This is a genomic window from Mycobacterium sp. SMC-4 (assembly GCF_050205565.1).
Lineage (GTDB): Bacteria > Actinomycetota > Actinomycetes > Mycobacteriales > Mycobacteriaceae > Mycobacterium.
Window position 1 is genome coordinate 55894 of record NZ_JBNMQU010000003.1, and the last position, 55575, is coordinate 111468.

60 protein-coding genes, 1 tRNA gene and 1 pseudogene (2 of these 62 cut by a window edge) are annotated in these 55575 nt (G+C 66.8%); 24 read left to right on the forward strand and 38 right to left on the reverse strand.

The genetic code is table 11. The features are described from left to right. Positions 1-581 carry the 3' end of a cytochrome P450 gene (locus ACQI46_RS07010; RefSeq protein WP_427093258.1) on the forward strand. It extends 868 nt beyond the left edge of the window, so only the last 581 of its 1449 coding nucleotides appear in the window; its start codon lies beyond the left edge, outside the window; the stop codon is at positions 579-581. On the opposite strand, the gene ACQI46_RS07015 is transcribed toward ACQI46_RS07010, so the two are convergent. The 14 genes from ACQI46_RS07015 to ACQI46_RS07080 all read right to left on the reverse strand — a co-directional run bounded on the left by ACQI46_RS07015 (position 565) and on the right by ACQI46_RS07080 (position 12035). Next, complete coding sequence (locus ACQI46_RS07015) at positions 565-1224, reverse strand: NAD(P)-binding oxidoreductase (RefSeq protein WP_427093259.1); 660 nt, start codon at positions 1222-1224, stop codon at positions 565-567. The genes ACQI46_RS07010 and ACQI46_RS07015 overlap by 17 nt on opposite strands. Before the next feature lie 16 nt (positions 1225-1240). Then, positions 1241-1810, reverse strand: a complete 570-nt coding sequence (locus tag ACQI46_RS07020) for an isomerase (RefSeq protein ID WP_427093260.1) — start codon at positions 1808-1810, stop codon at positions 1241-1243. Continuing rightward, positions 1810-3033 carry a cytochrome P450 gene (locus tag ACQI46_RS07025; RefSeq protein ID WP_427093261.1) on the reverse strand — a complete coding sequence of 408 codons (1224 nt, stop codon included), beginning with the start codon at positions 3031-3033 and terminating at the stop codon, positions 1810-1812. The genes ACQI46_RS07020 and ACQI46_RS07025 overlap by 1 nt, the downstream gene beginning before the upstream one ends. Next, the gene (locus tag ACQI46_RS07030) at positions 3030-4202 is read right to left on the reverse strand and encodes a cytochrome P450 (RefSeq protein WP_427093262.1); all 1173 of its coding nucleotides are present in this window, start codon (positions 4200-4202) and stop codon (positions 3030-3032) included. Before ACQI46_RS07030 ends, ACQI46_RS07025 begins: the two co-directional genes overlap by 4 nt. Next, the gene (locus ACQI46_RS07035; RefSeq protein ID WP_427093578.1) at positions 4199-4585 is read right to left on the reverse strand and encodes a hypothetical protein; all 387 of its coding nucleotides are present in this window, start codon (positions 4583-4585) and stop codon (positions 4199-4201) included. The genes ACQI46_RS07030 and ACQI46_RS07035 overlap by 4 nt, the downstream gene beginning before the upstream one ends. Before the next feature lie 35 nt (positions 4586-4620). Continuing rightward, positions 4621-5679 (reverse strand): dihydrodipicolinate reductase, encoded by a 1059-nt coding sequence (locus ACQI46_RS07040; RefSeq protein ID WP_427093263.1) that lies wholly within the window; start codon positions 5677-5679, stop codon positions 4621-4623. Positions 5680-5692: 13 nt separating this feature from the next. After that, entirely contained in the window at positions 5693-6745 is a 1053-nt protein-coding gene (locus ACQI46_RS07045; RefSeq protein WP_427093264.1) for a dihydrodipicolinate reductase, read from the reverse strand. After that, positions 6742-7167, reverse strand: coding sequence for a hypothetical protein (locus ACQI46_RS07050; RefSeq protein WP_427093265.1), 426 nt, complete (start codon positions 7165-7167; stop codon positions 6742-6744). Before ACQI46_RS07050 ends, ACQI46_RS07045 begins: the two co-directional genes overlap by 4 nt. A 31-nt stretch (positions 7168-7198) precedes the next feature. Then, positions 7199-7930, reverse strand: a complete 732-nt coding sequence (locus ACQI46_RS07055) for a hypothetical protein (protein WP_427093266.1) — start codon at positions 7928-7930, stop codon at positions 7199-7201. Further along, complete coding sequence (locus ACQI46_RS07060; RefSeq protein WP_427061750.1) at positions 7927-8058, reverse strand: hypothetical protein; 132 nt, start codon at positions 8056-8058, stop codon at positions 7927-7929. Before ACQI46_RS07060 ends, ACQI46_RS07055 begins: the two co-directional genes overlap by 4 nt. 14 nt (positions 8059-8072) lie before the next feature. Beyond that, a complete protein-coding gene (locus ACQI46_RS07065; protein ID WP_427093267.1) occupies positions 8073-8891 on the reverse strand; it encodes a CbbQ/NirQ/NorQ/GpvN family protein in 819 nt (272 codons plus the stop codon). Between the two features lie 20 nt (positions 8892-8911). Then, positions 8912-10444 (reverse strand): nitric oxide reductase activation protein NorD, encoded by a 1533-nt coding sequence (locus ACQI46_RS07070; protein ID WP_427093268.1) that lies wholly within the window; start codon positions 10442-10444, stop codon positions 8912-8914. A gap of 219 nt (positions 10445-10663) precedes the next feature. After that, entirely contained in the window at positions 10664-11392 is a 729-nt protein-coding gene (locus tag ACQI46_RS07075; RefSeq protein WP_427093269.1) for a hypothetical protein, read from the reverse strand. 28 nt (positions 11393-11420) lie between these two features. Continuing rightward, positions 11421-12035 carry a TetR/AcrR family transcriptional regulator gene (locus ACQI46_RS07080; protein WP_427093270.1) on the reverse strand — a complete coding sequence of 205 codons (615 nt, stop codon included), beginning with the start codon at positions 12033-12035 and terminating at the stop codon, positions 11421-11423. Positions 12036-12127: 92 nt separating this feature from the next. On the opposite strand from ACQI46_RS07080, the gene ACQI46_RS07085 reads away from it, so the two are divergent. From ACQI46_RS07085 to ACQI46_RS07095, 3 genes are all read left to right on the forward strand, one after another. Further along, positions 12128-12916 (forward strand): SDR family NAD(P)-dependent oxidoreductase, encoded by a 789-nt coding sequence (locus ACQI46_RS07085; protein ID WP_427093271.1) that lies wholly within the window; start codon positions 12128-12130, stop codon positions 12914-12916. A gap of 19 nt (positions 12917-12935) precedes the next feature. Continuing rightward, on the forward strand, positions 12936-14009 hold the full coding sequence (locus ACQI46_RS07090; RefSeq protein ID WP_427093272.1) for a dihydrodipicolinate reductase: 1074 nt from the start codon (positions 12936-12938) through the stop codon (positions 14007-14009). A 100-nt stretch (positions 14010-14109) separates the two neighbouring features. After that, on the forward strand, positions 14110-16047 hold the full coding sequence (locus ACQI46_RS07095) for a peptidoglycan-binding protein (protein ID WP_427093273.1): 1938 nt from the start codon (positions 14110-14112) through the stop codon (positions 16045-16047). Positions 16048-16050: 3 nt separating this feature from the next. Here the strand turns inward: ACQI46_RS07095 and ACQI46_RS07100 are convergent, their stop codons facing one another. From ACQI46_RS07100 to ACQI46_RS07125, 6 genes are all read right to left on the reverse strand, one after another. Beyond that, complete coding sequence (locus ACQI46_RS07100) at positions 16051-16500, reverse strand: hypothetical protein (RefSeq protein ID WP_427093274.1); 450 nt, start codon at positions 16498-16500, stop codon at positions 16051-16053. 106 nt (positions 16501-16606) lie between these two features. Further along, positions 16607-18088 carry an acyl-CoA synthetase gene (locus tag ACQI46_RS07105; RefSeq protein ID WP_427093579.1) on the reverse strand — a complete coding sequence of 494 codons (1482 nt, stop codon included), beginning with the start codon at positions 18086-18088 and terminating at the stop codon, positions 16607-16609. Then, a complete protein-coding gene (locus tag ACQI46_RS07110) occupies positions 18085-18858 on the reverse strand; it encodes an SDR family NAD(P)-dependent oxidoreductase (protein WP_427093580.1) in 774 nt (257 codons plus the stop codon). The genes ACQI46_RS07105 and ACQI46_RS07110 overlap by 4 nt, the downstream gene beginning before the upstream one ends. Continuing rightward, complete coding sequence (locus tag ACQI46_RS07115) at positions 18858-20360, reverse strand: AMP-binding protein (RefSeq protein ID WP_427093275.1); 1503 nt, start codon at positions 20358-20360, stop codon at positions 18858-18860. Before ACQI46_RS07115 ends, ACQI46_RS07110 begins: the two co-directional genes overlap by 1 nt. Then, positions 20357-21100 (reverse strand): GntR family transcriptional regulator, encoded by a 744-nt coding sequence (locus ACQI46_RS07120; RefSeq protein WP_427093276.1) that lies wholly within the window; start codon positions 21098-21100, stop codon positions 20357-20359. The genes ACQI46_RS07115 and ACQI46_RS07120 overlap by 4 nt, the downstream gene beginning before the upstream one ends. Then, positions 21097-22671, reverse strand: a complete 1575-nt coding sequence (locus ACQI46_RS07125; protein WP_427093277.1) for an SMP-30/gluconolactonase/LRE family protein — start codon at positions 22669-22671, stop codon at positions 21097-21099. The genes ACQI46_RS07120 and ACQI46_RS07125 overlap by 4 nt, the downstream gene beginning before the upstream one ends. A gap of 164 nt (positions 22672-22835) precedes the next feature. On the opposite strand from ACQI46_RS07125, the gene ACQI46_RS07130 reads away from it, so the two are divergent. From ACQI46_RS07130 to ACQI46_RS07185, 12 genes are all read left to right on the forward strand, one after another. After that, positions 22836-23663, forward strand: coding sequence for an SDR family NAD(P)-dependent oxidoreductase (locus ACQI46_RS07130; RefSeq protein ID WP_427093278.1), 828 nt, complete (start codon positions 22836-22838; stop codon positions 23661-23663). After that, positions 23663-25045, forward strand: a complete 1383-nt coding sequence (locus ACQI46_RS07135) for an aromatic ring-hydroxylating oxygenase subunit alpha (protein WP_427093279.1) — start codon at positions 23663-23665, stop codon at positions 25043-25045. The genes ACQI46_RS07130 and ACQI46_RS07135 overlap by 1 nt, the downstream gene beginning before the upstream one ends. A gap of 71 nt (positions 25046-25116) precedes the next feature. Further along, on the forward strand, positions 25117-26976 hold the full coding sequence (locus ACQI46_RS07140; RefSeq protein ID WP_427093280.1) for a flavin-containing monooxygenase: 1860 nt from the start codon (positions 25117-25119) through the stop codon (positions 26974-26976). Then, on the forward strand, positions 26969-27976 hold the full coding sequence (locus ACQI46_RS07145) for an SDR family NAD(P)-dependent oxidoreductase (protein WP_427093281.1): 1008 nt from the start codon (positions 26969-26971) through the stop codon (positions 27974-27976). Before ACQI46_RS07140 ends, ACQI46_RS07145 begins: the two co-directional genes overlap by 8 nt. Continuing rightward, positions 27969-29135, forward strand: coding sequence for a CaiB/BaiF CoA transferase family protein (locus ACQI46_RS07150; protein ID WP_427093282.1), 1167 nt, complete (start codon positions 27969-27971; stop codon positions 29133-29135). Before ACQI46_RS07145 ends, ACQI46_RS07150 begins: the two co-directional genes overlap by 8 nt. Before the next feature lie 8 nt (positions 29136-29143). Then, positions 29144-30304 carry an acyl-CoA dehydrogenase family protein gene (locus ACQI46_RS07155; protein WP_427093283.1) on the forward strand — a complete coding sequence of 387 codons (1161 nt, stop codon included), beginning with the start codon at positions 29144-29146 and terminating at the stop codon, positions 30302-30304. Further along, entirely contained in the window at positions 30301-31218 is a 918-nt protein-coding gene (locus ACQI46_RS07160; protein ID WP_427093284.1) for an acyl-CoA dehydrogenase family protein, read from the forward strand. Before ACQI46_RS07155 ends, ACQI46_RS07160 begins: the two co-directional genes overlap by 4 nt. Continuing rightward, positions 31215-32369: an acyl-CoA dehydrogenase family protein gene (locus tag ACQI46_RS07165; RefSeq protein WP_427093285.1), complete on the forward strand. Its 1155-nt coding sequence runs from the start codon at positions 31215-31217 to the stop codon at positions 32367-32369. The genes ACQI46_RS07160 and ACQI46_RS07165 overlap by 4 nt, the downstream gene beginning before the upstream one ends. Further along, positions 32369-33382, forward strand: coding sequence for an acyl-CoA dehydrogenase family protein (locus ACQI46_RS07170; protein WP_427093286.1), 1014 nt, complete (start codon positions 32369-32371; stop codon positions 33380-33382). Before ACQI46_RS07165 ends, ACQI46_RS07170 begins: the two co-directional genes overlap by 1 nt. A gap of 2 nt (positions 33383-33384) precedes the next feature. Beyond that, positions 33385-35100 (forward strand): thiamine pyrophosphate-binding protein, encoded by a 1716-nt coding sequence (locus ACQI46_RS07175; RefSeq protein WP_427093287.1) that lies wholly within the window; start codon positions 33385-33387, stop codon positions 35098-35100. A gap of 39 nt (positions 35101-35139) precedes the next feature. Further along, positions 35140-36564 (forward strand): aldehyde dehydrogenase family protein, encoded by a 1425-nt coding sequence (locus ACQI46_RS07180; RefSeq protein ID WP_427093288.1) that lies wholly within the window; start codon positions 35140-35142, stop codon positions 36562-36564. 148 nt (positions 36565-36712) lie between these two features. Next, positions 36713-37483: a VOC family protein gene (locus ACQI46_RS07185; RefSeq protein WP_427093289.1), complete on the forward strand. Its 771-nt coding sequence runs from the start codon at positions 36713-36715 to the stop codon at positions 37481-37483. A gap of 3 nt (positions 37484-37486) precedes the next feature. Here ACQI46_RS07185 and ACQI46_RS07190 read toward each other — a convergent pair whose 3' ends face one another. The 4 genes from ACQI46_RS07190 to ACQI46_RS07205 form a co-directional block, all read right to left on the reverse strand. Continuing rightward, positions 37487-37828: a DUF3140 domain-containing protein gene (locus ACQI46_RS07190; RefSeq protein ID WP_427093290.1), complete on the reverse strand. Its 342-nt coding sequence runs from the start codon at positions 37826-37828 to the stop codon at positions 37487-37489. Beyond that, the gene (locus ACQI46_RS07195; RefSeq protein ID WP_427093291.1) at positions 37825-38037 is read right to left on the reverse strand and encodes a DUF2945 domain-containing protein; all 213 of its coding nucleotides are present in this window, start codon (positions 38035-38037) and stop codon (positions 37825-37827) included. The genes ACQI46_RS07190 and ACQI46_RS07195 overlap by 4 nt, the downstream gene beginning before the upstream one ends. Positions 38038-38111: 74 nt before the next feature. After that, a complete protein-coding gene (locus ACQI46_RS07200) occupies positions 38112-38978 on the reverse strand; it encodes a cyclopropane mycolic acid synthase family methyltransferase (RefSeq protein ID WP_427093292.1) in 867 nt (288 codons plus the stop codon). A gap of 93 nt (positions 38979-39071) precedes the next feature. Further along, the gene (locus ACQI46_RS07205; protein ID WP_427093293.1) at positions 39072-40001 is read right to left on the reverse strand and encodes a cyclopropane mycolic acid synthase family methyltransferase; all 930 of its coding nucleotides are present in this window, start codon (positions 39999-40001) and stop codon (positions 39072-39074) included. A gap of 209 nt (positions 40002-40210) precedes the next feature. Here ACQI46_RS07205 and ACQI46_RS07210 point away from each other — a divergent pair, with 209 nt between their 5' ends. After that, a complete protein-coding gene (locus ACQI46_RS07210; RefSeq protein ID WP_427093294.1) occupies positions 40211-40945 on the forward strand; it encodes a 3-keto-5-aminohexanoate cleavage protein in 735 nt (244 codons plus the stop codon). On the opposite strand, the gene ACQI46_RS07215 is transcribed toward ACQI46_RS07210, so the two are convergent. Further along, positions 40935-41381, reverse strand: a complete 447-nt coding sequence (locus ACQI46_RS07215; RefSeq protein ID WP_427093295.1) for a cupin domain-containing protein — start codon at positions 41379-41381, stop codon at positions 40935-40937. The two genes, ACQI46_RS07210 and ACQI46_RS07215, sit on opposite strands and share 11 nt — an antisense overlap. Positions 41382-41406: 25 nt before the next feature. Here ACQI46_RS07215 and ACQI46_RS07220 point away from each other — a divergent pair, with 25 nt between their 5' ends. Together ACQI46_RS07220 and ACQI46_RS07225 are read left to right on the forward strand one after the other, a co-directional pair. After that, positions 41407-41844 (forward strand): hypothetical protein, encoded by a 438-nt coding sequence (locus tag ACQI46_RS07220; RefSeq protein ID WP_427093296.1) that lies wholly within the window; start codon positions 41407-41409, stop codon positions 41842-41844. Next, entirely contained in the window at positions 41841-42437 is a 597-nt protein-coding gene (locus ACQI46_RS07225; protein WP_427093581.1) for a GNAT family N-acetyltransferase, read from the forward strand. The genes ACQI46_RS07220 and ACQI46_RS07225 overlap by 4 nt, the downstream gene beginning before the upstream one ends. A 6-nt stretch (positions 42438-42443) precedes the next feature. Here the strand turns inward: ACQI46_RS07225 and ACQI46_RS07230 are convergent, their stop codons facing one another. Further along, entirely contained in the window at positions 42444-42893 is a 450-nt protein-coding gene (locus tag ACQI46_RS07230) for an Hsp20/alpha crystallin family protein (RefSeq protein ID WP_427093297.1), read from the reverse strand. A 408-nt stretch (positions 42894-43301) separates the two neighbouring features. On the opposite strand from ACQI46_RS07230, the gene ACQI46_RS07235 reads away from it, so the two are divergent. Next, entirely contained in the window at positions 43302-43988 is a 687-nt protein-coding gene (locus ACQI46_RS07235) for a GAF and ANTAR domain-containing protein (RefSeq protein ID WP_427093298.1), read from the forward strand. Positions 43989-43994: 6 nt separating this feature from the next. Here the strand turns inward: ACQI46_RS07235 and ACQI46_RS07240 are convergent, their stop codons facing one another. Next, on the reverse strand, positions 43995-44351 hold the full coding sequence (locus ACQI46_RS07240; protein WP_427093299.1) for an Rv2640c family ArsR-like transcriptional regulator: 357 nt from the start codon (positions 44349-44351) through the stop codon (positions 43995-43997). Between the two features lie 100 nt (positions 44352-44451). Between ACQI46_RS07240 and ACQI46_RS07245 the strand changes: the two genes are divergently transcribed. The 3 genes and pseudogenes from ACQI46_RS07245 to ACQI46_RS07255 all read left to right on the forward strand — a co-directional run bounded on the left by ACQI46_RS07245 (position 44452) and on the right by ACQI46_RS07255 (position 46390). Next, positions 44452-44886: an ArsI/CadI family heavy metal resistance metalloenzyme gene (locus ACQI46_RS07245; RefSeq protein ID WP_427093300.1), complete on the forward strand. Its 435-nt coding sequence runs from the start codon at positions 44452-44454 to the stop codon at positions 44884-44886. Then, positions 44883-45941 (forward strand): annotated as a pseudogene (gene arsB, locus ACQI46_RS07250) (ACR3 family arsenite efflux transporter); the annotation flags it as partial. The gene ACQI46_RS07245 and the pseudogene arsB, both read left to right, overlap by 4 nt. Positions 45942-46048: 107 nt before the next feature. Then, positions 46049-46390: a hypothetical protein gene (locus tag ACQI46_RS07255; RefSeq protein WP_427093301.1), complete on the forward strand. Its 342-nt coding sequence runs from the start codon at positions 46049-46051 to the stop codon at positions 46388-46390. Between the two features lie 141 nt (positions 46391-46531). On the opposite strand, the gene ACQI46_RS07260 is transcribed toward ACQI46_RS07255, so the two are convergent. From ACQI46_RS07260 to ACQI46_RS07270, 3 genes are all read right to left on the reverse strand, one after another. Next, positions 46532-47731, reverse strand: a complete 1200-nt coding sequence (locus ACQI46_RS07260) for an IS481 family transposase (RefSeq protein ID WP_427093302.1) — start codon at positions 47729-47731, stop codon at positions 46532-46534. 114 nt (positions 47732-47845) lie between these two features. Continuing rightward, positions 47846-47918 (reverse strand) — tRNA-Arg (locus ACQI46_RS07265). A gap of 142 nt (positions 47919-48060) precedes the next feature. After that, a complete protein-coding gene (locus ACQI46_RS07270; RefSeq protein WP_427093303.1) occupies positions 48061-48885 on the reverse strand; it encodes an LLM class F420-dependent oxidoreductase in 825 nt (274 codons plus the stop codon). Positions 48886-49008: 123 nt separating this feature from the next. Here ACQI46_RS07270 and ACQI46_RS07275 point away from each other — a divergent pair, with 123 nt between their 5' ends. After that, positions 49009-50106, forward strand: coding sequence for a glutamate--cysteine ligase 2 (locus tag ACQI46_RS07275; protein WP_427093304.1), 1098 nt, complete (start codon positions 49009-49011; stop codon positions 50104-50106). Here ACQI46_RS07275 and ACQI46_RS07280 read toward each other — a convergent pair. The 8 genes from ACQI46_RS07280 to ACQI46_RS07315 form a co-directional block, all read right to left on the reverse strand. Further along, entirely contained in the window at positions 50103-50810 is a 708-nt protein-coding gene (locus ACQI46_RS07280; RefSeq protein WP_427093305.1) for an anti-sigma factor domain-containing protein, read from the reverse strand. The two genes, ACQI46_RS07275 and ACQI46_RS07280, sit on opposite strands and share 4 nt — an antisense overlap. Then, positions 50807-51403 carry a sigma-70 family RNA polymerase sigma factor gene (locus ACQI46_RS07285; RefSeq protein ID WP_427093306.1) on the reverse strand — a complete coding sequence of 199 codons (597 nt, stop codon included), beginning with the start codon at positions 51401-51403 and terminating at the stop codon, positions 50807-50809. Before ACQI46_RS07285 ends, ACQI46_RS07280 begins: the two co-directional genes overlap by 4 nt. After that, the gene (locus tag ACQI46_RS07290; protein ID WP_427093582.1) at positions 51400-52221 is read right to left on the reverse strand and encodes a DUF1365 domain-containing protein; all 822 of its coding nucleotides are present in this window, start codon (positions 52219-52221) and stop codon (positions 51400-51402) included. Before ACQI46_RS07290 ends, ACQI46_RS07285 begins: the two co-directional genes overlap by 4 nt. Positions 52222-52266: 45 nt before the next feature. Then, complete coding sequence (locus ACQI46_RS07295; RefSeq protein WP_427093307.1) at positions 52267-53337, reverse strand: poly-gamma-glutamate hydrolase family protein; 1071 nt, start codon at positions 53335-53337, stop codon at positions 52267-52269. Beyond that, positions 53338-54564, reverse strand: coding sequence for an Nramp family divalent metal transporter (locus tag ACQI46_RS07300; RefSeq protein ID WP_427093308.1), 1227 nt, complete (start codon positions 54562-54564; stop codon positions 53338-53340). Positions 54565-54629: 65 nt separating this feature from the next. Continuing rightward, the gene (locus tag ACQI46_RS07305; protein WP_427093309.1) at positions 54630-54863 is read right to left on the reverse strand and encodes a hypothetical protein; all 234 of its coding nucleotides are present in this window, start codon (positions 54861-54863) and stop codon (positions 54630-54632) included. A 4-nt stretch (positions 54864-54867) separates the two neighbouring features. Next, positions 54868-55119, reverse strand: coding sequence for a hypothetical protein (locus ACQI46_RS07310; RefSeq protein WP_427093310.1), 252 nt, complete (start codon positions 55117-55119; stop codon positions 54868-54870). Further along, positions 55119-55575 carry the 3' end of a diacylglycerol kinase gene (locus ACQI46_RS07315; protein WP_427093311.1) on the reverse strand. It continues 644 nt past the right edge of the window, so 457 of the gene's 1101 nt are visible here — the last part of the coding sequence; its start codon lies beyond the right edge, outside the window; the stop codon is at positions 55119-55121. The genes ACQI46_RS07310 and ACQI46_RS07315 overlap by 1 nt, the downstream gene beginning before the upstream one ends.

Here is a 55575-nt window from a genome sequence, read left to right on the forward strand (position 1 = left end):
TGGCCGCGCACGACACCAGCGCCATCGCGTTGTCGATGCTCGTCTACGAACTCGGTCGGCACCGGACCTGGCAGGACGCGCTGCGCGACGAGGCACTGCAGAACCCGGTCGATACCCAGACCCTGGCCGGCCTGGATGGCTACCCGCTCCTCGACGCGGCGTTCAAGGAGATCTTGCGGATGTACGCGCCTGCGGGAACGTTGTTCCGGCAGACGGTGAAAGACACCGAGGTCGCCGGGCACTTCATCCCGCGCAAGACGCAGGTGGCGGTCAACGTGTACGCCTCGATGCGGTTGGCCGACTGGTGGCCGAACCCGGACCTGTTCGACCCCGGCCGGTTCACCGGGGGCGCGGACGCATCGGTCATCCACCGATATGCGTTCGCGCCGTTCGGCGGCGGCGTGCACAAATGCATCGGGCAGCAGTTCGCGGACATGAGCGTCAAGACGATCATGCATCGACTGTTGCGGCAGTTCGAATGGCGTGTGCCCGCTGACTACCACCCACGGATGACGTGGGGGACCGGGCCCACACCGGCGGACGGCCTCCCGGTCGACCTTCGGGTCATCCGAGGTCGCTGAGCGCCTCGTCGATCGGGGTCTCACCTTCGATCAGCTCGAACGTGTGGCCGCCGGTTTGCGGCGCGTCGAGCGCGGCGACGAGTACGGCCGCGACGTCGGCGCGCGGAATGCTGCCGCGCCCGGTGTGTGCGGCAACGCGCACCCGCCCGGTGCCGGGCTCATCGGTCAGCGCGCCCGGCCGGATGATCGTCGCGGAAAGCCCGGCGCGCGAACGGATGTCGTCGTCCGCGGCACCCTTGGCCCGCAGGTAGGCGACGAACACCTCGTCGGCAACGTCATCGGGGACCTGGGCGTCGGCGCCCATGGAGGAGATCATCAGGTAACGCCGTACCCCGGCGGCTTCGGCGGCGTCGGCCAGTAGGATCGCTGCGTCGCGGTCGACGGTCTGCTTGCGGGCCGCCCCGCTGCCGGGACCCGCCCCCGCGGCGAAGATCACCGCGTCGGCGCCCCGCAGGTGTGTCGCCACCGTATCGACGTCGGAGTTCTCCAGATCGACGACGATCGGCTCGGCGCCGGCCGCTTCCAGGTCTGCGGCGTGATCGGGGTTGCGGATGAAGCCGGCCACCGAATCACCGCGTTCGGACAGGAGTCGTTCGGTCAGCAACGCGATCTTGCCGTGGCCGCCGGCGATGACGACACGCATGAGGACCTTCCCTTCGTCAGCGGCGGAGCCGGCGGCGGACCAGACTGGTGAACTCCGCGGTCGACCGGCGCACTGATTCGAGTTCCAGCGATACCACCAACGTGTCTACCATCGCGAACGGCAGCGTGGTGACGACCGCTCCGCGGCCGTACTCGATGTGCCAGGACCCGGGATGAATCGTCAGCCCGCGGGCGCGTCCCCGCTCCAGGCACGTACGTTCGCCCGGCAGCAGCGGCGGCAACGCGCTGGTGTCGTCGGATTCCACATCGTAGGAGTCGATCCGGCCGGCCAGCAGGAACTTGTGGACGTCGACGTGCTTGTAGCGTCCGGAGAACCCCTGCGTACCCGTGGGCGAGCCGAAGATCACGATGTATTCCCGGGCGCTGAAGTACAGGAACCGCACTTTGCCGAGGATTCCGCCGGCCTTGCTGCCGACCCAGCGGCCGGGCGTGGCATCGATGAGGTGCGGGTACTCGTCGGCCAGCAGCTCCACGGCGGTGCGGACGACTTCGTCGGTGTCGGCGGACAGCCCTGCGGCACGTTTCGCCACACCGTGGAGGACCTCGGGGTCGATTCGATAACCCATCACGCGACCTCCATCGGCATGCTGATCGGACCGCTGAGACCCAACAGCGGTTTCCATGGCACTTCGCCGACGCAGCGGGCTTCGGGCATGCGGCGGGACAGCACCTTCAAGGCCTCACTGAGTTCGAGGCGGGCCAGGTTTGCGCCAAGACAGTAGTGCACCCCACCGCCGAAGGTCAGGATCGGCGGCGGATCGTCACGGGTGATGTCGAATCGCTCGGGCTCGGCGTAGACGGTGGCGTCCCGGTTGGCGGCGTAGGTGTTGACGACCAGGAATGTCCCGGCCGGGAAGGTGTACCCCTCCAGCGTGACGTCCTCTGAGGCGCTCCGCACGGTGCTGCACATCGACGGGGAGTGCCGCATGGTCTCCTCGACAGCCGGCCTCGCCAGCTCCGGCCGATCCCGCAGTAGAGCCCATTGCTCGGGGTGTTCGCAGAGAACCTGCATCGACGCCGCGAGTTGGCTTCGCGTGGTGTCGGTTCCGGCGACCAGGATGCTGAACGCGAGCATGCGTACCTCGGCGGCGTCGAGGCGGTCACCGCTGTCTTCGATGCGGATCAATTCGGACAGCAAGTCGTCGGTCAGTCGCCGTCTGCGGTCGGCGATCATCTCGTCGATGTAATCGTCGAACGCGTCCCAGGCTGTCAGCACCGCGGGTTCTTCGGCGGCGAGGTCGCAGTCGAAGCTCACGATCTTGAAGATGTCGTCGGCCCAACGGGAAAACTGCTGCCAGTCCTGACGGGGTGCGCCCAGGAGTGCGCAGATGATCGGAATCGGGTAGGGGCGGGCGATGTCGGAGACGAACTCACACCGCGACGACGTCGTGGCGTCGTCGATCAGTTCGTTGATCACGGCGTGGATGGTGTCGTGCATGCGCGCCGTTGCGCGCGGCGTGAAGGCCCGTGACACCAGACCGCGCAGCCGCCGGTGCTGGTCGCCCTCCATGTTGAGGATGCTGTGGGTGACCCTGTCCCACAACGGTCCTGACGTGATGCCGTGCGCCGACAGGTGAATTCCCGGCGGAATCACGAACCGCGGGTCACGCAGCACCGTGCGGGCCAAGTCATAAGACAGGATCTCCGGGCCGATCGGCCCCAGCGCCACCGGTGCGTGTTGCTGTGCGGCACGGAACTGGGGATGGATCTGCTGTGGCGTCGCGGTCAGGTCGTAGCTCAGCGTGGGCAGACCTGCGTCGAAGATGCTCACCGCGGCACTGGCGATCATCGCGCACCGAGGATCCGCAGCGGAAGCTGCGGCAACGCACACGTCGCCGACGGCCAGGTGATTTCCGGGACGTAGCCCGCGGCGAGCTCGAAATCCGGTACGCGAGCGAGCCATTCGGAGACCACGAGCTTGACTTCCATGCGCGCGAGGTGCGCGCCGAGGCAACGATGTGGTCCACCGCCGAACCCCCAGTGCTTGTGGACACGGCCGTCGATGATCAGCTCGTCTGTCGAGTCCCGGTCGCTGCCGTCACGGTTGATCGCCCCCAGCGGCAGGCGGATCTGAGCTCCGGCCGGTAGTTCGACACCGGCGACGGTGACGGGTTCGGTGGTGACGCGCCCGAGAATGGGTGCGGCAGGCTCCAATCGGATGATCTCCTCGACGAAACCGGCCACCGCGTCGGGGTTGTCGCGCAGGTGGATCCGGAGATCGGGGCGACGGGCGAGTTCGAGCAGCGCCATGCCGATCGTCGCGGTCACGGTGTCCAGACCGGCCAGCACGAACACCAGGGACAGCCCCGTCGCCTCGGCGTCGGTCAGCGGCTCCTCACGGTGCAGGAGGTCGGACAGGATGCCGTCCCGGGGTGACTTCCGCTGGTCGGCAACGGCTTCGGTCAGATAACCGAACAGTTCGGCGGCGGGGGTGAGGTCCACGCTCTCGGGATCGGTGGCCAGGCTGACCGCGATGATCGCGTCCTTCCAGGCCACGAGCCGATCGCGGTCCTCCAGGGGCAACCCGAACAGCGTCAGGAAGACCTGGGACGGGTAGGGGGTGGCCAGGTCGGCCATCACCTCGCACTCCGCGCGTTCGGCGATCGGCGCGATGATGTCGATCGCCTGCGCCTGCAGCGACGGCAGCAATGCGGTCAGCGTCTGCGGGCTGAAGTAGTGGTGCAGGATCCTGCGGTAGCGGGTGTGCTCGGGCGGGTCGAAACCCAGGGGCACCAACGGAACCGGACTGATCATGTCGTCGTAGGAGGTCCGCGATGAGTACACCTGCGGATTGCGCAGTGCGGCCAGCACATCGTCGCGGCGGGTGAAGTAGTACCAGCCGTCGCCGCTGTGCAGCACCGGGCCGAGGTCGCGCAGTTTGGTCCAGCCTGCGCCTCGGTCCTGTGCCATGGGCAGGTCTTCGTAGCTGACCTGGGGAAGGTCGAGTGCGCCGGTCATGAGAGGTTGGTGGCCAGGAAGGTCAGCGGAAGGCCGAGCACCGACAGGTCGGTCTCGTCGAGGTAGGACCCGTCGCCGGAGAAGCTCTGACGAAATCGGGTGACCGCGCCGTAACGATCCGCCACGGTCTGCGCGTCGCCGCCATCGGGGACCTGCACCACCACGGTGTACACCCCGTCGCCGTGCCGGTCCAGGAACCCGTTCACCGATTCCGCGACGCCGGCAGTCGACCCGCTCAGCGGGCTGATGAGCTCGATTCCGCGCTGCCAGTCGAGTTCGACGTGGACCCCCAGCTCGGTGAGTTCTGCTGCGTCGAACTGGAATCCGAGATCGGTGAACATCTGCACCAGCGCGGCTCGGCGATCGGCCGCCACCGCGAACACGACGTGGTGCAGTCGCGGAGCGCCGTCCCCGGCAGTCACCGTCGCACCAATCCGCGCGGCTGTACCAGTCCGAGGTCGAGGTGGGTGAGCCAGCCCGGCGGGGCGTCGCAGACATCGGGGATCGCGTTGACCGCGCCCATCGCGGTCCAGGTGTACCCGGGGTGCACCATGGACCCGTCGGGATTCTCGAGACCCTGCAGCGTCAGCTCGGTGGGTGGATCACCGTGCAGGATCAGCCGGTAACGGGTGGTGCCCCAATCCCACGGCGGATCCAGCTGTTCGCCCCGGCCGACGAGATAGATCGCGTGGTACACGATCAGCGGCTGTCCGTCCACCCATGCCGTCCACTCATGGTGTTGTGCCGCAACGGTTCCCCGCGGTAGCACGCCGTCGGGATGGGGGATGTCGGTCGTGGCTGTCGCGGCCCGCACATCGGCGGCGGTGACGTCGTCGATGGTCACGCCGAGGCCGTCGGCGATCATGTGCATCGACTGCGCGAAGAACGGAACGCCGAGGCCCAACAGCGTGGGTTCGGACACGAACGCATCCTTGTCCTTGCCGAACCCCATCCAATCGATGTGGTCCAGCGGGGCGTCGGTCAGCACGTTGACGACTTCGAACAGTTCGATCTTGTCGACCCTGCTGGCCACCCGCGCCAGGGTGAGGGGCAGGAGATCACCTGCATAGCCGGGGTGGATCCCGCCGGCGTGGAACGAGGCCCGACCGGCCTCGCACGCGGCGCGGATCCGGTCGCCGGCGTCACGGAACTGCTCGGTGGGATGGTAGGGCCCGCTCGTGGTGACGACGTTCTTGCCCGATTGCAGCAGCCGGCACACGGTGTCGACGTCCATGATCACCGGGGTGTAGAACACACAGTCGGCGTCGGTGGCGATGACCGCTTCGATGTCGTCGGTGGCAGCCAGCCCCACCGGCGCGACGCCGGCGAGTTCGCCGGCGTCCCTGCCGACTTTGTCCTTGTTGTGGACCAGGACGGCGACGAGGTCGTAGACGGGGTTGTCGATGAAGTGGCGCAGGCCTGCCTGACCGACGTCGCCGGTCATCCACTGGATGACGCGATAGGTTCTGGGACGCATGCCGACTCCTTTGTCAACGTGTGGTCACAACGCCGCGCGGGAGCAGCAGCGGAAGGTCGGTGTAGGTCGCGATGCCCGGCGCAGCGGCCACGACAGCGGGTATCGCGGTGATCGCGGGCATGGCCGTGATGGTCAGTCCGAGCATGATGAAATCGTCGATCGATTCGGCGACGAAGTCCGCCGGCGGCTCGAAGCTCAAGGTGGACTTGATCGTCGGGCGCCCCTCGACGGTGATCGTGTACCCGAACGTGGTCTCCCAGCGGGGGTCCAGCGTCTGGCCCTTGGTCCACACCCCGCGGATCTCGATGACGTCCCTGTCGCCGACGAATCCCTGCCACCGGACGTCGATCCCGGCCACACAGCCGCGGTTGATCGTCCAGTCGCCGGGCAGGGACAGATCTTCGGTGGTCTGCGCGTAGTCGGCGACGCACCGCACCTCGTCGAGCTCGACGCCCAGCGCGTCGGCCACCAGGAGCACCGCCTCCCGAAAGATCGCCGATCCCTTCTCGGTCACGGCCTGCAGATCGGGGTGGTCGATCGGATAGCCGAAGCCCATCGGGATTTCGGTGGCCGGGGAGTTGTAGATGGTGGTGTCGAACGACTCGACGATGGCGATACGGTCGACCCGATCGGAGATTCCGGCGCTGACGATCGCGAACAACTGGATGAACCCGGGGTTGATGCCGCTGCCGAAGATGGTCGCGCCGCCACGCGCGCACGCCTCGAGAATGCGGTCCCGGTCCGCCCCCATGCCGAAGCCGTTGATGAACTCCGATGTGGTGACGACGTTGATGCCGCGACCCAGGATGCGGACCAGGTCGTCGACGTCGGCGAACATCGGGTTGTACACGATGCAGTCGGGTTGCAGCGCCAGCAGCGCCTCGACGTCGCCGGTGGCCTGTACGCCGATCGGCGCGATGCCGCAGAGATCGCCGACGTCGATGCCGGCCTTGTCGCTGGACCAGGCGTAACAACCCACCAGCTCGAGCTGCGAGTTGGCCGTGACGGCGTGCACGGACTTCTTGCCGACGTTGCCGGTGGTCCACTGCACGACCCGGTAGGTCATGGCGCCGGCATTCCCTCCTGTTCGGCGGCCTGGCGAGCCTCGCGTTCCTCGTGGATGCGCACCAGCTCGCGGAACCCGAGTCGGTTGTACTTCGGGATCGGTTGCACGCCCCACTCGTCCTGCGCGGTGTCCTTGCCCTCGGCGCCCTCGGGCGGCCCGAGCGGCGGGTAGGGCACCTTGCATTCGAGCTCGTCGTCGGAGTAGCGCACCTTGAGCAACTCGCTGCAGATCTCGGTGAAGCTCAGTGTGGGATACCCGTAGTACACAGCCATGAACGGCAGGGTGAACGCCCCCTCGATGACCAGTGCGATCAGGCACACCAGCACTGCCCGCTTGATGTAGCGGTGCATCCGGGCGTAGTACGGGGTGGTGCCCGGGGGCAGGTCCTCGGCCTTCTCTTCGGTGGGTTGCGGAGTGGTCACAGGGTCCTCCTGGTGCTGTCGCGAGATCGGTTCAGTCGGTGAATATTTCGCGGTTCACCGTGTGTAGGTACGGGATCGCGAGGAACGGGGTGATGTAGAAGATGTCGTAGATCCACCACCCGATGACCGGGAAGACCACACCGGCGTAGCGCACGTCGGCGTACATGGTCATGTTGAGCACGTAGGCGCACCAGATGACGATGCCCATCCAGCAGGTGATGATCATCCACTGGTGGCCCCAGCGCTTCATCTGCAGGAAACCGATGGCCGCAGCCACTCGCATGGAGAAGACCGTGAGGATCAAGCCGATGACATAGGCCTTCTCGCCGGGTGCGCTGGCGCCGCCGATCCACATTTCGTTGTAGTGCCAGAAGTAACCGGCGTCGAACATGTTGCCCCAGCCGATCATCAGGACGCGGTTGATCAGCGTGTGGTTGCCGATCATGTCCAGTGCCCAACCGAGGCTGTTGAGCATGCCGTCGATGAGGACCAGGTAGCCGATCAACGTGACGATCATGGGGCGCACCGACATGCCTGCGAGTTGTGCCTGGCGCTGAAGCCACACGCCGCGCATGAAAATCGGGAATCCGATCAGGCCGGGCGCCCACATCCCCATCAGGGCTGCCCCGACGATCATCCACTTGTCGGCGCGGCGCTGGGCCAACCGGGACTGTTCGTGATGCTCCTCGAGACTCAGCGAGTCGCCGCCTGTCGCCGCAGGCGGTTTAGGGGCTGAATCACGTTTCAGCGACGGGACTTTCACAGGTCCCACCACCCGCGGGCAAAGGACATGTAAAGCTGGATGAGGAACATCGACAGCAGGAATCCGTAGATGACGATCTGGACGATGATGAGCGCCTTCTTACGATTGCGCTCCTGTTGATCCACCATGGTGTTCCCCTCTTCTAGAGTGTCGAGCCGCTGTCGGCGTCGGCCAGGCTGGCGGCCGCGATTTCCCGCAGACCTTCGGTGATGGCGCCGTCGCTGGACAGCGGCGCCAGAATGCATGCCTCTGCGGCCGCCAACTCGGTCGCGCCGGCCGCGATCAGGTGCGCTGCGGTGACGAGCACCCGTGTCGACGGCGGCTCGAAATGGAACACTTCGTCGGCGGTGCGGATGGCGGTGGCGCAGCGTACAAGCCGCTGCGCCGACGCCGGATCGACGCCGGTTTCGGCGACGATGACCTCGGCCTCCCGGTCGGGCGGCAGATACTGCATCGGGAGTGTGACGAAGCGCTGCCGGAAGGACGGCTTGAGCTCCTTGAGTGAGCTGCGGTAGGCCGGGTTGTAGGAGCACACCAACATGAAAGTCTCTGGTGCTTCGACGACTTCGCCGGCGCGGTCGAGGTAGAGGGCGCGCCGATGGTCGGTGAGCGAGTGCAGGATGGCCAGCGAGTCGTGGCGGGCCTCGACTACCTCGTCGAGGTAGCAGATGGCGCCGGCCTTCACCGCGCGCGTCAGTGGGCCGTCGGTCCACACCACGTCCCCGCCGGTGACCATGAATCGGCCCACCAGGTCAGAGCTGGTGAGGTCGTCGTGGCAGCTGATGGTGACGACGGGTCTACCCAGCAGCACACCCATGTGCTCGACCAGGCGGGTCTTGCCACAGCCGGTCGGTCCGGTGAGCATCACCGGCAGACGTTGGCGATAGGCCTGCTCGAAGAGCTGGACCTCCGTGCCGTTGGCGTAGTACGTGTCGCCTGATGGCGATGATCGACCGGTCATGGTTCCTTCCTGGTGTCGGCTCACGCGGCGACGAGTTCGCGGTGGACATGGGCAAGGACGCGGGGGAGTTCGTCGATGCGGCGGATGCGCTGGGACCTGCGGGGTCCGAAGACCTCTGGTAACGGGTCGACCCGGGCGGGGCCGACGCCGACGTAGTACATGGAGACACCGGCGTCATTGGCTTCCTCGACGGCGTGCGCCGCGTCGGCCCAGGCATAGCGGCCCTCGTACCCTTCGTCGGAGATCATGCCGTCGCCGATGACGATGAGTAGTCGTCGCTCCGAGGGCTGATCGAGTAGACGGCTGGTCAGATGACGCAGCGGCGCGCCCAGTCGCGTGTATCCGCCGGTGTGCAGTCCCAGCTTGCCCGGCGGAACGAACCGGCGGTCCTCGAAACCCTTGAGGCAGTTCACCTCCACCCGGTGTCGGGTGTTTCCGGTGAACACGAAGATGCCGTGGCGTTCCCGCGCCGCGGTCATCGCTTGCGAGAGTGCGTCGGCGCACGCCAGTTCGAGCGCGAAGATGCGGCCGCCCTGCACCCCGAGGCTGGAACTTCCGTCGAGCAGCAGCGCGGTGGTGACGTCGCGGCTGGTCGGCAACAGGTCACGGAAGATCCGCGGTTCGAGAGCTTCGCCGGTGGTCAGATCGATGTAGTGGTTCACGTACTGCTCTACATCCAGGTCGGACCCGTCCTCGAGCCGGTTGCGCATCGCGCGGTGGGTGTGTTCCTCGAACCACTTGCGGAGTTCGGCCGAGCCGGCGCCGGGCTGCCGGCTCTCGGCGCGGTGCATCCGCTCGAGCACTGCGACGTGGTCGGGCAGAAAGCTCTGGGTCCAGGCGTTCCATTCCGGATACGGAATGCCGGGCCGGTGATCCGGGGTGATGTCGGCGTCGTTGTCCTGTGGCCGACTCGGCGGGGGCAGGTTGGGGTTGCGGACGCCGCCGTCGCCCCCGACGGGAACGGAGTGGGGCTGCGGACGCCGCTTCTCCGTGGATGTCCACGGCAGTCTGCCGAAGGTCCGTCGGAGCTTGTCCGAAAGACCTTGAGGGGCGGTGTATGCCGTCGGTAACCGGCCAATCAACGGGTCGACCTGCAGCGAGCGCTCGGTGCGCGCCAGCGCGATCGCCCGGTCGAGCATCTCCTCGGTGTCCGGCTCCTCGGTGATCACCTCGAGACCCGGAAGCAGGCGGTTGATCTCGGGAACCAGGCCGGGCCAGTGCCGCGCGACCCACCCTGCCGCAACCCCTGCCTCGACATGGGTCAGGGCGAGGATCTCGCGGGTCGAGAGCTCGTTGAGGCGGTAGCCGGCCACCATGTCCTTCGACGGCGCGCACTGCAGCGCCACGCCACAGGTCAGGGTGCGTCGGGTCCAGTCGGGGTGGCGGATCGGGTAGGGGACGTAGACGGTGTCCAGCGTCGCGCTGAGCGAGAAGCCGCGGTTCTGGCCGGTCACCAGGCGGGCGCCGGTGCGGCGCTGCTCGCTCAACGCGACAGCGGTCAGGGCGCAACTGCGCTCGACCGCCATCGCGGACGCGTCGGACGGTTCGGACATGCCTAGAACGTGCCGAGGTTGGAGAACAACCAGTACCAGAACCAGATCACCAGTCCGGTGCCGCCCCACGCGGCCACATACCTCAGGATCTCCCAGACCCAGTCCATCTCAGTCCTCCTTGCCGGCGGGTTCGTGCGGTTGCGCCGAGGGTGTGGTGTGTGCCGTCATGGTGCACCATTTCTAAACCAGTTACTGACTGAAGTCAACGAATGTGCGCGATCAGTCGGTGAAGATCTCGCGGTTCACGGAGTGCAGATACGGGATGGCCAGGAACGGCGTGATGTAGAAGATGTCGTAGATCCACCACCCGACCACGGGGAACACCACGCCGGCGTACCGCATATCGGCGTAGATCGTCATGTTGAGCACGTAGACGCACCAGATCACCACGCCCATCCAGCAGGTGATGATCATCCACTGGTGACCCCAGCGCTTCATCTGAAGGAATCCGATCCCGGCCGCGATGCGCATGGTGAACACGCTCAGGATCAGTGCGAGTTCGAGAGGCTTCTCTCCCCACGCGGTTGCTCCGCCGAGCCAGATCTCGTTGTAGTGCCAGAAGTATCCGGCATCGAACATGTTGCCCCAGCCGTTGAGCAGAATCCGCGCCAACAGGCTGTGATTGGCCAGGACGTCCAGCGCCCAACCCACTGTGTTGATCGCGGCGTCGACGATCACGCAATAGCCGATCAGGGTCACCAGCATCGGCCGTACCGACAGACCGTCCCGGTGGGCCTTGCGGAGCAGGTAGACGCCGCGCAGGAACAGTGGCAGGCCGAAGATCCCGAGGATCGCGGTTCCGATCAGCAGGCTGCCCGAGATCAGCCATTTGTCGGCCTGTCGTTGGGCAGCCCGGGACAGTTCCTCGTGTTCGTCGAGGCCGAGGCCTCTTGCGGGTGCGGGGGCCGGTTCTGAGCTGCGCCCTCGGGAGAGCGAAGGCAACTTCATGTCGACTGACAATAGTCAATGACATGAGCTAGTCAACGCGTTGGGCGAATCCGATGCTGCGAAGTGTCCGGCCGACGTAGTCGTCGATCATCTTCTGCTGGCCCGGCCACTGGTGGGTGGTGGTCAGTAGGGCATACAGTCCGAGCAGGAAGAACACGGCCGTGTTCACCGGATCGACATCCGCGTCGATCCGTCCGAGCATCCGCGCATTCTCGACCTCGTGGGCAACCGTGATGACGACCGGATGCTCGGCGCTCTCGTCGAGTGGTGGCCGGGTCGGTGAGAAATGCAACGCGAGAAAGTCTTTGAACAACAGCGCGCCGAGTCGGCGCTCGAGTCCACGGACCTGTCGTATCGACTCGTCGAAGACGGCGGCCAGGTCGGGATTGCCCGCCGAGAAGCGGGCCAGGTGTTTGGCGATCCTCTCTTCTTCGCGTCGTTCCAACTCGAGCAACACGTGTTCCTTGGTGGGGAAGTGAAAGAAGAAGGTGCCGTGGGCCACGCCTGCGGCGGTCACGATCTCGTGCACGTCCGCGGCCGTCACTCCGGCCCGTTTGAACTCGGCAACGGCCGCCCCGAGCAGGCGCTCGCGGGTTTGGAGGCGCTTTACCTCGCGTGTGGATGGCTTGTCCACCAGTGCCATTCGGCAACTCTAGCGAAACGGCCGCAATTTGCCATTGACTTGAGTCAACAAATGGCCGTTGAATGGGTTCACCTCAACGGAGAGGACACCCCATGGCTCTCGAGCAGTTCGACCTGCGAGACCAGGTCGCCATCGTGACCGGCGCCGGGAAAGGCGTCGGTCAGGGAATCGCCCGCGTCCTGGCCGAGGCCGGTGCGACGGTGATCGGTACCGCGCGCACCGAGTCCGATGTCGTCGCCACCATCGACAGCATCACTTCCGCCGGTGGTTCGGGCGTGGCAGTTGTCGCGGACGCCATGAGCCGCGCCGACGGGGAGCGCGTCGTCTCCACCGCGATGGACCGATTCGGGCGGATCGACATCCTGGTCAACAACGTCGGCGGCTCGACCTACGCTCGGTTCCTCGACATCACCGACGACGATTTCCGGCTCACCTTCGACTGGTGCGTGACGTCGGCGTTCATCATGAGCCAGTTGGCGGCGCGGCACATGATCGAGGCGGGGCACGGGTCGATAATCAACATCTCGTCGGGCTCGGCACGATTCGGTATTCGCGCGTTGGCCGCGTACTGCACGGCCAAGGGAGGTTTGGAAGCCTTGACCCGCGCGATGGCACAGGAGTTGGCACCCAAGATCCGGGTCAACGCGATCGCGTTGGGTTCGTTCGCCACCGACGGTCTGCAGGGCAGCCTGGACATGCTGCCCGGCTCGTTGGACAAGATGCTGGCCGCCACCCCACTGCACCGCCTCGGCGACGTCGAAGACCTCGGGCGGTTGTGTGTGTACCTGTCCACCAGGGGCTGCTACGCCACCAACGCGATCTTCCACGTCGACGGGGGAATCGACTCCAACAATTCGCCATTGCCCATTCCCGACTACTGAGAACGGCTAGGTTTCGATCATGCGCAGAGTGGTTCAGTTCTCCACCGGAAACGTCGGTCAGCATTCGCTGCGCGCGATCATCGGTCGCCCGGATCTGGAGCTCGTCGGAGTGCATGCGGCCGGGCCGGAGAAGATCGGTCGAGACGCCGCGGAGTTGTGCGGACTCCCTGACCCGACCGGCATCAAGGCCACCGACGACATCGATGCACTGATCGCGTTGCAGCCCGACTGTGTGGTGTACACGGCGCTCGGCGAAACACGACCCATGGAAGCCATCGAGCAGATGGCCCGGCTGTTGTCGGCGGGGATCAATGTGGTCGGAACCTCGATGGTGTGGCTGGTCACCCCGCACCAGGCCGACGACTGGCTGCGGGCCCCGCTCGAGGCGGCCTGCGCGAGCGGGAATTCGACGTTGTACGTCAACGGGATCGACCCGGGCTATTCGGGGGACACCGCCGTGTTCTCTGCGCTGAGTCTGGTCACCCGCGCCGAATCGGTCACCGTCCAGGAGATCTTCGACTACGGCAACTACGACGACTACGAATACACCGGCACGTCGATGGGATTCGGCACCACACCCGGCGACGCGACACCGATGGCCTTCCAGCCCGGGGTGGTGGTCTCCATCTTCGGCGGGCTCGTACGTAACCTGGCCCGTCACCTCGACATCAAACTCGACGATGTCCGGCAGCGGTTCGAGCCCTGGTACACAGGTGAGCGCATCGAGTGCAAGATGATGACCGTCGAACCCGGACAACTGGCGGCAGTACGTTTCGCCGCCGAAGGGGTACTGGGTGGCGTCCCGGTGATCACCGTCGAGCACGTCAACCGCTTGACGTCGGCAGCCGCACCCGACTGGCAATTCCCGCCCGACGGCATGACCGGTGTACACAAGGTCATCGTGGAAGGTGAACCCCGGGTGGAGGTCAGCACCCACCTCTCGCATCCGGTTCTCGACGTCACCGAGGCCGGGTGCGTCTCCACGGCGGCCCGCGCGGTCAACGCCATCGACTTCGTGTGCCGCGCTCCCGCTGGTCTGGCCGCGTTGGAGGGCATTCCACCAACGGAGATGATCCGCGGCTTGATGTGGTGATGTCGCCCGCCGAAATTTAAGTAGTCCACTACTCACGACTTCCTTTCGATGTGGCCGTTGACTCGTCAGCGGAGGAGCGTTCACACGAAAGGAAACGATCATGCGACACGGCAGAGACAAGTTTTTCGTCGTCGGCGAAGGCCTGCTGACAGGCGACGCCACACCGCAGGTCCGCTCAGAGGCTGTGGAGATCAGGGATTTCCGGTTCTCCCGGATCGGGCCGCCTGGGATGCCGGCGAGCACAGAACTGCTCGAAGCGATGGCGACGGCGACCACCGCCGACGCACCGGATACCGACGCCGACATTCCCGCCGGGTTCACCTACCTGGGGCAGTTCGTCGACCATGACCTGACCAGAGACAAAACCGAGGCCCAATTCGGTTCGGACGTGACGGTCGACCAACTCATCCAGGGACGGTCACCGGCGCTGGACCTGGATTCGCTCTACGGACTGGGCCCCACCCAGGAACCCCAGTTCTACAGCGACGGTGTGCATCTGAAGACGGGAAGCACCTCTGCCTTCGGTGGTCATCCGTCCTTCGACGGCCACGACCTGCCGCGCGATCCCCAGCAGCGGACCGCGCTGATACCCGACCCTCGCAACGACGAGAACCTGGCGGTCGCCCAGACCCATCTGGCGTTCATCAGGTTCCACAACCGGGTGGTGGACACCATTGCGCCCGGAGCCATGGACCTGTTCGACCAGGCGCGTGAGCAGGTGGTCAAGCACTACCAGTGGATGCTGCGTACCGACTACCTGCCCAGGATCGTCGACCCGGGCATCGTCGCCGATGTGTTCGCCAACGGCCGCACCCTGTTCGAGCCGTCACCGCCTGCCGGCGATGCCCCGACCATGCCGATCGAGTTCTCCGTCGCAGCATTCCGCCTCGGGCACAGTATGATTCGCGCCCGGTACAGCTGGAACCGGGAGTTCGACAACGGCAGCGCCACCCTCCAGAATCTGTTCGAGTTCACCGGCACCAGCGGCTTCCTCAACGGCAGTCCGTTGCCGTCCAACTGGATCGCGGACTTCCGCCGGCTGTACGACTTCGGCGAGGCCAACCGGCCCGACCTCGTGGTCGGCGACGAGAAGTTCAATGTCGCCCGCAGAATCGACACGCGGCTCACCGATCCGCTGGCGACTCTGCCCGCCGGCTCGTTCGGCGACCCCAATGTGCAGGTGCCGCCGTTGCAGGCCAACCTCGCATTCCGAAACCTGGTTCGCGCCAACATGGTCAAACTCGCCAGCGGGCAACAGATGGCCGAACTGGCCCAGATCGAGAAGCTCGAGGAGGACCAGATCGTCAAAGGTTCCGGCGGTGTCGACTTCTCCAAATTATCGGTGCAGCTCCGAGACGAACTCAGCGCCCGTACTCCGTTGTGGACGTACATCCTTCGCGAAGCCGAGGTCAACGGCGGTGTGCTCACCGGTGTCGGCGGACGGATCGTCGCCGAGGTGTTCCACCGGGCGATGGAGGGCAGCACCCATTCGATCGTGCGGGACCCCAGTTGGCGACCACACCTCGGTCCCGACCCGTTCACCTTCCGGATGGTCGACCTGCTGCTGTTCGCCTATGAGGGCCGCGCCGACAAGCTCAACCCGCTGGGCGACGAAGCTGCTCCGCAACTGCAGATCATCGAGCTGAGCCAGGGGGAGGACGGCCCGTTCGTCAGGATCCTCCAGCATCTGCTGCGCGCACGGAACTTCACTCTCCAGGTCGACGGCAGCTTCGGTCCGGTCACCGCGCAAGCGGTCCGCCAGTTCCAGGGACTGCAGGGGATCGCCGTCGACGGCATCGTCGGTCCGGTCACGTGGTCGCGGCTGTTCATCACGGTGCGCCGTAGCAGCCGGGGTGAAGCGGTCAAGGGCGTGCAGGTACGGATGAACCTGCGGCAGGCGCCACCGATAGCGGTCGACGGCGACTTCGGCCCGCTGACCGAGCAGGCGGTGCGGGAGTTCCAGACCGCCCAGGGCATCGTCGTCGACGGGATCGTCGGACCGATGACGTGGCGACGGTGCGTCAGCGAGCCGGTGTGAGGGTCAACGCTTGCGGACGTCTCCAGGACTGACGTTGAGCACTCCGCCGAACCGGTCGTTGCGGATCAGCGTCCGAAGCTCCTCCGGCATGACCGTCCACCCGTTGGCCTGGTAGCTCTGGCCGACGCCCACCACGACATCGTCGGCTGGATCGCCGGGAACCGTCCCGGCGATCCAGTACTGGGCGCCGGTGTCGCTCATGAACGCCAGCTTCAGCGGCTCGGGGAACTTACCCGTCGACATCGGGGAACCGCCGAACGGTTGGCCGTCGGTGCGTTCGCACACGATCGCGCCGTAGTCGCGGTCGAGGTAGTGCGCGCTGAGCAGGCAACGCACTTTGCCGTCCTGCACGCGAACCACCTGATCGCCGTCAGCGGCCGCAGCGAGGGGAGTGAACGCACACGCAGCGAAAACAGCAAGCAACACCGAAACCGCGGTCTTCACAAGAACCATGAGTCTCCCGAGATCGAGATGGCACTGCGACTTCCGGGATGCTCTCACGGCGTCGGGCGACGGCGGTCGGTTTTTGCGGAACTGATATTTGGTGCGGAGAACAGTGCTAGCTCAGACGCGCGCGCAGTTCCCGCTTGAGGACCTTGCCGTAGCTGTTCTTCGGCAGCTCGTCGACGAACTCGTACCGTTTCGGACGCTTGAAGCGCGCGATGCGCTCCAGGAGGTGAGCGTCGAGCTCGTGGACTGCCACATCGCCGACGATGAATGCCACGACGATCTCGCCCCACTCCTCGTCGGGCGCCCCGACCACGCCGGCTTCGACGACCCTGGGGTGTTCGAGCAGGATCTCTTCGACCTCGCGGGGATAGATGTTGCTGCCGCCGCTGATCACCACGTCCTTCGACCGGTCCCGCAGGGTGAGGAAGCCGTCGACGTCGAAGGATCCCATGTCCCCGGTGTGCAGCCAGCCGTCCTGCAGTGTCGCCGCTGTCGCGGCCGGGTTCTGCCAGTAGCCCGACATCACCACATCTCCACGGCAGACGATCTCGCCGATCTCACCGACCGCCGCAGGTCGACCGTCGGCGCCGAGCACTGCGACGTCGACACCGGAACGGGCGTAACCGACCGAGCCCAGCACCGAGTCCGGCGCCCAGCTGTCCCCGCACAGGTGGTCGGCGCGGCGCAGACCGGTGATCGTCATCGGCGCCTCGCCCTGTCCGTAGAGCTGCACGAAGATCGGACCGAACGCGGTCATCGCCTTCTTGAGGCTCTCGACGTACATCGGGCCGCCGCCGTAGACGATGGTGTTCAGGTTGTCCGGCTTGGGGCGGCCCGTCTGCACCAGGCGCGCGACCATGGTGGGCGCGAGGAAGGCGCTGCAACCGGGGTGCTGTTCGCACAGGTCGAGGAACTCGTCCGGATCGAACGCGCCGGAGGCCGGCACCACCTGACGCGCACCGCGCAGCACGTACGGCGGCACGTACAGGCCGGAACCGTGCGACATCGGGGCACCGTGGATGAGGCTGCAGTTGTGGTCGGGTGCGTCGAAGTCGGCCAGATGCGCAACCGTCATCGCCATGAGGTTGCGGTGCGACAGCATCGCCCCCTTCGAGCGGCCGGTGGTGCCGCTGGTGTAGAACAGCCACGCCAAGGTGTCCGGATCGGTGTCCCGAGGAACGTCGACAACCGTTGCGGTGCAACGCTGTCCGTAGTCATCTCCGCCGATGATCTCGATCGGCACGCCTGTCAGCGGGGCCAGACCCGCCGCGATCTTCTGCGACGCGAACACCTGCGACGCGCCGGCATCTTCGAGGATCTGCTCCATCTCGCGCGGGTGCAGTTTGTAGTTCAGCGGCACGAACACTGCCTCGGCGGCCCAGATCGCGAACATCAACTCGACGATCGTCGGGTTGTTCTCGCTGGCCACCGCGATCCGTGCACCCGGCCCCAGACTCCTCAGCGAGCCCGCCAGACGGAGCGCCCGTTCCCGCAGGGAAGACCACGTGTGCACCTGTCGCGCACCGTGATACACCGCGCCGCGATCGCCGTGGCGGGCCGCCGCCTGGTCGAGCAGTGCGAACAGGTTCAACGGGCCACCCATTCCGAGGTGAGTGCGAAATCCGACAGATACTTGGTGGAACTCCAACCGCCGTCGACCACGATGGTCTGCCCGTTGATGAAGCTCGCGCCGTCCGAGCACAGGAACGCCACCGTCGCGGCGATATCCTCCACCCGCCCCAGCCGCGGGTAGGGCGTCATCTCGGTGTTGATCTTGCGGAAGCGCTCGTCCTCGAGCCGGCTGGCCACCATCGGCGTCAACGTCACACCGGGTGCCACCGCGTTGCACCGGATTCCCTGCGGTCCGTACTGGCAGGCGATATGGGTGGTCAAGGCGGTCAGGCCGCCCTTGGCCGCCGAGTAGGCGCCGCCGCGCAGACCGCCGACGACCGCGAAGGTCGACGAGACGTTGATGATCGCCGAACCGGACTGCATGTGGCCGATCACGTCGCGAGCCAACCGGAACGGCGCCCTCAGCATCAGCCCGAGGAAGTAGTCCAGCGACTCGTCGTCGGTCTCGTGCAACGGTTTCGGGCTGCCCACCCCGGCGTTGTTGACCAGGAAGTCGATGCGGCCGAACCGTTCCAGTGCCGTCTCGGTGATCCGGCGCGGTGCCTCGTCGGCGGTCAGGTCGACTGCGAACGTCGAGATCCGCTCGGGGTCCCCGACCGCAGCCTTGAGTTCGGCCAGCCGGTCGGCGTCGCGGCCTGTGCCCAGCACCGCAATGCCCTGTTCGGCAAGCATTGTGGCACAACCGAAGCCGATACCGCTGCTGGCTCCGGTGACGATCGCTACCTGCATCATGACTCCTCGGTCAGCGTTGCTTTGATCTGGTGTTTGAGCACTTTGCCGGCCGCGTTCTTCGGCAACGCGTCGAAGAACGCCACCTGCTCGGGGATCTTGAACTTGGCCACACCGCGGGCCATCAGGAATTCCTTGAGCACCTCGACCTCGGGTCCGGGCACCCCGGCGGGCACGATCGCCGCGCAGGCCCGCTCCCCGGTGCGGGGGTCGGGCAGCCCGACCACCGCGACCTCGCTGATCTGCGGGTGGGTGACGAGGAGGTCCTCGACCTCTTTGGGGGAGATGTTCTCGCCGTTGCGGATGATGAGGTCTTTCGCCCGGCCGGTCACCATGAGCTGGCCGCCGTCGGTCCACCGGCCGAGGTCACCGGTGCGGAAATAGCCCTCTCCGTCGAAGGATTCGCGGTTGTCGTCGTCGTGCAGGTAGCCACGCAGCATCTGCGGCCCGCGAACCCGGATCTCCCCGTCGACGAGCTTGACATCGGCGATGCCGGGGCAGCCGTCGGTCTCTGCGGCGCTGTCGACGTCGTCGAACGACCCCACGGTGGTCACCGGCACCTCGGTCGACCCGTAGACCCGGGTCACCTGTGCCTTCTCGAAATAGTCGGCCGCGCGGCGGATCAACGACGGGGGCACCGAGGCGCCGCCGCAGATGAAGACCTTCAGGTCGGGCAGACGGGTGCCGGCCCGGTCGGCGGCGGCGAGCAACCCGTCGAGAAACGGTGTGGCACCGGCCATGTGCGTGCACCGGTGCTCGACCATCAACGCCACGGCCGCGTCGGGATCCCAGCGCTGCATCAAGACTGCCTGTGTGCCCAGCAGCAGCGGACACTCGAAAGCGTAGATCGACCCGCCGATGTGCGCGATCGGTGACGGCACCAGGAACGTGTCACCCGGATCGATGCGCCAGTGGTCTCGCAGTTGCATGATCAGCGCGTGCAGTGAGTTGTGGGTGTGCAGCACACCTTTCGCCCGACCGGTGGTTCCCGAGGTGTACATGATCATGCGGTCGGCATCGGGATCGAGCTGCGGCAGGGCGCCGCTCGTGGTTGCCTCGCAGAAATCCTCGAATGCGGTGTGCCGGTTGCGTTGCCCCCGAACCACCACGACTTCGGGAGGTGCCGGCAGGTCGGCGACCACGCGGTCGAGCATCGCGACGTAGTCGTGGCCGCCGAACGTGTCCGGAATGAAGATCGCCCGGCAGTCGGCGTCCTCGAGGATGAAGCGCAGTTCGTGGTCTCGTAGCGACGGCAGGATCGGGTTGACGACCATGCCCGCCAGGGTCGCTCCGAGGTAGACGACGGCGGCTTCGTGCCAGTTCGGCACCATGAACGACACCACGCTGCCGACTGGCATGCGTTGCCGCAGTCCATCGGCTGTCGCCTCCGCGCGGGAGAGCAATTCGCGGCAGGTCAGCGTGACGTCGGCGTCCCGGACCAGGACGCGGTCCGGTGTGACGGCGGCAGCGTCGCGGAGCGCCTCGGCCAGAGTGGCGCTCACCGGGCGTCCCGGACCCGGCGCATCGTCATCGCGTGGCGGAACCGCGACGACGGGTGCGTGTTGACGGTCACCTGGGCCACTTCGCCGTCGGAGGTGGTGTACGTGCGCTGCATCTGAAGGGCCGCGGATCCGGGCTCGACGTCGAGGACGTGGGCGAGCTCGGTCGACAGCACGACCGCCGAGATCTCCTGGTGCACCACCACCACGCTGACGCCGAACAGATCCTCGATCAACGGGAAGATCGGTCCCGTGTGGCGCGGTAGGAGGCGGCCGACGGCGGCGAAGCTGCGGTTGATGTAGTACTCGGTGCGGCAGATCGGGGTGGTCGTGTCATCGGCGCGTCGATAGCCGGTCACCGCCAGCCATTCCGTCCCGATCGTCAGCCCGGTGCGGGCGGCCAGTTCGTCGTCGACGGTCACCGTCGCATTGGTCTCGATCGCGAAGCGGGCGCCCTGGGCGAACGCCAGCAAGTCGTCGATCGACATCACGTCCTGGGCATAGGAATCCGTGCTGGGGCGGGGGACGACCAGGGTGCCGGCCCGCGGCCGGGACGCGACGAGGTTGTCGTCGCGTAACCGGCGCAGCGCCTCGCGCACCGTGTACCGGCTGACCGCGAACCGTTCGCACAGTTCGTGCTCGGTGGGCAGCTGGGAGCCGACCGGGTAGACCCCGTCGACGATCTCCTTGCGCAGCGTGCGCGCCACCTGCAGGTAGCGGTGATCACCGGCGGTTGCGGTCATCTGCGGCGGACCGCCAGGATGCTGCCGTCGCCGTCGGCAGAGACGTAGAGCGTGCCGTCCGGCCCCGCGGTGATCCCGGCGAACGGACCCTGCGGCCCCGAGAACGGTGGCATCCCTTTGAGTGGCTTGGGCTGCACTCCCGGCGGGGGTCCGACGGGCAGGCCGGACGCGATGGTGGTGCGCTGCCGGGTGTTCAGGTCGTACTCGACGACCTCCTTGGCGCCGGCGTCGACGATGTAGAGCGTGTCGCCGAGCACGGTGATGCCCTGTGGTTGTCGCAGACCGTCGATCACGACGTCACCAGCACCGTTCAGTCGGACCACCCGCCCCGCGCCCGACTCGGAGACCAGTACCGCGCCGTCGGGTCCGATCGCGACGCCGATCGGCGCGTCGAGCTCCGAGGCCAGGGTCTCGACCGACCCGCCGCGCAGGCTGTGCACCCTGCCGGTGCCGAGTTCGGCGAAGACGATGGCGTCCCCGTCGACTGCGACGCCGTAGAGCTGATCGAAGTCGGTTGCCAGGTAGTCGGTCTCGCCCGCCGCGGGGCGATACCGGCCGACCTGCCCACCCGACGTGGTGACCACGAACTCGTCGGGGCCGACCGCGGTCACCCCGCGCAGGAAGCCGGGATAGCCGGGGCTGAACAGCATCCCGACCGTCTGCAGCGACCCGTCCGGGTTCACGGCATAGAAGTACGTCCCGTCGGCGACGTAGAGTCGGCCGCCGACAACGGTCAGATCCAGTGGCCAGTTGAGGCCACCCGGCAGCGTGGTGTGGGTGCTGCCGTCGGCGTGGATCTCGGTGATCTCGCCGGTGAAGTTCGAGACGAACAGCCGGTCCCCGACGAAGGTCAGGTTGTCCAGGCCCGGATTCAGCTGGGCCAGTAGGGTTTTGTCGCCGCTGCGCGGGTCGATGCGCAGCACCTGGCCGGTGGCCACCTGGGTCGACACGATGAAGCCCTGCGCGTCGAACTTCACGGCGTCGGGGACACCGAGATCGGTGGCGACACGTTGCGGCTCACCCCCGTCCGGATGCACCCGCCAGATCTCGTTGGCCGTCATCAACGGGTAGTACAGGAAACCGTCCGGCCCGACCTCCATGGCGTTCGGTGACGGCAGATTCTCGAGCAGAACCCGCGGTTGCCCGCCGTCGAGCGGCAGTTCCATCAGCCGGCCGCCGTCGCGGCACTCGCCGATGAACAGCCGGCCCTGGTGCACGGTGATGCCGTTCGCGCACGGCAGGTCCGCGCGCAGGACCCGGGTCCGCCCGGTCGCGTCGCGGGCGCTGACCCGGCCTTCCATCACCTCCGTGGCGATCAAGGTGCCGTCGTCGGCGAACGCGACATCGTCGGGCGAGATGATGTCGCCCCCTTTGGGGCTGACCGTGTCCACCGAGCCCGTCGCCAGATCGAGCGCGCTGACCTGACTGCCGGTCACCTGCGCGACGTAGATCCGGCCGTCGGGACCGGTGCGCAATCCGTTGGCGCCGAACAGCCGGCTCGGGGCCGTCACCTTCTCGAGCTGCCAGCCGGAGGCGGGCGACGGGTTCGGTGCGACGTAGCGGGCGCTCATGAGCTCGGACGTTAGCAAGCGCAATTAGTCCAGACAATAGCCCCGCCGTGCCGGGCAAAGGTGGTCTTGACGCCCTGAAAGCGCTGCGGAATAGTGTTCTGCAATATGCAGAGCACCATTATTTGTCCGGACAAAGGTGTCAGGTGACGGGTCTGACGGTTTCCTTGAGTGACCGCATTGTCGTCGTTTCCGGCGCCGGTGGGGGCGGAATCGGCACCACGGTCACGCGCAAAGCCGCCGAAGCCGGCGCCACCGTCATCGCTGTGAGTCGGTCTGAGGAAAACCTGGACCGCCACGTCACGCCTCTGGCCGCCGACGGCTTGCCGGTCATCACGGTCGCCGCCGATGCATCCACCGACGACGGCATCGCCACCGTCCTGGAGGCGGTCCGCGCCGCGGACGGGGATCTCTACGGTCTGGTCAACATCGCCGGCGGTGCTGCCCCGGCCACCTGGATGCCGGCCACCCGAGTCAATCGTCAGGACTGGCGCGACCTGTTCACCGCGAACCTCGAGACCACGTTCTTCATGAGCCAGGCGATCAGCCGGGAGTTGTGCGAAGGCGGACTCAACGGATCCATCGTGTCCGTGTCCTCGATCAGCGGCATGAACACCGCGCCGTACCACATCGCCTACGGCACAGCGAAAGCCGCGATCGTCGCGATGACCCGCACCATGGCGGTCGAACTCGCCGAGTACGGAGTGCGGGTCAACGCCGTCGCTCCCGGGGTCACCGCCACCGCGGCCTCGGCCACCTACGTCGACGAGGACCCCGAACGTGACCGCACCGCGATCGCGATGGGCCGGCGCGGCACCCCCGAGGAACAGGCCAACGCCATCATGTTCCTGCTGTCGGATCTGTCCAGCTACATCACCGGGCAGACCCTGCTGGTCGACGGCGGCCTGAACCTCAAGTGGACCCACCTCGGGGCCGACAACACGTCGCTGTTTCTCGCCGACGATTCCTTCCGCGCAGCCATTAGGAGGAGCTGATGACCGACATCGAAGCCAAAGTCGAAGCCGCCGAAGAACTGTCGGAGTCCATGATCATCGGGGTCGACGCCTACATCTCCGAGGACTATGCCCGCGCCGAACGGGATCGGCTGTGGCGCAAGGTGTGGCAGCAGATCGGCCGCGTCGAGGAATTCAAAGAAGTCGGCAGCTATCTGACCTACGACATCCTCGACGACTCGATCCTGGTGGTGCGCACCGGCGGCGACGATGCGCACCCGACGTTCGCCGCCCACCACAACGTGTGCATGCACCGCGGCCGCCGCCTCGTCGACACTCCGGAAGGCGAGAAGAACGCTCGCGGACGTGCGCGCAAGTCGTTCGTCTGTGGGTTCCACGGCTGGACCTACGGTCTCGACGGCGCCTGCACCCACATCCGCGAGCAGGACGACTGGGCGGGCAAGCTCACGCCGCAGAACACCCATCTGGCGCCGGTCCAGGTCGACACCTGGGGCGGCTGGGTGTTCATCAACATGGATCCCGACTGCGAGTCGCTGGCCGACTACCTGTTTCCGGCCGCCAAGATCCTCGACCCGTTCGGCCTGGAGAACATGCGCTACAAGTGGCGCAAATGGCTGTACTTCGACTGCAATTGGAAGGTCGCGTTGGAGGCGTTCAACGAGACCTACCACGTGTTCACCACCCACCCGGAGTTCAACCAGTTCGGTGAGTTCAAGGGGTGGGCCAAGGCGCAGGGCAAGCACAGCAACATCGGCTACGACGCGCCGAAGGACATGGAAGCCACCAAGTCCAAGATCCGGCTGGGCACCGGCGCCGACCCGCGCATCTCCACCGCCCAGATGCAGATGTACACCTGGGAACAGACCAACGCCACCACCACCGAGACGCTGGTCAACGCCGCCAAGCGACTGGTCGACGAACTGCCCGAAGGCACTCCGCCGGACAAGGTGCTCGAACACTGGCTGGCCTCGGCTCGGCGCGACGACGAGGCCCGCGGTGTCGTCTGGCCGACCATCCCGCCCGACATCCTCGGCCAGGCCGGCACCGCATGGCAGGTCTTCCCGAACCTCCAGATCGGTCAGGGGCTGACCACCGCGCTGTGCTACAGCGCGCGTCCGCACCCCAGCTATGACCCCAACAAGTGCATCTTCGATGTGGCCACCCTCGAACTCTTCCCGAAAGGCGAAGAGCCCGAGACCGAATGGCAGTACACCCCGAAGGACTCACCGAACTGGCTGTCGGTGTTGCCGCAGGACTTCTCCAACATGGCAGCTGTCCAGCAGGGCATGAAGTCGGCCGGCTTCCCCGGTACCAAGCCCAACCCGTACCGGGAACGCAGCACCGTCAACCTGCACTACCAACTGTCCAAATACATGGGTGTGGGCGAGCCCCGCGAGCTCTGATCGCGATTTCGGCGTGATAACCGACGCTGAGCGTCGACAAGCACGCCGAAATCGCTGGTTGAAGGAGAAAAGTGACGACCACTGAGAACACCTGCGGGCCCACCGACACCCCGCAGGACATCGACATCGACGCGCTGCGCGAGAAGTACGCGCAGGAACGCGCCAAGCGGCTTCGGCCCGAAGGTGCCTCGCAGTATCTGGAACTGGAAGGCGACTTCGCCGAGTTCTACGAGGTCGACCCCTACACGACGGTGACCGAACGCGACCCGATCGTCGAAGACGCCGAAGTCGTGATCCTCGGCGGCGGATTCGCCGGACTGCTGGCCGGCGCATACCTGAAAAAGGCCGGTGTCACGGGGATTCGGGTCATCGAGATGGCCGGTGACTTCGGTGGGGTGTGGTACTGGAATCGCTTCCCAGGTATCCAGTGCGACAACGACGCGTATTGCTACATCCCGCTGCTCGAAGAACTCGACTTCATGCCGAGCAAGAAGTTCGCCGACGGCGCCGAGATCTTCCAGCACTGCCGCAACATCGGAAAGCACTTCGGTCTCTACGACGGCGCCCTGTTCTCCACCCAGGTCCGCGAACTGCACTGGGACGACGAGGCGCAGCGCTGGCGGATCAGCACCGATCGCGGTGACGAGATCCGGGCCCGGTTCGTGGTGATGGCGCAGGGCTCCTACAACCGGCCCAAGCTGCCCGGTATCCCGGGCATCAAGGACTACCGGGATGCTGGAGGACACGTATTCCACTCCGCGCGATGGGACTACGACTACACCGGCGGAAACGCCGACGGTGGGCTGCACAAGCTGGCGGACAAGCGGGTGGCGCTGGTCGGCACCGGCGCGACAGGCATCCAGCTGGTGCCTCACCTCGGCCGCGACGCCGAGCACCTCTTCGTCTTCCAGCGCACGCCGTCGTCCGTGGACGTCCGCCACAATGCGTCCACCGACCCGGAGTGGGTCAAGACGCTGCAGCCCGGGTGGCAGGAGGAGCGCAAGCGCAACTTCCACAACTGGTCGCCGTTCGTCGGCGTGGTGTTCGGCGAGCCGGACCTGGTGTGCGACTTCTGGACTGAGCTCGGACGCAACCTGACCGCGCGGATCGCCGCGCTCGAGGATCCCGCCTCGGTGACGGTCGAACAGATCATGGCCTTCCGGGAAGAGGAAGACTACAAGATCATGGAGCGGCTGCGGCGGCGCGTCGAAGCCGTCGTCGAGGATCCGGCGACAGCAGAAGCGCTCAAGCCGTACTACCGGTTCATGTGCAAGCGCCCGACATCGAGCGAGCATTACCTGGCCACGTTCAACCGGCCCAACGTCACCCTGGTCGACGTGTCGGAGTCCAAGGGCGTGGAACGGCTGACCGAGAAAGGGATCGTCGCCAACGGCGAGGAATACGAGGTCGATTGCGTCATCTTCGCGAGCGGATTCGAGATCTCGACCGAGATCAGCCGCCGCTACGCGATCGACCGCATCGTGGGCCGCGACGGGCTGTCGCTGTTCGACTACTGGCGCGACAGCTACAAGACTCTGCACGGCATGACCAGCCGTGGATTCCCGAACCAGTTCTTCATGGGCTTCATCCAGGGCGGGGTGTCGGCGAACACCACCGCGATGTTCGAGCAGCAGGCCAAACACATCGCCTACATCATCGCCGAGGCGCAGAACCGCGGAGCCACGACGGTCGAGCCCACGCAGGAGGGCCAGGACAGCTGGGTCGCCACCGTCCGGGAACTGGCCATCGACAACTCGGCATTCGAACTGTCCTGCACGCCAGGCTATTACAACAACGAAGGCCGCGGCGGCAACGAGGGCAACGGTGCGTTCCTCGGCGACTTCTACTCACCCGGCTTCTACGCGTTCGACGACCTGATCGCCGAATGGCGGGACAACGGCAACCTCGACGGCTTGGAGCTCCGTGGCTGACCTGCGTTTCGACGGCCGGGTAGCCGTTGTCACCGGCGGCGGCCGCGGCCTGGGGCGTGCCTACGCGCTGCTGTTGGCCGCACACGGCGCCCGAGTCGTCGTCAACGACCCCGGTGGGGCGCTCGACGGCGCCGACACCGACGAGGGGCCCGCTCACGACGTCGTCCGCGAGATTACCGACGCCGGCGGCCAGGCGGTGGCGAGCACCGCCTCGGTTGCCACTGCCGAGGGCGGGCGAGCGATCATCGACACCGCCGTCGAGCACTACGGCGGCGTCGACGTGCTGGTGCACAACGCCGGCATCGTGCGACGGGCCGCGTTGCGCGACATGTCCGACGACGATTTCGAAGCCGTGCTCGACGTGCACCTGCGCGGCGCATTCCATGTTCTGCGGCCGGCTTTCGGCCTGATGTGCGACGCCGGGTACGGCCGGATCGTGCTGACGTCGTCGATCGGCGGGCTCTACGGCAACCACGAGGTGGCCAACTACGCGGTAGCCAAAGCCGGCGTCATCGGCCTGTCGAACGTCGCCGCGATGGAGGGCGCCGCGCACAACGTCACCAGCAACGTCATCGTTCCCGCCGCGGTGACCCGGATGGCCGCGGGCATCGACACGTCGGCCTACCCGCCCATGGGTCCCGAACTCGTCGCGCCCGTCGTCGGCTACCTCGCCCACGAAACCTGTGCTGTGACAGGGGAGATGTTCATCGCTCTCGCGGGCCGGGTCGCCACCGCAGCGGTCGTCGAATCACCGGGCGTGTACCAGCCGTCCTGGACGATGACCGACGTCGCCGCACACCTTGACGCGATCCGCGACCGCTCCGAACCGGTGACGTTCCCGGTCGTGCCCGACGGGCACAACGACCACATCCGGTACAGCTTCGCGATGGCGACCCGCGCGACCAGCAGTCAGACACCGATGAGCGCTCGCGCGAAGAGCAGTCAGACACCGATGAGCGCTCGCGCGAAGAGCAGTCAGACGGGGGCTGCGCATGCCTGACACCGGCCCGCTGGCGGGCATCCGCGTCGTCGACCTCACCGCGATGGTGATGGGCCCGTACTGCACCCAGATCATGGCCGACATGGGCGCCGACGTCATCAAAGTGGAACCGCCCGAAGGCGACAACACCCGCTTCATCTCGGTCGGACCGACGACGGGGATGTCCGGGGTGTTCGTCAACGTCAACCGTGGTAAGCGCAGCGTGGTGCTGGACCTTCGTTCCGACGAAGGCCAAGCCGCCCTGCGCGCGCTGATCGAACGCGCCGACGTCTTCATCCACTCGATGCGAGCCAAGGCGATCGCGAAGCTCGGCCTCAGCTACGCCGACGTCGCCGCGCTCAACCCCGCCATCGTCTACACCAACTGCTACGGCTACGGTCGCCGCGGCCCGGAACGGGACCGCCCCGCCTACGACGACACCATCCAGGCCGAGTGCGGTCTGCCGGCCGTGCAGCAGCAGCTGACCGGTGAGGCCGACTACGTCGGCACCATCATGGCCGACAAGGTGGCCGGCCTGACCGCCCTGTACGCCACCACGATGGCGCTGTTCCACCGCGAACGTACCGGTGAGGGACAGGAAGTCGAGGTCGCCATGTTCGAGACGATGGCGTCCTTCATGCTGGTCGAACATGCCAATGGCGCCATGTTCGACCCCCCTCTCGGTCCGGCCGTGTACCCGAGGACCGTGGCGCCCAACCGGCGGCCGTACCGCACCAAAGACGGCTACATCGCGGCGCTGATCTACAACGACAAACATTGGAACGCCTTCGTCGCCGCGGTCGAACCGCCCTGGGCCACCGACATATACGCCACCTTGGAATCCCGCGCCAACCAGATCGACACGGTGTACGGGCTGGTGGCGCAGACCCTGGCCGAACGCACCACCGACGAATGGCTGGCATTGTTCCGCGACCTGGAAATCCCGGCCGCGCCGCTGAACACCCCGGACGCTCTGTTCGACGACCCGCACCTGCAGGCGGTCGGGCTGTTCGAAACCGTCGATACGCCACACGGTCCCGTGAAATTCCCCGGGGTGCCGACGTGGTTCTCGCGCACACCGGGCAAGGTCCGCGGCCCGGCGCCCGAATTGGGCGCCGACACCGCCGCGGTGCTCGACGAACTCGGCCTGGGTGCGGCCGACGCGGTCGGGTCGAGTTAGGGATGGCGATGGACTTCGAGATGGGAAAGCGCGCCGCAGATCTGCGGCGCGATCTGCGCGCGCTGGTCGCCGAGCAGGTGCCCGAACACTTCCTGGGTGCGTTCACCGACGACCCCGCGGATCTCGAGACGGCACAACGGTTCTGCCGCACACTGGCCGAACGCAACCTGCTGTGCCTGGCGTGGCCGGAGGAGTTCGGTGGCGGCGGCGCGTCGGTGTGGGAACAGACCGCGGTGCGCGAGGAGATGTGGGCGCACCACGAGCCGCGCGGCGCGCAGTACATGGGCGTGAACTGGGTGGGGCCGATCATCATGCGTCACGGCACCGCCGAGCAGCAGCGCAAGCATCTGCCGCCGATCGCCGCCGGAGAGGTGATCTGGTGTCAGGGCTTCTCCGAACCCGAAGCCGGATCGGACTTGGCGTCGCTGCGGACCACGGCCCGCCCCGCTGAGGACGGCGACGGCTGGCTGGTCAGCGGGCAGAAGATCTGGACGTCCTACGCGACGATGGCGCAGTGGTGTTTCCTGTTGTCGCGCACGTCGCGGGGCGAGCGCAAACAACAGGGCTTGACCATCTTCCTCGTGCCGATGGACGATCCGGCGATCACCGTGCGGCCGATCGACTGCATGATGGGGCCACACCACCTCAACGAGGTGTTCTTCGATGATCTGCGTGTCACCGAGGCCGACGTCCTCGGTGAGGTCGACCAGGGATGGTCGATCGTGCAGGACGTGATGGCCTTCGAACGCGTGGGGATCGCGCGCTACGCACGCTGCGAACGCCTGCTCGCCGCCGCGCCGGACGTGCTCGGCGAGCGCTGGGACACGCTGCCCGACGAGCTGCGTGGTCGGTGGATCCGCATGCTCACCCACTGCCGACGGGCCCGGCTGCTGGCCTACCGCATCGTCGCTGCGCAGAGCAGTGGCCGAGTCAACCCGGGGGATGCGGCGGCCTACCGCATCGCGGTCACCAAGCTCGACCAGGACAGCGCCGAGGTGCTGATGGACATTGCCGCCGAAGTCGAACACGACGACCCGAAGGCAGCCTGGTTCCTCGGTGAGGTCGACGATCACTGGCGCTATTCGCAGGCCTCGACCGTGTCCTCGGGAAGTATTGAGATGCAACGCATTCTGTTGTCGCGAGCGCTGTTGAAGGGAACCGCTCGATGATCCTCGACCTCAGCGACGATGCGCTGGAGTACGGCCGGCAGGCCCGACAGGCCTTCGGCGCGGCAGGCGGCGACGAGCTGGTGATCCGGGCCGAGGCCGAAGCGGAAACCCGCGAAGCCGTGGCCACGGCCGTCCTCGACGGACTCGGTGCCTGGGACCTCGAACCGCGCACCGACCCGGACGGACTGGAAGCAGCTGCCGCGCTGTGCCGCAGCGCCGGATACTGGGCGGTGCCCTACCCGCTGGCCGAGCGGCTGGCCGCACCCACGGATCTCGACGTGGACGGTCTGGTGGTCGTCGGTGGTGCGCGGCCCGCCGCCACCCTGGCGGGCCTGACGTCCCGCTGGGCCGCCGTCACCGTCGACGGACACCGCTCCCACGTCACCGGCCGGGGAGTCGCACAACCGGGCTTCGTCACCGAACTCGAGTTGTCCCCGCTGGATTCGTCGGGTGCCGGTGACGTCGCCCTGGCGCTGGTCCTGCCGTGCTGGACCTTGCTGGGCATGCTCGACCGTGCCGTGGAGCTCACCGTCGCGCATGTCAACCTGCGCAAGCAGTTCGGCCAGCCCCTGGCATCCTTTCAGGGGGTGCAGTTCCAGCTCACCGACGCGGAGGTGGAACGCAACGGGCTCGACATCCTGGCAAAGCACGCGTTGTGGAGCGTCGCGTCGGGCCACAACGATGCCGCCACCGATGCGCTCGCACTGCGCATGGCGGCGCTCGAAGCCGCCGACGTGGTGTTCCGGGTCTGCCACCAGCTGCACGGTGCCGTGGGTTTCTGTGACGAGACGACGCTGTCGTGGCTGTCGCGCTACAGTCAGCCGCTGCGGCGCCTGCCGTTCGGGCTGTCGGCGACCCGAAAGTTGTTGACCGACAGTGCCGGTCGACGCGGTCTGGCCGGGCTGTACGCATGACCGCACTCGACGACTTCCGCGGGGAGGTCCGCGCCTGGTGTCGCGAACACGTCCCGTCCGACTGGCGTCGCACCCAGACCGGGGTCGGCGAGGACGAGTTCGTCCGCTTCCAGAAGTGGTGGTTCGCGGAGCTGCACAGTGCCGGGTATGCGGTGCCGCACTGGCCGGCCGAATGGGGCGGTGGCCTGTCGGTGGAGCAGCAGGTGGTCCTGTACCAGGAGCTGGCCGCCCACGACGCGCCCCGGCTGGTGCTGGCGTTCGTCGGCATCCACCATGCCGCATCGACCCTGCTGGTCGCCGGCACCGACGAACAACGCCGACAGCACCTGCCGGCGATCCTCGACGGCCAGATCTGGGTGCAGGGCTTCTCCGAACCGGAAGCCGGGTCGGACCTGGCCGCACTGCGCACCACGGCGCGGCGAGTCGGCGACGAGTTCCTCGTGAACGGTCAGAAGCTCTGGGCCAGTGGGGGACTGCACGCCGACTGGTGCCTGCTGTTGGCCCGCACGGATCCTGACGCGCCGAAACGGAAAGGCATCTCGTACTTCCTGCTCGACATGACCACTCCGGGTATCGAGGTGCGCCCCATCCGCAACGCGGTCGGCGACTCGCACTTCTGCGAGATCTTCCTAGACGACGTGCGCATCCCCGCCGCGAACCTGATCGGCGCCGAGAACCATGGCTGGCAGGTCGCGCAGGAGACGCTGGGCGCCGAGCGCGGCATGACCATGCTCGAGCTGGCCGAGCGGCTGGGCAATGCGGGCTTCCGCTGGTTGGTCGAGTCCGCACCGGTCGACGATCCTCTTGTCGCCGACCGCCTGGCCGGGTTCGAGGCCGAGATCGCCGGTCTACGCGGCCTGTGCCGCCGGCTGGTCGAACACGGCGCCCGAGGCCCTGCGGACGCGTCGATCGTGAAGCTCTACTACAGCGAACTGCTCCAGCGGCTCACCGACTTCGGCGCCGAGATCGGTGGGCCGGCCGCCCACACGGTGCTGGGCAAGCCGCTGTCCAGCGGCTGGGAATCGGGGTCCTGGGTGCTGGACTTCGTCGGCTCCTGGGAGTGGACCATCCCCGGCGGCGCCAGCGAGATCCAGCGCACCATCATCGCCGAACGCGGGTTGGGCCTGCCGCGAGAACCGAGTGTGGCGTGATGACCGACGACTTCGCGGAATTCCATGACGAACTACGTTCGGTCGCAGCCGATCTGCTGGCCAAAGACCGTGACGTCGACTGGCCCGTCCTGGTCGACGCCGGCTGGGCCGGCCTCGAGGTGCCCGACCGGCTCGGTGGCGCCGGTGCCGGTTTCCGGGAGACAGCCGTGCTGCTCGACCAGATCGGACGCGCCGCGGCCGGCACTCGCTATCTCGGCGGCGCGGTCCTGCCGATCGGCGTGCTCAACAGTCTGCCGGGCGACGACACCATCGACGAACTGCGCACCGCACTGGCCGCCGGCACCACGAAGCTGGCCGTGGCGATCGGGGACTTCACGTTCGACGGCGGCCGGCTGAGCGGTCACGCCGAGTTCGTGCCGGACGCCGCCGACGCCGATCAGCTCCTCGTGTGCACCGACCGGGGCGTGGTGCTGGCCCGTGCCGCCGATCTGACGGTGCGCCCTCAACCCGTCGTCGACGAGACCCGCCGACTGGCGACCGTCGACGCCGACGCCGCGCCCGCTGAGGAACTGGCGGGGGACCCGACCGCGACCGAGGTGGTACAGCAGCGCGCCGCCGTCGCGATCGCGTGCGACAGCCTCGGGCTGGCGCAGCAGATGCTCACGGCCACCGTCGATTACGTCCAGGTCCGACAACAGTTCGGTCGACCCATCGGCTCGTTCCAAGCAGTCAAGCACGCCTGTGCCGACATGCTCGTCGGCATCGAGGTGTCGCGCCAGCTCGTCACCGACGCGGTCGCGGCGATCGCCGACGAGCACGACGCCGCGGTCGCCGCGGCCATGGCCAAGTCCCACGTCTGCTCGGTGGCCGTCAGCGTCGCCGGAAAGGCCATGCAGCTGCACGGCGGCATCGGCTACACCTGGGAAAGCGGCATCCACGCCTACCTCAAACGCGCCACGCTGAACCGGGCACTGTTCGGTTCTGTTGCCGCGCACCGCAAAACCATCGCTTCTCGTTACGTTCTGAGCTCGCCCCGACCGAAAGGCATATGACCATGGGTGTTCCCGTCTACAAGCGGATCCTGGACCTCTTCGAGGCCGAGGGTGTGAACACGCTGTTCGGCATCCCCGACCCCAACTTCGTCCACATGTTCGCCGAGGCCGAGGCTCGCGGCTGGTCGGTCGTCGCACCGCACCACGAGCTGTCCGCCGGCTTCATGGCCGAAGCCGCGTCGCGGATGACCGGAAAGCCCGGCCTGTGCATCGGGACGCTCGGACCCGGTATGGCCAACATGGCCGGCGCGATCCAGTGTGCGCTCGTCGAGAACTCACCGGTGATCTTCCTCGGCGGGCAGCGGGCCCGCGTCACGGAACGCCGGGTGCGCCGCGGTCGCATCCAATTCGTCCAGCAGGAACCGCTTTTCGAGGCGTCCGTCAAGTTCAGCAGCTCGATCGAGTACGCCGACCAGACCGACGAGATCATTCACGAGGCGATCCGCCGCGCCATGTCGGGCACCCCCGGTCCGGCCTATGTCGAGTTCCCGTCCCACGTCATCCTCGAAGAACTCAACGTCGGTGACGCCCCACCACCGTCGGCCTACCGGCTGGTCAACCAGGGCGCGGGTGCGCCGGAGGTGGCGCGCGCCGTCGAGCTGATCCGTCAAGCCAAGAGCCCGGTCCTGTTGGTGGGCCACGGTGTTCACACGTCGCGAACCCAGGAGCAGGTCAGGGAACTGGCCGAGCTGATGGCCTGCCCGGTGATCCAGACCTCCGGCGGCACCTCCTTCATCCCGGGTCTGCAGGACCGCACGTTCCCGTACCTATTCTCGCCGGCCGCCAACGAAGCCGTCGAAGAATCCGACCTGTGCGTGGCGCTGGGCACCGAACTCGGTGAGCCCATGCACTACGGCCGCACGCAGCACTGGGCCGCGGGCGACGCCAACCGCAAGTGGATCTACGTCGAGCAGGATCCCACCGCCATCGGCGTCAACCGGTCGTTCGACGTACCGCTGGTCGGCGACCTGCGCGGCGTGGTGCCGCAGCTGGTCGAGGCGCTGCGGGACACACCGCGCACCCCGTCGCCCAATCTGGACAAGCTGATCAAGGACGACGCCGCAGAGCTGGCCCGGGTGGCCGAGGAGGCGCCCAGCGGCCGCACCCCGATCCACCCGGCCCGCTACGTCGTCGAGGCCACCAAGGCCTTCGACGAGTACGCACGCGACGGCATCATGGTCCGCGACGGCGGCGCCACGGTGATCTTCCAGTGGACCTACTCGCAGACCAAGCCGCGCGACGTGATCTGGAACCAGAACTTCGGTCACCTGGGCACCGGCCTGCCCTATGCCGTCGGCGCCTCGGTCGCCGAAGGCCGCAAACGGCCGGTCATGCTGCTCACCAGCGACTCGGCGTTCCTGTTCCACGTCGCCGAACTCGAGACCGCGGCCCGCGAGAACCTGCCCCTGGTCTGCGTCGTGGGCGTCGACCACCAGTGGGGCCTCGAAGTCGGTGTCTACAAGCGGACTTTCGAGCAGCCGTCGCCGCAGCCGGGTGTGCACTGGAGCAAGGACGTCCGCATGGACAAGATCGCCGAGGGCTTCGGCTGCCACGGCGAGTACGTCGAGAAGGACGAGGAGATCGGCCCGGCGATCCAGCGGGCCTTCGCCAGCGGCAAGACCGCCGTGGTGCACGTCTGCATCGACCCGAAAGCAAACTCTGAAGAGATGCCCAAGTACGACCGCTTCCGCACCTGGTATGCAGAAGGTACCCAGTAGAAGCGTGGACAACAGGGAGCTCAGGAAAGGCGGCGCACCATGCGTGAGTATCTGAACCATTTCATCGACGGCCAATGGGTCGAACCGGTTCGCCCCAACGCCCTGGAGGTCGACAACCCGACCACCGAACAGGTGTCCGGCAAGATCGCGCTGGGTTCCTCGGCGGACGTCGACCTCGCCGTCACCGCGGCGCGGCGCGCATTCCAATCCTGGTCGCAGAGTTCCCGCGAGGAGCGCCTCGACCTGCTCGGCGCGATCATGGGCGAGTACCAGAAGCGTTCCGGCGACCTGGCCGACGCGGTCTCCGAAGAGATGGGTGCGCCGCCGTCGCTGGCGTCCGGCCCACAGGTCAACCTCGGCATGGGGCACCTGGCGACCGCGATCGACGTGCTGAAGAACTTCCAGTTCGAAGAGCAGCACGGCAGCACGCTGGTGGTGCGGGAACCGATCGGCGTGTGCGGGCTGATCACGCCCTGGAACTGGCCGCTCAACCAGATCGCCTGCAAGGTGTTTCCGGCGCTGGCCACCGGCTGCACCATGGTGCTCAAGCCGTCGGAGGTCGCGCCGTACTCGGCGCAGATCTTCACCGAGATCCTCGAGGCCGCCGGCGTCCCGGCCGGCGTCTACAACCTCGTCTACGGTGACGGACCGGGTGTCGGGGTGCCGCTGTCGAGTCATCCCGACGTCGACATGGTGTCGTTCACCGGTTCCACCCGCGCCGGCGTCGAGGTCGCCCGCAACGCCGCGCCGACGGTCAAGCGTGTCACGCAGGAGCTCGGCGGCAAGAGCCCGAACATCGTGCTCGACGACGACGAATTCGCCAAGAGCGTCGCCGCCGGCACTTCGGTGATGATGATGAACAGCGGCCAGAGCTGCAACGCACCGTCACGGATGCTGGTGCCCAATTCGCGGATGGACGAAGCCATCGCGGTGGCCAAGGAGACCGCCGCGGCGGTCAAGGTCGGCGACCCGTCGGACAAGACCGCGATCGGACCCGTCGCGTCCCGCGCGCAGTTCGAGAAGATCCAGGGTCTGATCCAGAAGGGCATCGACGAAGGCGCCACCCTGGTGATCGGTGGCCCGGGCCGCCCGGACGGCCTCGACACCGGTTACTACGTCAAGCCCACGGTCTTCGCCAACGTCACCAACGACATGACGATCGCGCGCGAGGAGATCTTCGGGCCGGTGCTGTGCATCCTCGGATACGACGACCTCGACGAGGCCGTGGAGATCGGCAACGACACCGAGTACGGGCTGGCCGGCTACGTCTCGGGGGCGGATCTGGAGAAGGCGCGCGCGGTGGCGCGTCGCATCCGGGCCGGGTCGGTCGCGATCAACCACGGCTTCGACATGGCTGCACCGTTCGGTGGTTACAAGCGCTCCGGCAACGGGCGCGAGTGGGGCCCGTTCGCGTTCGACGAGTTCCTCGAGGTGAAGGCCGCCCTGGGGTACGCCCCGGCGTGATCGTCCCCTCCTGACCCCGAGCAGACGCCAACACCCCCTCTCGGGACGCAAAATGGGGGAGTTGGCGTCTGCTCGCGGCCCTTCGATGAGTTCCGGAGGTGAGGATGGTCTACCCATCGACCACCCCCGAACCCGCGAGGAGACCCTCATGCCCGTCCGCACCACCGCCCCCGTCGGCGCTCCCATCTGGATCGACCTGGGCACCTCCGATCTCGAGAAGGCACAGCAGTTCTACGGCGCGATCTTCGGATGGACGTTCGAGTCGGCCGGTCCCGAGTACGGCGGCTACGTCAACGCATTCCGCGACGGACGCCCGGTCGCAGGCCTGATGGCCAACGACCCGCAGTGGAACGCCCCGGACGGCTGGACCACCTATCTGCACACGACCGACATCGCCGCGACCGTCGAGAAGGCCACCGCCGCCGGCGGCACCAACTGCATGGCACCGATGGAAGTCCCGGGCAAGGGCTGGATGGCGATCGTCACCGACCCCGCCGACGCCGCCTTCGGACTCTGGCAGCCCACCGGGCACCGCGGCTACGAACTGGTCAACGAGCACGGCGCGCCGACCTACTTCCAGCTGACCACCACCAACTACGCGGGCGCGCTCGACTTCTACCGGACGGTGTTCGACTGGAAGACCGAGGTCGAATCCGACACCGCCGAATTCCGTTACAGCACAGCGTCATTCGACGGTGAGGCGCTCCTGGGCGTGATGGACGGTTCGGTCCTTCCTTGGGAGGCCCCCTCGGTGTGGACCGTCTTCCTCACGTCCGACGACGTCGACAAGACCGTGCAACTCGTCACCGAGAACGGCGGCAGCGTCGTGCGCCCCGCCGAGGACACCCCGTACGGACGCCTGGCCGCCCTGGCCGACCCGACGGGCGCCCAGTTCAACCTGTCGTCGGTTCAGTCCTGAACTTCAGGACTTCTTGAGCGGATCGTGTCCCCAGTTCATCAGTGAGTACCGCCAGTCACTGTTCTGGACATCGCCGGACGGCCCTTGGGCGAGGTGACGCCGGACGTAGCCGATGACCTTGCGCATGTGCGTGTAGTCGTCGTCGGACAGGTCAGATTTGTTGGTACGCAAGATGTCGATGATCCGCCGGCCGCTGCGGTGGCCGGTGGACTCGGCGCCCTCGGAGGACTTCTGGCCGACGGACTGCGACTCCTCGGACTTCAGCCACTTCTCGATCTCGGCGGCGGTCATGTTGACCGCGTCGCGGAAGTCGTCGTAAGTCTGGCTCTGCTCGGAGTCGCTCACGACTTCTTCAGCGCCTCGGGCTTGTGCACGGCATCATTACCGCTCTTGTCGCTGCGCACACGGTACTGCGGTTCGTCCTCGGACGCCCGCACGGTTCGACCGGCGGCCTCGGTGTCGGAAGTGATCTTCTCTTCGACCGTGCCCTCGGCCGTGCTGCCGTGACTCTGCCAGGTGACCTTGTCGCCTTTGGAGAATTTCTGTTCACTCATGCCCCACGGGTACCCGCCGGCACCGGGGTGACGCGGCATCGGTCGCGCCGCGTCACCGCCCGGTAAGGAGCGGGTCAGGCCTTGACGAGGGTGAACTGGCCGAGTTCGCTGATGCCGCGCTTGAAGAAGTCGCTGCAACCGGTCAGGTATTTCATGTAGCGCTGGTAGACCTCTTCGGACGTCGCGGCGACCGCGGCATCGTGATTGGCCTCGAGCGCTTCAGCCCACGTGTCGAGGGTGCGCACGTAGTGCTCGTTGAGCATCTGCTTCTGCTCGACGGTGAAGCCGGCCTCGGCGGACAGATTGACGATGTTCTCCTCGCCGGGCACCGACCCGCCGGGGAAGATCTCCTTGGCGATGAACCGCATGAACTTCAGGTCGGTCATCGTGATCGGAATGCCCATCTCCGGCCACTTCTTCAGCGGATGGCCGAGGATCGCCTGGATGACGAACCGGCCTCCGCTGGGCAGCACACTGCTGCACATCTTGAAGAACGGGCCGTACCGCTCCTGCGGAAACGCCTCGATGGCCTCCAGGCTGATGATGCGGTCGACCGGCTCGTCGAACTGCTCCCAGCCGCACAGCAGGATCCGGCGGGCCCGCTCGGTCGGCAACCCGTCGAGCAACTCCTGGGCGTACTTGCGCTGGTTCCTGCTCAGCGTCAGCCCGACGACGTTGACGTCGTGCTTCTCGATGGCCCGTTTCAGCACCGAACCCCACCCGCAACCGATGTCGAGAAGCGTCATCCCCGGTTCGAGCTTCAGCTTCTGCAACGCCAGGTCGATCTTGGCCATCTGCGCTTCGCCGAGGGACATGTCGTCGCGCTCGTAGTAGGCACAGCTGTAGGTGCGGGAGGGGTCCTGGAACAGGCCGAAGAAGTCATCGGAGAGGTCGTAGTGCGCCTGGACCTCCTCGAAAGGGGGCTTCATCTCCTCAGCCATGCTGTTGGCCAACCTCCATCCGGGGCGGCGGACTCGAGTTCCGCACGTTTTGGGCTCACGCGTGCCCACAACGTACTACACGGAGGTCAGTCCTTATTTGGCGCAGGTGAATTGAGCGACGTCGGTGTAGCCGTCCCGGAACAGGTCCGCGCATCCGGTGAGGTAGTGGCGGAACCGCTCGTAGATTTCCTCGGACGTGATCGCGATGGCCTCGTCCTTCTTGGCTTCCAGGTTTGCCGCCCAGGTGTCCAGCGTCTTGACGTAATGGGGTTGCAGGTGCTGTTCCTGGGTGATCGTGTAGCCGGCCTTGACCGCGTGGTCGCGGACCATCGACGCCAGCGGCAGGCGGCCACCGGGATAGATGTAATCCATGATGAACTTGATGAACCGCACGTTGGACATGGTCAGCGGCAGTCCCTTGGCTTTGATCTCCTCGTCCTCCGGGATGATGATCGTGTGCAGCAACATCACCCCGTCATCGGGTAGCCAGCTGTGGGTCTTCTTGAAGTAGTCGTCGTACTTGTTGAAGCCGAAGTGCTCGAACGCGCCGATCGACACGATCCGGTCGACGCGGCCCTCGAACTCCTCCCACGGCTGTAGACGCACTTCCATACTGCGATTGCTGGTGGAGTTGGCGAACCAGTGGTTCTCGATGTGTTCCTTCTGGTTCTCCGACAGCGTCAGGCCGATGACGTTGACGTCGTACTTCTCCACCGCGCGCATGATGGTGGCGCCCCAGCCGCAGCCGATGTCGAGCAGGGTCATGCCCGGCTGCAGTCCCAGCTTGCCCAGCGACAGATCGATCTTCGCCATCTGGGCCTGCTCGAGGGTGTAGTCGTCCTTCTCGAAGTAAGCGCAGCTGTACACCTGGTTCGGGTCCTGCCACAGCTTGAAGAAGTCGTTGGAGATGTCGTAGTGGAATTGGACCTCGTCCTTGTCCGAGCCGCGCGTCTGCGACGCCGACTTCGACAACCACTTGGACTGTGCGGTGGCTCCCGGCTGTTCGCCCGAGGACTTCGTCATTGAGATCATCCTGTCTGCGATACGCGTGGTAGCGCGCCCCCGGGCACGCCTGTTGTCCCTTACCCCGACTGCCGGAACGAGAAACCGCATCACAGCAGGCCGGTTGACCGCGAACGGGCGGCTGTTGCGACCATACCGGGCACGTCGCTGTCGCGGCAGAGGCTTTCGGCGGGTCGCGCGGTTGTGTACCCAAGTCCAGGATGAGAGCCATGAACGAGACGCGGGTTGCGAAGATCTACCTGGAGGCGTGCATCAACGGTGTGCGGGGTCCCGAGCAGCATCCCGCGCTGCCGGTGACCCCGGACCAGCTGGCAGCGGACGCCGTCGCTGCCCACCGGGCCGGCGCGCAAGCGGTGCACATGCACCCCAAGGACGCCGAAGGCGCCGACTCGCTGCTGCCCGCCGACGTCGACGCGGCCGTCGCCGCGGTGCGTGCCGCCGCACCCGGGTTGCCGCTGGGGGTGACGACCGGATTCTGGGCCCTGCCGGACCCGCAGCAGCGCATCCGCGCGATCGAGAGCTGGACTGTGCTGCCGGATTTCGCGTCGCTGAACTGGCACGAGCCCGGCTCGCCCGAGCTGGCCGAGGTGCTGCTGAGCCGCGGCGTCGGCGTCGAGGCCGGCATCTTCCACGCTGAGGCAGCCCGGGCCTGGGCGGCGTCCGATGTGGCTGCGCACTGCCTGCGGGTGATGGTCGAGTTGGGGCCGGACGCCGACACTGCGGCGGCTGACGAACTGATCGAAGTGATCGCAACGGCCGACTCGCCGGCGCCGGTTCTGTTGCACGGACTCGACCGCAGCTGCTGGCCGCTGCTGGAGCATGCCGGCCTTCTGGGCGTGCAGACCCGCATCGGGTTGGAGGACACGCTGCTGATGCCCGACGGATCGCCGGCCCCCGGCAACGCCGCACTGGTCGCCGCGGCTGTGGACCTGCTCAGTCGGTAGGAGCGCCGAGGGCGAAGTCGGCGAAGTCGAAACCGGGCACGACGACGCAGCTGACCAGACACGGCTCGTCGCCGCGTGGCCGCGCGCGTTGCCAGTGCCCGGGCGGCACCAGGAACTGCGGCGTTTCCCCGGCGGCGATGTCAGCCCCGACGAGATGAGCGGTGGCGCTGTGCTGTTCGGCGCCGACCTCGAGAATCAGCGGCCCGCCGCGATGGAAGAGCCATAACTCAGCGCTGCGGACGGTGTGCCATGCCGACTGCTGGCCGGGCATGAGCAGGAAGAGGATGGCGGTCCCGGCCGTGCGCGGTCCGGTGTAGTCCGGCGGCAGCGAGGACTGCGGGATCGTCAGGTCGCTTCGCCACGTCTCCCGGTACCAGCCGCCTTCGGGGTGGGGAGCCAGATCGAGCCGACGCGCCCATTCGGGGAGATCGCTCATCGGCTCACCCTATTAGTATCTGCCCATGGCTCGCGCGCGTCCGGGATGGTTCGTCGCGCTGTGCGCGTTGGTCGTGGCAGTCAGTGCGTGGCTGCCTTGGTTGCGGTCGTCGGCCGACGGTGGGGGACGGGCGAACGCGATCGGTGGGGTCGCCGGCGCCATGCCGGTGCCTCCGCCCGGTTTCGGTGTCGGCCAACTGATCGTGCTGTTGTCGGCGCTGCTGCTGGTGGCTGGGGCGATGTCGGCTCGGGATATTTCCGCCAGGCTGGCTTCCTCAGTGGCACTGGCGATTTCGCTGGTGATGATGGCGCTCGCGGCGTGGTTCTATCGGCTGTACGTGTATCCGCCGGTCTCGGCTGCATACGGGCTCTATGTGGCAGGGGCGCTGGCGTCGGTGGCGGCGTTGCTGTCGGTCTGGGCAATGTTGGCGGCGTGGCGCGGCGGCAGGGCGACGCCGTCGTGACGGGTTTCGTGGACCCGGTGTCGTTGGTCGGCGAGCGTTGGGTGTCGCTCGAAGCTCTTACCTCCGAGCATGTTCCGGAGATCGAGGCAGTGGCCGCCGACGGTGAGTTGGGCCGGTTGTGGTTCACCCGCGCGCCGCAACCCGGCGGTGCACGCGAGTGGGTGGACGCGCGACTGGAAGTGCAGAGCCCGTCGACCGGCCTGACGTTCGTGGTGCGTGGTAGAGACGGCACGTTGGTCGGGTCGTCGAGCTATATGAATGTCGACCCGACCAATCGCAGGCTCGAGATCGGCAACACGTGGTATGCGGCGTCAGCCCGGCGAACCGGCGTCAACACCGAAACCAAGCTGTTGATGCTGGGTCACGCGTTCAGCGTATTAGGTTGTGTAGCTGTCGAATTCCGTACGCACCACCTGAACTCGACCAGTCGCGCCGCCATCGAGCGACTCGGCGCAAAGCTCGACGGGATCCTACGGAGTCATCAGCTGATGCCCGACGGCTCTCGGCGCGACACGGTCGTCTATTCGGTTCTCGACATCGAGTGGCCGGCTGTGCGGTCCAACCTGCTGCACAGGCTGGACCGCAAGAGCTGACCGCAGTTATTCGGCGTCGACGGTGGTGGGTTCGATGGAGGTCTGCGCACCGGCGTGGCTGACCTCGATCTTGCGCGGCTTGGCCTTCTCGGCGACCGGGATGGTCACCGTCAGCACACCGTTCTCGTAGGTCGCACTGATCGCCGCGGTGTCGATGCCCTCACCGAGGGAGAGCTGACGACGGTAGCTGCCGAAGAATCGTTCGTTGGCCAGCCACTGCGCGGACTCTTCCGACCGTGCGGTGCGGTGCGCTGAGATGGTCAGCGTGCCGTTGTCGACGTTGACGTCGACCGAGCCGGGATCGATGCCGGGTAGGTCGGCGGTCAATACGTAGTGGTCACCGACCTTGCAGAGATCCATCGGCATGAAACGCGGGGCGCGGCTTGATCCGGTCTGGCTGGTCAGCAGTCCCCGGGTCAAAGCATCAAGGTCACTGAACGGATCAAAGCGGAGCACAGCAATCCACCTCCTCATATCACTCAGGCCCGCCACCCCGGCGGGCAGCTAAATCACTGTGCACCGGCGATATTAGCACTCAACCCTCGAGAGTGCTAACAACTTTTTCGGAAATTTTTCCGATCCGGCACATCCGCCAGAGCGGCGCGACCGGTGTGGTGTGCGAACTCCGACGTGCGTCGAAAAGCTTGGGCGGTACCACGTTTGGTGCGATGCGCCTTGACCCGGAGGAGGCGTCGTCGCGACCGAGACGGGAGGGGCGGCCCCGTCGGCTTCCCTTCTGAACCGACGAGACCTGAACAGGATCGGCGGTCGACCGACGGTCCTGTCTCGACGCTGCATTACCACCACATTGGGGCCGCAAACACCGCTTCGGTGTACGGTCCCGAGGATGGGGTTTTGGGAATCATGAGCGGCGAGACGAATCATGACCTGGCCAGGCGGATGGCCGAGCTGGCGCGGACGGTGGCTACTCCACGCAAGGTCGATGACGTTTTGTCCGATGTCACCGCCGAAGCCATGAATCTGATTCCGGGGGTCGCCGCAGCCGGTGTCCTGCTCGTCGGTCGTGACGGGGGTTTCCAATCGCTGGCCGGGACGTCGGAACTGCCGCACAAACTCGACGAGTTGCAGATGAAGCACCGCGAAGGACCCTGTCTGGACGCGGCGACCCACGAGCTCGTGGTCCGGGCTGATGACTTCCGCACCGAGGTGCGGTGGCCGATGTACTCGCCGGAGGCCGTCGAGCTCGGCGTGCTGAGTTCGCTGTCGTTCAAGCTCTACACCAGTTCGCGCACGGCCGGCGCGTTGAATCTTTTTGCCACCGAGGCCAACGCATTCGACTCCGAGGACGAGGCGATCGGCACCGTACTTGCCGCCCACGCCGCGGCCGCCATCATGGCCAGTCGCAACACCGAGCAGCTCGAGTCGGCGTTGATCACCAGGGACCGCATCGGCCAGGCCAAGGGCATCATCATGGAGCGCTACAAGGTCACCGATGTCGCCGCGTTCGACATGCTGCGCAAGCTCTCGCAGGACAGCAACGTGAGATTGGCCGAAGTTGCCCAGCGGGTCATCGAAACCGCGGACGGCTAGCTCGTTTCAGCTGCAGCAGGCGGGGTCGAGCACCCGGCACAGCGCCGTCAACGCCTCTCTGTTGGCAATGTGGTGCACGCTCATCCCCTGGCGGTGCGATGTGAGGAACCCGGCTGTGCGCAGCTGACCCAGGTGATGGCTGACCGTGGATTCCGACAGGTTCACTTCGGCGGCGAGGGACCCGGTCGTGCACGGTTCGTCGGCGGTGAAGAGCAGTGACATCAACTTCACCCGCACCGGGTCGGCGAGTGCCTTGAGGCGCATCGCGACCTCGAGTGCCGCCCCATCGTCCGTCGGGCCGGCGGCGACCGGCGCGCAGCACACCGGCTCCGACATGTCGATGGTCGGCAATGTCTTCGGCACGCCGTCCATCATGGCGACCCTATTGACATAAGTCAAAGAGGTCAGGTAGACCAGTGCGGTCGGCATTTCGGCATATGTCTCACACCTTGGAGGTGTTCCCATGTCTCGTGCTCAGTTGGCCCTCAACGTCGATGATCTCGATGCCTCGATCGCGTTCTACACGGCGCTGCTGGGTATCGGGCCTGCCAAGATCAAGCCCGGTTACGCCAACTTCGCGGTTTCCGAGCCGCCGCTCAAGCTGGTCCTGATCGAGAATCCCGGCAAGGGCGGAACGCTCAATCACCTTGGCGTGGAAGTCGATTCCAGCGAAACCGTGCACTCTGAGATCGCGCGACTCGCCGGCGCCGGTCTCTTCACCGAGGAAGAGATGAACACCACCTGCTGCTTCGCCACCCAGGACAAGGTCTGGGTCACCGCACCCGACGGCGAGAAGTGGGAGGTGTACACGAAGCTGGCTGACGCCGAGTCATTCGAGGCGTCCGCTCCCGGCCGGGACGCGTGCGCGTGCGACAGCGGTTCCGAGGTCGCTGGGTGACCACCTCGGCGCCGGCCGACCACCCGCGCGTCGTCGGCACGCTCTCCGCGTTGGACCGCCTCCTGCCGCTGTGGATCGGGATCGCTATGGCCGCCGGCCTGCTGCTGGGCCGTGCCGTCCCCGGTCTCGACCAGGCTTTGAGTGCGGTTCAGATCGACGGAATTTCCCTGCCGATCGCTCTTGGGCTGCTGGTCATGATGTACCCGGTGCTGGCGAAAGTCCGGTACGACCGGCTCGACACCGTGACCGGCGATCGCAAGCTCATGGCGGCGTCGCTGGCACTCAACTGGATCGTCGGCCCGGCGCTGATGTTCGCGCTGGCGTGGCTTCTTCTGCCTGATCTCCCCGAATATCGCACCGGCCTGATCATCGTCGGTCTGGCCAGGTGCATCGCCATGGTCATCATCTGGAACGACCTCGCGTGCGGCGATCGCGAGGCAGCCGCCGTGCTGGTCGCGCTGAACTCCGTGTTCCAGGTAATCATGTTCGCCGCGCTCGGGTGGTTCTACCTGTCGGTGCTGCCCGGTTGGCTGGGCCTGCCGCAGAGTTCGATCAGCGTCTCGCCCGGGCAGATCGCCAAGTCGGTGCTGATCTTCCTCGGCCTGCCGCTGGTGCTGGGATACCTGTCGCGCCGGATCGGGGAGCGCGCCAAAGGCCGCGACTGGTACGAACAGCGGTTCCTGCCGAGGGTCGGTCCGTGGGCGTTGTATGGGCTGTTGTTCACCATCGTGATCCTGTTCGCGCTCCAGGGCGCTCAGATCACGTCCCAGCCGATGGACGTCGCGCGAATCGCCGTTCCGTTGCTCATCTACTTCGCGGTGATGTGGGGGAGCGGATATGCGCTCGGTGCGATGCTCGGTATCGGCTACCGACGCACCACGACGTTGGCGTTCACCGCTGCCGGCAACAACTTCGAACTCGCCATCGCCGTCGCGATTGCCACGTTCGGCGCGACCTCGGGCCAAGCGCTGGCCGGCGTCGTCGGCCCACTCATCGAAGTGCCTGTGCTCGTCGGTCTGGTCTATGTCTCGCTGGCGCTGCGTCGTCGGTTCGCGAAATGATGCCGAGCCCGGCCGCACACGCGTCCACTCATGCGGTCGGACGGTAGCGTTCTGCCTCGCAGGCATAGGCGTCCGTTGGGAGACACGTGAGCATCATCGGTGTGGAAGTCGCCGAAGGGTTCATGTTCGGCGACGACGTCGTGTTGTTGTCCTTGGACCGCGGAGGTGTGAGCGAGTTCGGAGAGGCACTCCGCCGCGCTGTGCAGCACGGTAGTTGGCTGCTGGAGCACAGCGGCTTCCGTCACGAATTCCTGATCAGTGCTGGGCGTTCCGCGGTTGAACTCGATGGCTGCGGGGCAGTATGGCGATTCGATCAAGCTATGGTGTGCGAACTCGTCGACGCTCTGAACGCGCTTGGGGAGAAGGATGGTCCCGGCCACCTGTACGTCGATATTTCGGAGCCCGCGGATACCCTCGTGGTCTCGCGTGACGAGTACGTCTAGCACCAGTAGGGACGGACGGCATCGGCCAACCGCCGAATAGTCGCAATCATCGGCAGTTCATACCGAAAAGTGCCCCTGTTGGGCTTCGGTTGATTCTTGTCGGATCTAGTGCGGTTGATCCTTGACACTCGGTGTTGGTGGTTATGGCCCGGTGCTGGTGCGCAGGGCCTTTTTGTTTCTTACCTCGCCGGTGCTGGCGCGTGCAGCGGTCTTGACCAGAACATCACCGATGTAGAAGCGCAGCAGCTCACCGTCGACGTGGACATCGCAGCGTGAGCCGGCGTAGTGGCGGCCCAGACTGACTTGCTGCCAGGACACGCAGACCACACCGTTGGTGGTGACCCGGCGACTGACCCAGTTCGAGCCGGCGCGCTGTGCGCCCAGCCCCTCAGCGGCGGGCACTGCGACGTGCGCACGTGAAATGGGGGCCTCGGCGGTGAATCGGGAGACCGGCGTGGCCATCTGCAGGGCCTGGTGCGGACGTTGAGTGTTGTAGAACCGCACCCACTCGTCGAACGCCTGCTGGGCCGCCTTGATATTGGTGAAAGGCCGGCAATCACAGAGGAATTCAGTGCGCACGCTGCGGTGGAAGCGTTCGATCTTGCCGGTCGTGGTCGGTGATCGGGGCTGGGTCAGGATGTGGTCGATGCCGTGTTGGCGGCAGATGGCATCAAAGAGCACTTCCACCGGCGGATGGTTGAACCGACCGGTGAACACCTTGCCGTTATCGGTCAGGATCTGCGCCGGCGCCCCATAAGCGGCCAGGCTGTGACGCAGCCCGTCGCAGACCGCGCGGGTGCGTTCACGGGCCATCACCACCGCACACACGCACATCCGGGAATGATCATCGATGCCCGTGAGCAGCTTCGCCGAGGTGCCGTCGACCAGCGGCACGCCACCGACCACGTCCATCTGCCACAGCTCCATCGGCGCCGCGCGTTCCCAGCGTTTCCACTTGCGCGAGCGCCGGTCGCGCCGGTGCGGATCGATCATCTGCGCCCGCACCAACGCCCGATACACCGCCGACTCCGACGGCACCGGCGCCACACCGCGCTTGCCGAGTTCGAACACCAACCGCCGCGGCCCCCAATAGGGTCGGGAACGGCGCAGCTCGAGCACCGCGGCCTCGACCTCGGCCGGCATCTGATGCGGACACGACACCGGTCGATGCGACCGATCCACCAGCCCCTCGAGACCTTCTGCCTCGTACCGGGCCAGCCACGAGTGCAGCCTCTGGCGCGACACCCCTACCTTCGAAGCGACCTGCGAGATCGACAACCCATCGCTGATCACTGCCAACACGGCCTGATACCGCTGCTCAGCCACGCTCAACTCCCTCATTCAGGGAGTGTCAAGGATCAACCGAAGCAACCGTCAAGCATCAGCCGAAACACTGTCAGGCATCACCCGACATAGAAAAGTCCAGCATCACCCGACGCAATACATACCGAAAAGTGCCCCCGGCAGGATTCGAACCTGCGACACCGGCTTTAGGAGAGCCGTGCTCTATCCCCTGAGCTACGAGGGCATGACGGCTGGAGCTTACGTCACTGCGGAGCCATTGATCGAGTTGGTTGTGATCAGGATCCGCCCACTCGCGCGCGACGAGCGCGCGTTCGCTGCGCACAGAACGCGGCGTGGCGGCCCGCAGACACGCGCGCTCGCGCAAACTAGGCGAGAAGATCGAGGACCTTGGCGAAGGCGTCGGCGTGGCGCATCTGCACGATCAGGTACGTGATGCCGTACACGTCGCGATAACTGCGGATCCGGTCGGCGATCTCGTCGGGCGAGCCGGACAGTACGCCGGGGTGGCGGAGGAGCGCCTCGTCGGACAGCCCTGGGAGCGAGATCCGGGGAATCGTCAGGTCGGGCTGCCCGGAATCGTCCACCGGCATCGCGGTGATCGCCAGGTTCAACTCGAGCTCACCGAACCGCTTCCCGGCGGCGTCGCGTACGAAGGCGACGCGCTCGGCCAACGGGTCCTCCTCGGCCGTCGCCGCACGGTCGCCGCCGGTCAGTCCGATGACGTCGGCGTAGCGCGCCGCGGTGCGCAGCACCCGGTCGCCGTTGCCGGCGATCATGATCGGGACGTCGGGCAGGTGTTCGGCCATGTACTGCGTGGTGAGCTTCAGGTGGTCCACCCGCTCGCCGGCGCTGGGATACCGCAGACCGGCGGCGTCGAACTCCTCCTTGACGTAGCCGGTGCCCAGGCCGAGCTCGAAGCGTCCTTCACTGAGATCACGCAGCGCCGCGACGTCGCGCGCCAACAGCGCCGGACGGTAGAAGGCCGCGTTGAGAACGAACGTGCCCACTCGCAGGTTCGAGGTCGCCATCGCGACGGCGGTCAGCACCGGAAACGGCGAAGGACCGCCCAGATGATCCGGAACGTGCAGAACATCGAACCCCAGGTCTTCGGCCCGCCGTGCCGAGTCCTGCACCTGGGCTCGGGAACCCACCCGGGTCAGGCCGACTCCGAAGCGGAATTCCGTTGCCACATCGTGATCGTAGGCCGAGGTTTGAAGCCGAATGGGCAGGGGCATAAACGCTCCGACTTTCATCACCCCGATCCGGCCCGTCGTCGAACTATCCGACGGGCCGGATCAATACTTTCAGGAGCCATGGCCCACACACCCACGTTCGGCGTCGAGGAAGAATTCCTCCTCGTCGACCCCGTATCCGGAGCGCCGGTCCCGTACAACCGGGCCGTGGCCGACCATGCCGCCGAAGACGGCGTCGACCTGCAGTTGGAGCTCACCAGCTGCCAGGTGGAGACCGCCAGCGAGGTGGTCGACAATGTCTCCGACCTGCGCGAAGAGCTGCGTCGGCTGCGCCGGGTCTCGGTGGCCGCCGCCGAACGGGCAGGAGCGCAACTGCTGGCCGCCGCGTTGCCGCCCACGCTGCCGCGCGAGTTTCCTGTCACCGACACACCGCGCTACCGCGACATCGGTCAACGCTTCGGCATGATCGCCCACGAGCAGGGCATCTGCGGCTGCCATGTACACGTCGCGGTCCCCGATCGGGAGGCCGCCGTGCAGGTCAGCAACCGGCTGCGTCCGTGGCTGCCGCTGTTGCTGGCTCTGACCGCGAACTCGGCGATCTACCGCAACTCCGACACCGGGCACGCGAGCTGGCGCAGCGTGCTGTGGGCGCGCTGGCCCAGCGCCGGCCCCCCGCCGCACTTCGACTCGGCCGACGAGTACGACGCCGCCGTGCAGATGCTGGTCCGCACCGGAGCCATGCGCGACGACGGCATGGTCTATTGGGACGTCCGGCCGTCGGCCAACTTCCCCACGGTCGAGGTCAGGGTTGCCGACGTACCGGCGACGGTCACCGACACCGTGCTGTTCGCCGCGCTGGTGCGCGGCTGCGTGATGACGGCGCTCGACGACGAGCGACGCGGGGAGCCGGTCCAGCCGTTGGCGCCGTTCGTCCTCAAGGCGGCCTACTGGAAAGCTGCCCGCGACGGCCTCGAGGGCGACGGCGTGGATTTCGAGAGCCACGAGGCCGCCCCGGCGACGGAGCTGCTCGGTCGGCTGGTCGAGCGGGTCCGCCCGGCGCTGGAAGACGTCGGTGACTACGAGTTCGTCAGCTCCGGGCTGGCCGACGTGATCGCCCGCGGCAACGGTGCGACACGGCAGCGTCGCGCATGGGCCCGTCGCCACGACGTCGGCGACGTCCTGTCCGAGATCGCGACGGCCACGTCCGAAGGTATCTAGGTGAGAGGTAGCTCGGCGAACGCCGGACTGGTCGGCTGCGCCGAACCGCCGGCCGGCTCGATGGTGAAAGCCAGCGTGCGCGACGAACCGAGGTCGGGCAGGACCGCGGTGGTCGACGGCGCAACCGCGGCGGCATCCATCGTGCCCGCCGACGACGGTCCTCCCTGGCCCACCAACCACATCTGATACACCGTGCCGGGCTGGGGTGGCGGCACGTTGTTCATGACGAGCACCCCGGCCTCGCGCTCGCGGGAGAACACCACCGTGGCGGTCCCGCCTCCGGGTATTGCTCCGGACACGGTGCGGACATCGGGCGCCGCGAACACCTGCTCGGCGGTCGTCGGCGTCGGCGCCGGTCGCAGCGCGTACCCGACGCCCAGGGCGCCGAGTCCGATTGCCACGGCGGCCGCAGCGCCCAGGACTGCGCCGGACCGGCGACGTGCGCGCGGCAGCGCACGGACCGTGTCGTCGGCGATCTGGCTGAGCACCGCGTCGCGCAGATGCGCGGGAGGTTCCACGGCGGTGGCTGCGGCCAGTGCCGCCATCGTTTCGCGCACTGCGCGCACCTCGGCGGTGAAGGACTCGGCGACTCGCGGATCGGCGTCGCGAAGCTGACGGTCGACGTCGGCCTGTTCGTCGTCGACGAGCGCGTGCAGCGCGTAAGGCGTTGCCAGCGAAAGGAGTTCGCTCTGGGGACTGGTCACGTCACCCCCAAACATCTGCGCAGCCCGCGGATGGCGTCACGCATCCGTGACTTGACGGTAGCCAGGTTGGCCGAAAGCTGTTCGGCCACTTGGGGGTAAGTCAGCCCACCGTAATAGGCCAGTTGGATGCACTCGCGTTGGGTATCGGTCAGCGAGCCCAGACATTCCGCCACGCGGCGGCGTTCGTCTTCGAGGATGACGTTGTCGGCGACGTGATCGGTGGGTGTCTCGACAGTGCTGGCGCCGTAGCGGGATTCGCGGGTGGTGGCGGCCTGCTCGGAGCGCACCCGATCCACCGCCCGGCGGTGGGCCAAGGTGAGCAGCCACGACAGCGGAGACCCGGCCTCCGGGTCGTAATTGGCCGCGGTGCGCCACACCTGCAGATAGATGTCCTGCGTCGTCTCCTCGCTGTAGCCCGGGTCGCGCAGGACCCTGGTAACCAGTCCGTACACGCGGGAGCGGGTCTGGTCGTAGAACGCGGCGAAAGCCTCGGCGTCACGGCGCGCCACCTGGCGCAACAGCGCGTCGAGTTCGGCGGTCACGTGCGAAAGCCTAGCTTCCCGGACCAGGAACGATGTCGTCATGGCGGTCATGTCCCCTGACGGTCCCCGCTCGCCATCGCTCGGACCGGCCGCACCGCGGTGGTTCTCACGGCAACGGGGCGGCGGCGTGACGGAGCAGGCACGATCGGGACCCTGCGCAACCGCAGGAGACCAGCCTGCACGCGGATGCTCAGTAGGTTCATCAGCGGCGCCAGCGGGCTGGTCACCTGCAGCGCAAGGATCTGCGGGATGCCGGCCGGCAGCCGTGCGCCGCGCATGGTGGCGACGAACGCCGGCTGATGTTCGCGGTGCAGCGATATCGTCACGTCGAGGGTCTCACCGGGCGCGGGGGCGCGGACCAGGTAGTGACCGTCGTCGCCGGTGAACGGCGAAGCGCGAAACTTCTTGGCCACCATGGTCGGGCGCTCATCGGGTGGTGGCAGCAGATACGCGTGGCGGTCGCCGCGGGTGTTGTGCACTTCCGCGATGAGGCATCGCAGCGCACCGTTGCTGTCGTGGCACCAGTACAGGGTCAGCGGGTTGAACACGTGGCCGAGCACGCGAGCGTGCAGCAACGCGGTGACCTTGCCTCCGCCGAGGTCGATTCCCCTGCCGGCCAGGAACGCCTCGACGCGGCCGCGCAACGTGTCCTCGGGTGCCTCCCACAGGTGGTCGCGCGCGTCGAACACCGCGAACGGCCGCAGCCACCACGGCAGGCGGGGCAGGGCGTCGACGTCGACGAACCAGCTGTAACTGCGGTGCTCGAAGTAGTGGTGCACGGGCGCACGTCGCAGATGGGTGATGCGGGTGCGGTACAGGGCCGCACTGTCACGGTCCCGGGCTCGGCCGTCGGGTTTCACATCCTTTATTCGGAGCCGGGGCGGGGGTGGATCGCTCCGATGTGGATGTGGGGTTTACCCGGACCGGGATTCCCACAAACGCGCGGCGCGCGCCAGGCCCTGGATCAACGACGAGGTCGCGGGTGCGAGGCCGTCGTCGCCGGGCAGTCCGCTGCGCGGGCTGGTGCCGCGCACCCGTGCGGAGAGCTCGAGTTGGACTCCTCCGCCGCGGGCGCGGTTGACCGGGTTCTCGGGGTGCAGGCCGCGCAGTTCCTTCGGGATCGACTCCAGGTCGGTGACGACGCGGTAGCCCGGGATGGTCACGTGCCCGGCCACGTGGTCGGCGAGAACGCGGTTGCGTCCACCGGCAAGGATGTGGGTGCTGCGGCCCATCCGGCCGTAACCGTGCAGGGACACCACGACGTCGACGTGATCGAGGAACTCGGTCAGCGAATCCGACTGCGCGGGCTCGTATTTCGCTGACGCCAGGTGGTGCGGATAGTGCTGGGGATGACGCACCACGTACAGCGAGGCGTCCGACGCGTCGGCCGCGCGTTCGGCGATGACGTCGGTCATCAACTCGAGGCCGCCGCCGTGGATGGCCAGGAATCCGAACCGGGACCGCAGTACCGAGTGCTCGCTGACAGCGGGGTCGCCGAGCAGTTCGGACAGCGATTGCGGTGCGGACGAATCAGCATCCTCGGGGCGGTGCGGCCAGTGCCGGGGATCCCAGCGATGGAGGAAATCGATCCACTTGTCGGGCAGGTCGTGCTGGCGCGCTCCGGCGATGATGCGCTCGAGGTAACCCGGGCGCGGAGGTCCCGGTTCCACGCGGTGGTCGATGTAGACCCACGCGGAGGTGTCGCCGCCGGCGGTGCGCACGGTGAGCCGGTCGCGGCGGTAGCGCACCGGTACGCCCTCGGCGCTGTCGAGGGTGGCCAGGTCGCGGTCGGAGATCTGCCACACCACCCCGTGCACTTTGCCACCGGTGAACGGCTCCACGGTGGCCACGCCGCGCTCGTTGATCAACCAGTCGTGATTGGCAAGGGTGGCCGGTACCGGATCGATGGCATCGGGGCAACGCTGCGCCATCTGCTGCACGTACAGGTTCGACCCGTACGCGAAGTATCCGTGTCGGCGAAACACTCAGCCCGTCAGCGTCAGATAGATCAGCACCACATTCAGCAGCGTAATGAGTCCGGCGACAACCCAACCCAACACGGTCGTGACGCGACTGTTCACGTCGTCGCCCATGACGGCACGGTCTGCGGTCAACCTGATCAACGGGATCAGTGCGAACGGGATGCCGAAGGACAGCACCACCTGCGACAGCACCAGCGCCCGGCTGGGGTCCACGCCGATGGCGAGAATGAGCAGGGCGGGCAGCAGCGTGACCAGGCGGCGCGTCATCAGCGGCAGCGAGCGGTGCAGCAGACCCTGCATGATCATCGCGCCGGCGTAGGCGCCGACCGACGAGGACGCCAGTCCCGAGGCCAGCAGGCCGATGGCGAACAACAGGGCCACGGTGTGGCCCAGGCTGCTCTGCACAGCGGCGTGGGCGCCCTCGATGGAGTCGGTGTTGTCCATTCCCTGGAGGTTGGTCGCGGCCACCAGAACCATCGAGAGGTTCACCGCACCGGCGATCAGCATCGCGACGCCCACGTCCCACCGGGTGGCGCGCAGCAGTCGGGCGCGGTGCGGACCCGGGTCCGAGGGCCCGTGGCGGTCGCGGGCGAGCCCGGAGTGCAGATACACCGCGTGCGGCATCACGGTGGCGCCGAGCATGGCGGCGGCGATCAGAACGCTCTCCGCGCCGTCGAAGCGAGGTACCAAGCCCGCGGCGGCGTCGTCGATCGGCGGCGGTGAGGCGAACAGACTCGTGAGGAAGCCGATGGCGATGACCGCCAGCAGGCCCGTGATGACACGCTCGAAGACGCCCTGCCCGCGCCGGTCCTTGACCATCAGCAGCAGCAGCGACACCGCGCCGGTGATCACTCCGCCGACCAGGAGGGGCAGGTCGAACAACAGGTACAGGGCAATCGCGCCGCCGACGATCTCGGCGAGATCTGTTGCCATGGCGACTAATTCGGCCTGTAGCCAGTAGCCGAGGCGGGACGGGCGGCCCAGTCGGCCGCCGACGACCTCGGGTAGCGACCGGCCTGTGACCAACCCGAGCTTCGCCGACAGGTACTGCACCAGGCACGCCATCAGGTTGGCGGCGACGATCACCCAGACCAGCAGATAGCCGAACTGTGCGCCGGCGCTGACGTTGGCGGCGACGTTGCCGGGGTCGACGTAGGCGATGGCGGCGACGAATGCCGGCCCGAGCAGCATCCATCCCGGCCGCCTTCGCGTACCCGCGTCTTGACTCACCGAGCCCCTCTTCTATCCGGAGGTGCGAACAGAAAAGTTAGGCTAGCCGAAACCTTGGGTGGGCGCTACGGACCCAGCCCGAATGCGCCGACCAAAGGCCACACGGCCACGCCGTTCCAGCCGCCGTAGTTCCATGGCGGTGGGGTGGTGGTCAATTGGGTGCTGCCCTTGGTTTGGCAGTACGTGACGGTGGGTCCGGTGTCGGTGCAGTCAGGCGCCGCCGCCGAGGTGGGTGCCGCCGTCAGTGCGACGGCGGCACCGGCAGCGAGCGCGAGACCGATGCGCTGCAGAGTCGCCACGATGTCAGAGGATGAACATTCCGTAATCCCACGGGAACATGCCACCCATGGGGCCGGGCGCGTAGACGCCGGGACGCGAATCGATTTCGGCGTTGCCGGGCGACTGGCAGACGGTGGTCGAGCCGCCCGCGATCCCGCCGCCGTGACCGGTCTCGACGCACGTCGGCTGAGCGGACGCGGCGGGGGCAGCGGCGATGGCGACGGAGGCGCCGCCTGCGACGAGAAGAGCGGCAAGTGAACTCAGACGAGCCTTCATCAGGGGGTTCCTTCCAGCGAGTTTCGCGTGTCAGCGTACAAGCCTTTGCCGGTTATGGGAGGCAACTCGATGGCAGCGATGATCCCGGCGGCGGCGGCGACGACCGCCTCGATGGCGTTGACGACCCGGGCCGCGGTGGCGACCAACCCGGCGTGGTTGTGGTCGCCGCGGGGGCTGCTCAGGCACAAGTCCACGGTGTAGGACGGTTCACCGGTGATCTCGATGCGGTAGGAACCGCCGTGCTGGGCGGGCTGCGGCCAGTCGGGGCAGAGGTCGTCGCGCAGGCGCGTGACGTGTTCGAGCACGACGGCCACGTGGCCGTCTTTGATGCCGCGCACTTCGAATCGCATTGCGGCGGTGGTTCCTTCGGTGATGTGGCCGGCGGCGATGTCGAAGTCCTCGGGGGCGGGGACGCGGACATGGGTCTCGGTGACCTCGTCGAGCTCGATGCCGAGC

Bases quoted from the DNA above. Each gene is read 5' to 3' on its own strand.
- ACQI46_RS07015 (WP_427093259.1), bottom strand. From the start codon at position 1,224: ATGCGTGTCGTCATCGCCGGCGGCCACGGCAAGATCGCGTTGCTGACC.
- ACQI46_RS07020 (WP_427093260.1), bottom strand. From the start codon at position 1,810: ATGGGTTATCGAATCGACCCCGAGGTCCTCCACGGTGTGGCGAAACGT.
- ACQI46_RS07025 (WP_427093261.1), bottom strand. From the start codon at position 3,033: ATGATCGCCAGTGCCGCGGTGAGCATCTTCGACGCAGGTCTGCCCACG.
- ACQI46_RS07030 (WP_427093262.1), bottom strand. From the start codon at position 4,202: ATGACCGGCGCACTCGACCTTCCCCAGGTCAGCTACGAAGACCTGCCC.
- ACQI46_RS07040 (WP_427093263.1), bottom strand. From the start codon at position 5,679: ATGCGTCCCAGAACCTATCGCGTCATCCAGTGGATGACCGGCGACGTC.
- ACQI46_RS07045 (WP_427093264.1), bottom strand. From the start codon at position 6,745: ATGACCTACCGGGTCGTGCAGTGGACCACCGGCAACGTCGGCAAGAAG.
- ACQI46_RS07060 (WP_427061750.1), bottom strand. From the start codon at position 8,058: ATGGTGGATCAACAGGAGCGCAATCGTAAGAAGGCGCTCATCATCGTC.
- ACQI46_RS07065 (WP_427093267.1), bottom strand. From the start codon at position 8,891: ATGACCGGTCGATCATCGCCATCAGGCGACACGTACTACGCCAACGGC.
- ACQI46_RS07070 (WP_427093268.1), bottom strand. From the start codon at position 10,444: ATGTCCGAACCGTCCGACGCGTCCGCGATGGCGGTCGAGCGCAGTTGC.
- ACQI46_RS07075 (WP_427093269.1), bottom strand. From the start codon at position 11,392: ATGAAGTTGCCTTCGCTCTCCCGAGGGCGCAGCTCAGAACCGGCCCCC.
- ACQI46_RS07080 (WP_427093270.1), bottom strand. From the start codon at position 12,035: ATGGCACTGGTGGACAAGCCATCCACACGCGAGGTAAAGCGCCTCCAA.
- ACQI46_RS07085 (WP_427093271.1), top strand. From the start codon at position 12,128: ATGGCTCTCGAGCAGTTCGACCTGCGAGACCAGGTCGCCATCGTGACC.
- ACQI46_RS07090 (WP_427093272.1), top strand. From the start codon at position 12,936: ATGCGCAGAGTGGTTCAGTTCTCCACCGGAAACGTCGGTCAGCATTCG.
- ACQI46_RS07095 (WP_427093273.1), top strand. From the start codon at position 14,110: ATGCGACACGGCAGAGACAAGTTTTTCGTCGTCGGCGAAGGCCTGCTG.
- ACQI46_RS07100 (WP_427093274.1), bottom strand. From the start codon at position 16,500: ATGGTTCTTGTGAAGACCGCGGTTTCGGTGTTGCTTGCTGTTTTCGCT.
- ACQI46_RS07110 (WP_427093580.1), bottom strand. From the start codon at position 18,858: ATGCAGGTAGCGATCGTCACCGGAGCCAGCAGCGGTATCGGCTTCGGT.
- ACQI46_RS07120 (WP_427093276.1), bottom strand. From the start codon at position 21,100: ATGACCGCAACCGCCGGTGATCACCGCTACCTGCAGGTGGCGCGCACG.
- ACQI46_RS07125 (WP_427093277.1), bottom strand. From the start codon at position 22,671: ATGAGCGCCCGCTACGTCGCACCGAACCCGTCGCCCGCCTCCGGCTGG.
- ACQI46_RS07135 (WP_427093279.1), top strand. From the start codon at position 23,663: ATGACCGACATCGAAGCCAAAGTCGAAGCCGCCGAAGAACTGTCGGAG.
- ACQI46_RS07150 (WP_427093282.1), top strand. From the start codon at position 27,969: ATGCCTGACACCGGCCCGCTGGCGGGCATCCGCGTCGTCGACCTCACC.
- ACQI46_RS07155 (WP_427093283.1), top strand. From the start codon at position 29,144: ATGGACTTCGAGATGGGAAAGCGCGCCGCAGATCTGCGGCGCGATCTG.
- ACQI46_RS07160 (WP_427093284.1), top strand. From the start codon at position 30,301: ATGATCCTCGACCTCAGCGACGATGCGCTGGAGTACGGCCGGCAGGCC.
- ACQI46_RS07165 (WP_427093285.1), top strand. From the start codon at position 31,215: ATGACCGCACTCGACGACTTCCGCGGGGAGGTCCGCGCCTGGTGTCGC.
- ACQI46_RS07170 (WP_427093286.1), top strand. From the start codon at position 32,369: ATGACCGACGACTTCGCGGAATTCCATGACGAACTACGTTCGGTCGCA.
- ACQI46_RS07175 (WP_427093287.1), top strand. From the start codon at position 33,385: ATGGGTGTTCCCGTCTACAAGCGGATCCTGGACCTCTTCGAGGCCGAG.
- ACQI46_RS07180 (WP_427093288.1), top strand. From the start codon at position 35,140: ATGCGTGAGTATCTGAACCATTTCATCGACGGCCAATGGGTCGAACCG.
- ACQI46_RS07185 (WP_427093289.1), top strand. From the start codon at position 36,713: ATGCCCGTCCGCACCACCGCCCCCGTCGGCGCTCCCATCTGGATCGAC.
- ACQI46_RS07195 (WP_427093291.1), bottom strand. From the start codon at position 38,037: ATGAGTGAACAGAAATTCTCCAAAGGCGACAAGGTCACCTGGCAGAGT.
- ACQI46_RS07200 (WP_427093292.1), bottom strand. From the start codon at position 38,978: ATGGCTGAGGAGATGAAGCCCCCTTTCGAGGAGGTCCAGGCGCACTAC.
- ACQI46_RS07205 (WP_427093293.1), bottom strand. From the start codon at position 40,001: ATGACGAAGTCCTCGGGCGAACAGCCGGGAGCCACCGCACAGTCCAAG.
- ACQI46_RS07210 (WP_427093294.1), top strand. From the start codon at position 40,211: ATGAACGAGACGCGGGTTGCGAAGATCTACCTGGAGGCGTGCATCAAC.
- ACQI46_RS07215 (WP_427093295.1), bottom strand. From the start codon at position 41,381: ATGAGCGATCTCCCCGAATGGGCGCGTCGGCTCGATCTGGCTCCCCAC.
- ACQI46_RS07220 (WP_427093296.1), top strand. From the start codon at position 41,407: ATGGCTCGCGCGCGTCCGGGATGGTTCGTCGCGCTGTGCGCGTTGGTC.
- ACQI46_RS07235 (WP_427093298.1), top strand. From the start codon at position 43,302: ATGAGCGGCGAGACGAATCATGACCTGGCCAGGCGGATGGCCGAGCTG.
- ACQI46_RS07245 (WP_427093300.1), top strand. From the start codon at position 44,452: ATGTCTCGTGCTCAGTTGGCCCTCAACGTCGATGATCTCGATGCCTCG.
- ACQI46_RS07260 (WP_427093302.1), bottom strand. From the start codon at position 47,731: ATGAGGGAGTTGAGCGTGGCTGAGCAGCGGTATCAGGCCGTGTTGGCA.
- ACQI46_RS07275 (WP_427093304.1), top strand. From the start codon at position 49,009: ATGGCCCACACACCCACGTTCGGCGTCGAGGAAGAATTCCTCCTCGTC.
- ACQI46_RS07285 (WP_427093306.1), bottom strand. From the start codon at position 51,403: ATGACCGCCATGACGACATCGTTCCTGGTCCGGGAAGCTAGGCTTTCG.
- ACQI46_RS07310 (WP_427093310.1), bottom strand. From the start codon at position 55,119: ATGAAGGCTCGTCTGAGTTCACTTGCCGCTCTTCTCGTCGCAGGCGGC.